This window comes from Streptomyces asoensis, assembly GCF_013085465.1.
GTDB lineage: Bacteria > Actinomycetota > Actinomycetes > Streptomycetales > Streptomycetaceae > Streptomyces > Streptomyces cacaoi_A.
Window position 1 is genome coordinate 455,502 of record NZ_CP049838.1, and the last position, 56,604, is coordinate 512,105.

Here is a 56,604-nt window from a genome sequence, read left to right on the forward strand (position 1 = left end):
ACCACTGGAAGCAAGGCCGAACTGCATCCGCTCCCCCGGTCGAGAGCGAAGTGGAGTTGCCGGTACGCAGCCGCGTACCGGCACTGGTGCCCCGTGCCCGGGTGGCCCGGGGTCGTTACGTGTGCGGTGACCACCGGGCCAAGGGCTCGGTCCAGGGGGCAATGGCCTCGGGTGCACGCGCCGTCAGGGAGGTGCTGCACGACCTCGGCGGGTAGCGCCGCCGCCGAAGGTCCGAAGAGCAGGGCGTGGGTACGCCGACCGGCATCGTCGTGCGGTCGTGGTCGTGCGGTCGTGCCTCCGGCCCCGAACGGCCGGGGGCGCGGAACGCACGTGACGTCCCACCGCCGCCACGATCTCAGACAGGCGCCGCCTCGTCGTCGAGCGGGATGCCCAGCCGACCGGCCACGGTGGTGAGGGCCGTTCCCAGTGGGAGCGCGACCCGGGTGAGGGCGTGCCGGTCGCCCCGGGTCGGGTCCCGGTTGACGATCAGCACAGGCGTCCCGGCCTGACCCGCCTGACGGACGAACCGAAGTCCGGACATCACCGTCAGTGAGGAACCCAGGACCAGCAGCGAGGCCGCCTCGCGGACCAGCGTGCGGCAGTGCTCGACGCGCGGCGGCGGAACGGCTTCGCCGAAGAACACCACGTCCGGTTTGAGGATGCCGCCGCAGACCGTGCAGGGCACCACGCGGAAGTCCCCGACCTGTGCGTCGGTGAGGTCGGCGTCACCGTCCGGGTTGATCGCGGCTGCCACGGGCTCGAAGCCCGCATTTGCCTCCGCCAGCCGTCGGGCGAGCTCGTGGCGCGGGCTGGAGGCACCGCAGGACAGGCAGACGACCCGGCCCAGGTTTCCGTGGAGTTCCACGACGCCTTCGCTGCCGGCGACCTGATGCAGGCCGTCGACGTTCTGCGTGATGACACCCGAGAGCAGGCCGTGCCGCGCGAACGCGGCCACGGCCCGGTGCCCGGCATTGGGGCGGGCGCGCCCGAAGGTGCGCCATCCGAGGTGGCTGCGCGCCCAGTACCGGCGCCTGGCCCGGGCGTCGCCGGTGAAGTCCTGGTAGGTCATCGGGGTGTGCCGGCTCAGGCTCCCGCCCTCGCCCCGGTAGTCGGGGATGCCCGACTCCGTGGAGATGCCCGCCCCGCTGAGCACCAGCACACCGCCGGCGGTCAGCGTGTCGACGACCTGCTCCAGACTGGTCGTGCCCGGCGGCAGGTCCTCGGCAGGGGTCCAGCTCAGAGTGGGGCGCATGCGCATGCCGCCAGGGTACGGAACAGGCTGCCTTCAGTGTCCGTGAATGGGCCTGAGGGCCGGGATCCCGCTGGACTTCCGTCACGGCACCCCCGGGCGGCAGCCCGCCGGGCGCGGTCCTTGGGATGCACCGCTCACGAGCGGGGACCCAGGTTCGCAGGACGCGAGATGGGTCACAGCATGATCCCGCGCAGTGGCCTCCGGAGCGGGCCTACGGTCCTGCCCACGCCGCGTTTACATGCAGCATGCAGCGAAGTGCGCACGGTCCGTAAGGGGGACATGTCCGCCTATCGTCGCTCTTTGGCCTGCCGCCGGCGCCGTCGAGCAGACCCGTCCCTGCCCCCGACGAAAGTAGGCGAGCGAAGCTTTGTCGACTGCCACAGTCGCCACTCCCCCGACCTCCCTCCCGACCGTCCCGAAGAACGCCACCGTCACGGACCCCGCCCTCGTGAAACGCGCCGTGAAGGCCGCCGCGCTGGGCAACGCGATGGAATGGTTCGACTTCGGCGTCTACAGCTACATCGCGGTCACCCTGGGCAAGGTCTTCTTCCCGTCCGGGAACCCGACCGCCCAGCTGCTCTCCACCTTCGGCGCCTTCGCCGCCGCCTTCCTGGTCCGACCGCTCGGCGGCATGGTCTTCGGGCCGCTCGGCGACCGCGTCGGCCGTCAGAAGGTGCTGGCCGTCACCATGATCATGATGGCCGCGGGCACCTTCGCCATCGGCCTCATCCCGTCGTACGCGTCGATCGGCGTCGGAGCCCCGGTGCTCCTGCTGGCCGCCCGCCTGGTGCAGGGCTTCTCCACCGGCGGCGAGTACGCGGGCGCCTCCACGTTCATCGCCGAGTACGCGCCCGACAAGCGGCGCGGCTTCCTCGGCAGCTGGCTGGAGTTCGGCACGCTCGCCGGGTACATCGGCGGCGCCGGCCTGGTCACGCTGATGACCGCGCTGCTGTCCACGGAGGACCTGCTGAGCTGGGGCTGGCGGATCCCGTTCCTGATCGCGGGTCCGATGGGCATCATCGGCCTCTACCTGCGGATGCGGCTGGAGGAGACCCCGGCCTTCACGGCCGAGCTCGAGAAGGCCGAGTCGAACCGCCCGAAGGTGCCGCTGCGCCAGATGATCGTGGGCCAGTGGCGGGCACTGCTGCTCTGTGTCGGCCTGGTGCTCGTCTTCAACGTCACCGACTACATGCTGCTGTCGTACATGCCGAGCTATCTGACCAGTGAGCTCCACTACGACGAGACGCACGGCCTGCTCGTCGTCCTCGGCGTGATGGCCGTGATGATGATCGTCCAGCCCTTCGCGGGAGCCCTGTCCGACCGTGTGGGTCGCCGACCGGTGATCGCCGCGGGCTGTGCGGGCTTCCTGTTGCTGTCCGTCCCCGCCGTGCTGCTGATCCGTCAGGGCAGCCTGCTCGCGGTCGCGCTCGGCATGGGCGCGTTGGGCCTGCTGCTGGTCTGCTTCACGGCGGCGATGCCGGCCGCGTTGCCTGCGCTGTTCCCGACGAAGGTCCGCTACGGATCGCTGTCGATCGGCTTCAACGTCTCCGTCTCGATCTTCGGCGGCACCACCCCGCTGGTGGTGACGGCCCTGATCGGGGCGACCGGGAACATGATGATGCCCGCCTACTACATGATGGCCGCGGCCGTGATCGGCGGTGTGGCGGTGTGGTTCATGGCTGAGTCCGCGGGGCGCCCGCTGCCGGGCTCGGCACCCTCGCTGTAGGGCTGAGGACGTCCGGACCGCTCGCCCGGGACACGGGGCACGAGCCGCCGGGGTCGTGACGGTCCGCCAGCCGGATCGGCGAGGCAGCCGCGCAGCCTCTCCCGAGCCAAGTATTCGCCAGAGACGTTTGTTCGAACGCGGATGGTGCACACGAGAAGCTGACACTGTCTTTACACGACGAAGCGGAGAGACATCATGGGCATCATCGCGTGGATCGTGATCGGTCTGCTCGCCGGCATCATCGCCAAGGCCTTGATGCCGGGCAAGGACCCCGGCGGCATCATCATCACCATGCTCATCGGCATCGCCGGCGGTCTGCTCGGCGGCTGGCTCGGCAAGGTGCTCTTCGGCGTCGACTCCATCGACGGGTTCTTCGACCTCTCCACCTGGATCGCCGCGATCGTGGGCTCCTTCATCCTGCTCGCTCTCTACCGCCTCGTCACGGGCAACCGGCATTCGCACCGCCACGCGTGAACCGCCGACGTCGTAGACGGCAAGGCATCCGGACGGCTCCTACCCTGCACACAGGGTGGGAGCCGTCGGCGTTGACGCGCCTGTCGGTCGGGCTTCGGCGGGCCCTGTGACCCAGAGTGCTGCGTGAGGATGTGACAGTCCCTACCGGCCTTCGGGGGAACTTCGGGGCTCCGCCGCTCTCCGGCGGTCGGCGAGTGGTACGGGCATGAGATGTCCACACCCCCCGATCAGCCCGCCTCGCCGCTCGAACGCCGAAGCAGCGGGGAGCCGCACGTGCCGGGTCTGTTGCGGACCGCGGCTGCGTACGCATGGCGGATCATCGCCGTCGGTGTCGTCGTCCGCGTCGCCTTCTCCGTGCTCGGGCAGTTTCACCGGGTCGCCGTCGCCGTCTTTCTGGGGCTTGTCATCACCGCCGTGCTCCGCCCGGTGGCCGGCCTCCTTGCGCGCTTCATGCCCCGGCCGCTCGCGGTCGCCGCCGCGATCGTCGGCGGCGCCGTCCTCGTCATCGGCGCGCTGGCCCTGGTGGGTGAGACCGCGGCGGATCAGCGGAGTGGGCTGGAGAAGGAGTTCGTCACGGGAATCGACCGGATCGAACGTCAGCTGGAGGAACCGCCCTTCCGCCTTCCTCCGGACGCGTTCGACGATCTCCAGTCCCGGATCGGCAAGCTCCTGTCGAGCCACCGTTCCACCCTCATCAGTACGGCGCTCAGCGGTGCGAGCCGGCTGCTCGAGGTACTGACCGTGCTCGCACTGGCCGTGTTCTGCGCGGTCTTCTTCACGTATTCCGGCGACCGGCAATGGCAGTGGGTGTGCGACCAGCTCCAGGACGGGGCACGGCGGCAGGTCACGGTCGCGGGCCGGGCCGCCTGGCGGACCTTCACCGGCTACACGCACGGCATCCTGCTGGTGGCCGCGACCAACGCGGTCCTCGTGGGCATCGCGCTGTTCGCTCTGGGGGTGCCGCTGGCGGTGCCGTTGGCGCTGCTGGAGTTCCTGGCCGCGTTCATTCCTCTGATCGGCTCGCCGATCGCCCTGGCGATCGCGGCCGTCGTCGCGCTCGCTTCGAAGGGAGCGGTCATCGCCCTGGTGGTCGTGGCCCTGATCGTCGTCATCGGACAGATCGAGGGCCACCTTCTGCACCCCCTCGTGATGAGCTGGGCCGTCCGGTTGCACCCGGTGGTGGTCGCACTGGCGGTCGTCGGCGGAGCGGTCGCGGCGGGGGTGATCGGCGCCGTGGTCGCCGTACCGCTGGTGGCCGTGGTGTGGTCCGTGTACCAGGCCCTGCGAGGTCGCGCCGACGGCCCGGAATGAGGCGAGGATCGTGCGGATACCGCCGCACTGCTGCGGCTCGCCGGCAGGTGGGCGCCGTCCGCCGGCGAGCCGAGGCGACCGTGGCTTCCGCAGGGGCCGCCGGCCGGGAGTCCGAGGTCACGCGACGAGCCGCGGTCAGGAGCGGACCAGGTCAGGAGCGGACGATACGGCGCACGTTGTCCACAGCGCCGCAGCCGGCCTTCAGCTGACGCCCCCTCTCCTCCAGGAACGCCTCGCCCAGCTCCTCCCGTCGCTCCATGGCGACATTCTCGCGGGCGCCGTTGAGGATCGTGCGCTCCTCCTCGTCGGTGTGGTGGGCGATGGCCTCCACGAGCTCCTCGAGCTTCTCGTCCCACTCCTCGGAGCCGACCTCGTCGACCTCCAGGAGCTCGAGGAGTGCCTTGTTGCCCTCCTCGTGCTCCTCCTCGCCGTGCTCGACCTCTTCGTCCTCGATGTTCTTGAAGCGCTTGAGGGCGGGGTACACCTTCGCCTCTTCCGCCAGCGCGTGCGCGATCAACAGATCGGCGAACTCCCTCAGGGCGGCTGCCCGGTCAGCCTCGACGCTGCGCATCAGACGGAACAGATCCTCCATTCTTCGGTGATCCTGGAGAATGAGTGCAACGACGTCTCGCGTGTCAGACATGTCAGCCATGGGAACGGGCTTCACTTTCGTACGAGGAACCTGGGGCAGGACCGAGTACCCCCGCGCGCCGTCTTCATTGATCCCTGCGATCCCCGCGCTGCGGCGGCTCACACTCGCGGAAGCGACGAGACGATGCGGGCTCGGCGCCGCTCCCCGGCCGATCAGACGAAGGCACTCTGCCCGGTGATCGCCTTGCCGACGATCAGTGTGTTCATCTCCCGGGTGCCTTCGAACGAGTAGATGGCCTCCGCATCCGCGAAGAAGCGCGCCACGTCGTACTCCAGGACGATCCCGTTGCCCCCGAAGATCTCCCGGGACCAGGCCACGACCTCGCGCATGCGGGCGGTGACGTGGGCCTTGGCCAGGGACGAGTGCTCGTCCCGGAACACCCCGGCGTCCTGCAACCCGGCGAGCCGATGCAGCATGCCCCAGCTCGAAGTGATGTTGCCCAGGCTCTTCACCAAGAGGTCCTGCACGAGCTGGAAACCCGCGAGCGGACGGCCGAACTGCTGCCTCTGCGTGGCATAGCGCAGGGCCAGCTCGTACGCGCCGACCATGACACCGAGGGCCTGCCAGGCGACTCCACTGCGCGTGGCGCGCAGGACTTCCGCGACGTCGCGGAAGGAAGACGCGTTCTGAAGCCGATCGCTCTCCGGCACCCGGACGTCGGTGAGGGTGACGTCCGCGTTCTCGACGATGCGCAGCGACGTCTTGTGGGCGATCTTCTCCGCCTTGAATCCGGGCGTGCCCTTGTCGACGACGAATCCCTTGACCTGGTCGTCATCGACGTCGCGGGCCCAGACGACGATGTGGTCGGCGAAGGTGGCGTTGCCGATCCAGCGCTTGGCGCCGTTGAGCACCCACGTGTCGCCGTCCCGCCGGGCGGTGGTGTGCATGCCGGCCGCGATGTCGGAGCCGTCGAGCGGCTCCGTGAGGGCGAACGCCCCGATGGCGTCCATCCTCGCCATGCCGGGCAGCCAGCGGTCGCGCTGGGCCTGGTCGCCGCAGGCGTGGATCGCGTACATGGCGAGTCCGTTGTGGACGCCGAAGAAGGTGGCGACCGAAGCGTCGACACGGCTCATCTCCATCGCCATCATCCCGGTCAACAGATGACTGGCGACGGGGCCGTGGTCGCCGTAGCCCTCGTACGACAGTCCGACCAGTCCACTCTCTCGGAAACGACCGATCAGCTCCATGGGGAAGGTCCCGTCGGCCCAGTGCTCGGCCACCAGGGGCTGCACCTCGTCGCGCATGAACGCCCTTGTCCTGAGCAGAACCTTGCGCTCCTCCTCCGTGAGAGCGGCCTCGAAGTCGTAGAAGTCGGCCACGTTCTGCTGTTCCGTGAGTGAAGTCATGGGGCCCTTCTTCCACGGTTGTGCCGAGCGATGCGCGCTGCGGACGTCGTCGCCAGAGAGGCAGGCGCTTCGATCTGCTCAACCTCGCCGACGAGGGCCATGGGCGGCCGGGTCTGCTTCCCTCCGTGTCCGCGCACGGTCGTAGGACACTGCGCCCAGCCCCACCAGGACGGCCGCCCCGAGCCCGTACAGCGGCAGCCACCGGGTCGTGGTGGATGCCAGACAGTCGGCAACGGCGTCATGTCTTTGGATGTCCTGCGCATGAGCCAGGGCCGCGCTGTCCCGACTGGCGAGGTTTCCCAACGAGGCCTCGGTCCGGAGGCTCTCGTACGTGCCGAGCTCCCGACATTCGCCGCGGGTGCCCGGCATCGGAAGGAGCCACGTCGAGCGCTGCAACGCCGGGGCCAACGCGATCGCGACGCACAGGCCCACCACCAGCGAGTATGCGACCAGATTCTGCGCATACGCGCTGCCGAGGCCGGGCGTCCACGGTGGCAGGCGGTAGAAGGAGACGATCACCGCGAGAAGTGTCACTCCGATGTATGCCGCGAACCACTCCCAGGAGCCCTCCGCGAGTGCGAACGTCAGGACGGCGGCAAGCCCGATGCCGATGACCCCTGCCTGGCCGGGGGCGTCGGCGCCATGGACGCCTGGGCTGACCGACGTGGATGTCCGGGCGTGTTGAGCATCGAGGTCGCCCACGGTCTTTCCTCCCTCGTCCGAGGCCACCAGTGTTCGCGCATATCGCCCCATTGACCCGACACCAGGCGGTCGGCCCGGCCCCGGAGCCGCCCGATTGGCGGATCTTGCCGGGGCGGCTCCTTGGCGATACGTGCTTGCCGGAGCGGGTTCCGGGTGGTGTGAGGAGCCGGGGCCGGAGAGCGGCGACCCTCATGTTGCTATGCCGTCAAATCGGGACTGGCGAAGGCCGTACAGCCTGGCTCGCCTGTTCGAACGGGTGGGGTAGGGCGTTGGTCGACGTGGCGAGTCCTGGCGCGCGTGTCCGAAGGCCTACAACCGTCACCGTCGGTATGGGATCAGAGCGCCAGCAGTCTGCCAGCCACGACAGCAAGCGGCCCCGTGACCAGCAGCGGCCAAGGGCCTCGGTGTGCGCAGCCGACCGGTCGGTGCGGGAAGTGCCGGCGGCTCTCGACCGGGAAACGCGACAGCGCGAGTGTCCGGGCCCTACCCACGGACAGGGCTCGCGCTTCCTGCGGTCGGTCCTGGCATCCCGATGATCCTGACCAGTGAATGCCCGCTGGTCCGGGCACGGCCACTCGTGCGACTGCCCGTCCCGTTACCGGGGCGGCACCGCAGTGAGGAAGTCCAGGACGAGCGGGCTTGCGACGGCCCGGAATTCCTCGAAGTAGGCGTGCCGCGCTCCGGGGATCATGTGAAGCCGGGCGCCGGGAATGCGGTTCGCGAGCAGGGGCGCGTTGGCGGCGGGGTTGAGCAGGTCGTCGCTGCCGTGCACGACCATCGTGGGTGCGCTGATGCCGGGCAGGAGGTGCCACGCGTCGTGCTGGTTGCTGGCCACCAGGTGGCGACGTTGGGCGTACGGGGGCATGGCCGGGTCGCCGAGTGTCCGGTGGGGGCCGGAATGTGTCGCCAGCCAGCCCGGGGTGTACATCAGTTCGAGCAAGGCCTGTCGCGCCGCACCCGGTTGAGGTTGTACCAACGACCTGCGCACGTCGTTGTCGCGTTCGACTGCGTGCGGGCCGCCGGGCGAGGTGCAGCCGAGCACCAGGGAGCGCACGCGGTGCGGATGGCGGGCCGCGAGCTGCTGACCTACGCGTCCCCCCATGGACGTGCCGTAGACGTCGGCCCGGTCGATGCCGAGCTCGTCGAGCACCGCGATCACATCCTGCGCGAAGATCTCGGTGCTGTAGGGGCTGTCGGGCTTGTCGCTCTCCCCCGTGCCGCGGTAGTCGACCGTGAGGGTGCTGCGTTCGGCATGGAAATCGTCGCGTACCCCGTCCCACCAGTGGTGGTTGTTCGCCTGACCCGCCAGCAGAACGAGCGGCGCTCCCTCGCCTCGGACCTGGTAGGCGATACGGACCCCGTCAGGCGTCGTCGTGTGCTGCATCGGCCCTTCTTCACTCGTCGTACAGCTGCTGCGAGGACTCTATGACCAGCGCGTAGCCCTCGGCGGTACGGGCGACCGCAAGCGCCCACGCGCGGCATTTCCCGTACCTGCCGACGAACGCCTCGGCCACGAAACCGATCGCACCACCGAAGGCGAACCGATGATCACGATCGTGAACTAAATCGCATACGCGGGGTTCAGCTTGCGGGCAGGGGTGGTGCGCATGTTCGGATGAGTCGATGCGCACCCCCCACCGCATGGATCCGGATCCGCATCACCGTCCCTACGACCGCTCGGAAGCGCCGCACAATCCCTACGAGGAGCTCGGCGCCCTCGACGACGGCCCTCTGGACGAGTTCCTCGGCGAGGGCACCGCCGAGGAATGGGCAGAGCAGGAGCAGGAGCAGGAACCGGAGCAGGAACCGGAGTGGACCCCGCCCGTCCACCGCCGCGGCGGCCGACGCCGGCGGCGGGGCCGTTTCGCCGGTCTGCCGCTCGCGGCGAAGGCGGTGGTGAGCCTGGTCGTCCTCGCCGCCTTCGTCACTCTCGCCGACCGCTGGGCGCTGCTGTACGCCGAGCACAAGGCCGCGGACACCCTCAAGGACCAGTTGGACCTGGCCGCGGCGCCCGAGGTGGAGATCGGCGGCTTCCCCTTCCTCACCCAACTCGCCGACAAGCGGCTGGACTCGGTGCAGGTGACCGTGCCGGACGTGTCGGCCGACCGGGTGTCGCTGGCGAAGGTGTCGGCCACGGCCCATGACATCCGGTTGGACGCCGACGGGCTCACCTCCGTGCGCGGCGCCCACGTCCCCCGGCTCGACGGCGACGTCCTGCTGTCCTTCGCCGACCTCAACCGCGAACTCGGCGCTTCCCAGGTGATGTTCACCGGTGACGGCCGTGACCGGGTCCGGGCCCGCGGCATCCTGCCGGTCGCCGGGCACGACCTGCGACTGCGCGCCGAGGCCACGATCCAGCGGCAGGGCGAGCGGGGCATCGGCACGCAGATCGGCGGCATACGCCTGGACATCGGGGACCTGGCCACCTACCGCCCCGGCACGCGCGCCTCGGACGGCCTCCACCTCACGCCCAAGGCGTCCGCCGACCTCGCCCGGGAGACCCGTAAGGCAAAGGCGCTGCTGTCGGTCCCGGCGATCGTGCAGCGACTGGGGGTGCCCAAGGCGACCGTGCGCGAGGCCTTGAGCGACGACGGCAAGCTGGCCGAACTGACCGGCTCCCCGCGCTTCGCCCGCCAGGCCCAGACCCTCAACCTCATCGACCTGGCACTGGACAACCCCGAGGTCCTCCGCGGTCTGGGCCTCGACCCCGACCTCCTCAACGCCCTGTCCCAGCTCACCCGTCCGGCCCTCGCCGGCCGGCTTTCCCTGGCCTTCGAGCTGCCGGAGCCGAAGCAGGGGGACATGCGGCTGCGGTACGTCCGCGTGGAGAAGGACGGCATCCGGGTGCGGCTCAGCGGCTCGGGGCTGACCCTGGGCAGCTCGTGATCCGCGTTCCAGTGCGATCGTGAACAGGGGTACCTGCGGGTGCTTCTGTTCTCCACGTCACCCAAGACGCAGGTGTGCAGGACCGTTTCGCGGGCATGCGGGGTGTGGCAGCTGTGATGCCGGGGGGCGGCTCTGCCTGGGGAGGTCTGCGCCGCCCCCACCCCCCTGTCGAACGTGGGAGGTCGGTGTGTCCGTCGTCCTTGCGTGAGCCGCGCGAATGAGGGCAGAAGCCACTATTAGCGCAGCAAACACCTGGTGCCTCACTCTGCACCCAGGTCACCTCACGCAAGACGAGTAAGGAACTTCAGTGGCTGACCTACTGACCGACGGGCAGCCCGACCCAGCGCGGTCCGGGCCGCCCGACATCACCAGTCTGCCCACACAGGTCCGTCAGGACCTGACGCGCAGGCTGAGGCGGAACAAGCGTCCCTTCCGCGACGAGGACGTCCAGGTCGTCGAACCACCACTGCTCCGACGTGCGGTCAGCGCCTCGGCACTCGGTAACTGCATGGAATGGTTCGACTTCGGCGTCTACAGCTACCTTGCCGCCACCATCGGAAAGGTCTTCTTCCCCGGAGCGTCTCCCGCCGCCCAGGTGGTCTCGTCCTTCGCCACCTTCGCGGCCGCGTTCGTCGTACGCCCGCTCGGCGGCCTCGTCTTCGGGCCGCTCGGGGACCGCCTCGGCCGGCAGAAGGTACTCGCCACCACCATGATCATGATGGCGGTCGGCACGTTCGCCATCGGTCTCATCCCCAGTTACGCCACAATCGGCATCGCCGCCCCGATCCTGCTGTTGCTCGCCCGCATGGTGCAGGGCTTCTCCACCGGCGGCGAGTACGGGGGCGCCACGACCTTCGTCGCCGAGTACTCGCCCGACCGTCGTCGCGGCTTCCTCTCCAGCTGGCTCGACTTCGGCACCTTCGTCGGCTACGCGCTGGGCTCCGCCCTGGTCACCACGCTCAATCTCGCCCTCAGCGACACGCAGATGCTCTCGTGGGGCTGGCGGATCCCGTTCCTGATCGCGGGCCCGCTCGGGGCGATCGGCCTCTACATGCGTCTCAAGCTCGAGGAGTCGCCCGCGTTCCAGCAACAGCTCGACGAACACGAGGAGAGCCTCGCCAAGGAATCGGCGGGTACCGAGTTCAAGACCATCGTCAAGGACCACTGGCGGGCCCTGCTCATCTGCATGGGACTGGTACTGCTCTACAACGTCACCAACTACATGGTCACGGGTTTCCTGCCCACCTATCAGACGGAGACCCTCGGCCGCTCCAGCAGTTCGGCGGACGTCCTCGTGCTCGTGGGCATGGTGTGGATCGTGCTGCTGATCACCTTCCTCGGCAGGCTCAGCGACCACGTCGGCCGACGCCCCCTCTACGGCTTCGCGGCGGCGGGAATGATCCTGCTCGCCATCCCCTCCTTCCTGTTGATCAAGATGGACGGAACCTGGCCGCCGGTCTTCGGTGTGCTGATCCTGTCCACCCTGCTGGCGTGCTTCGCCGCGCCGAGTGCCGCGACGCTGCCCGCGCTGTTCCCGACGGCCGTCCGCTACGCGGCCATGGGCATCGGCTTCAACTTCGCGGTGGCCGCGTTCGGCGGTACGACCCCACTGGTCACGGAGGCGCTGGTGAGCATCACCGGAAACGACATGATGCCCGCGTTCTACCTCATGGCCGCCGGCGCCATCGGGCTGTTCACGGTCCGCTTCCTGCCGGAGAGCGCCCAGGTGTCCCTCCACGGCTCCCAGCCGATGGTGGGATCGAAGAAGGAGCGCCGGGAACTGATCGTCACCTCGCAGGAGCTGTACCGGGTCGGCCGCGAGACGTCCGACCACCGCTGACCCTCACTCGACGCCGACGCCCGGTCTCCTGCGCAGGAGACCGGGCGTCGGCGTCGTCACCGGGCGGGTCGGCGAACTCGTCACCCGCAGCGAGGAGTTCCGCAGCGCCTGGGCCAGGCCCGACGTGCGCCTGCACCACACCGGCCGCAAGTCCTTCCACCATCCCGCCGTCGGCGTGATCACCCTCGACTTCGACGCCATGGAACTGTCCGCCCAGCCCGGCCTGACCCTCACCGCCTCCAGCAACGCCCCCGCCACCCCGACCCACGACAGCCTGCGGCTCGTCGCCACCTGGGCCGCCACCGAACGGCCTCACCTCACCGGTACCGACGCGAACGAGGGTCACTCGCGTCGGCGCCAGCGATAGCGCAACGAAAGTCACCCGTGGCGGGACACCCGAGATACGGGGTGCCGCGCGATCACATAGGGCGGGACTCGCGCGGTGGGGTCATGACCCAGCGGATGGTCCGGGTCAGGGCCTGCCCGGTGGGCCGTACGGCGAGATCCTCGACGACCGGCACCCGGGGCAGCCACAGCATGCCCCGGGCCCAGGGCGGGAGCAGCACGACGGCGTTCGCAGCCAGCCCGCCGTAGAAGGGCCGTACCGCAAGGGGCAGGGGAGGCTGGAACAGCAGGAATCGGGCGGCGGCGCGGGCCTCGGACGTGGCCCTGAGTTCGTACCGGTAGGCGGTCAGACGCTCGGACAGCTCGCGGCGGTCACGCGGTGGGTCGCTCACCCCCAGCGCCTCGGCGACCCGCGCGGTGTCGGCGACGTAGGCGTCGTAGCCGGCGGCGTCCAGCGGGCGGGCTCCGAAGCGTTCGTGGGCGCGCAGGAAGCTGTCCGTCTCGGCTGCGTGCACCCAGCCGAGCAGGTGCGGATCGGCCGCGTGGTACGGCACGCCCTCGGCCGTCGTCCCGCGGATCCGCTCATGGATGCTTCGGACGTTGTCGACCGCCCGCTGAGCGTCCGCGGCCGTGCCGTAGGTCGTCACAGCCAGGAAGGTGCTGGTGCGTTGCAGTCGGCCCCACGGGTCGCCGCGGTATCCGGAGTGCCCGGCCACCGCCGCCATGGCGAGCGGATGCAGGGACTGCAACAGCAGCGCGCTCAGCCCACCGATGAACATCGATGCGTCACCGTGGACGGTGCGGATCGGGCGGTCCGGTGCGAACCAGCGCGGGCCGGGAGTGTGGTGGATTCGCTCACGCGTCGCAGGTCCGTCGGGTCCGGCGACGCGGCGGAACAGGGCCCGGCCCAGTTGCTCACGGACTACGGTCAGCACGGTCGGCCTCCCCTCTCCTGCTGTCCAGTGTCCGCGATGCCCGTCCGAATCCGGACATGGCGGCGGATTGAGCGATCGCCGGGCGCGAGCCATGGCCTCGGGGAAACGCGTTCGCACCAGCCCCTGCGGGGGCGCCCACTGCTGCCGGCCGACGAGGACCGGCGCACCGTGGGCTCGGGCAGCCACGCCCAAGCGCACAGGGCGCCCGCCACGGTGCCCCCGGCACGAACGTCACTGGTACCGGCAACGAGAATCCACAGACCACAACGACAGCAACGACAGCAACGACAGCAACAGGGGAGTACCCGTGAACAGACCGGCCCCGCGCTGGGCCACGGCCCTGTACTCGGTATCCGCGACCTGCGCCGCCATAGGTGCCCTGCTATGGGTGCGCGGCCGGAGCAGCGAGCCTCCCAGGGTCTACGGATCGTTCCTCGCGGCCGACGGCTACACCGCGTCGGCCTGGCAGGTGTGGTCACAGGCCGTGCCCGAGGAACGCCTTGGCGTGTATCTGATCACGGCCGGACTGGTACTGGCTGTGGCGGTCCGTCTGTGTGCCGTCCGGCGTGGCTGAGCAGCACCGGCCGCGTAACCACGGCCGCGGAGATCAGCCGGACACGTCCTCCTCACTCCGTGGGTTCGACGGGTTGCTGTGCGGCGGGATGCTGCGCAGCCATGCGTCGACAGTGCGCTCGCGCCTCCTCGAGGCCTTCCCGCTCACCGCCGCCCTGGCCGACCGGGAGCAGATCCCCGGCGGCAACGAGAGCGGACCAGTACACGGAAGGGTCGCCGGTGGCCGTGACCTGGTTTCCCTTGGCCAGGGAAAGGTAGGCCCGGGCCAGGTCTCCGGTCCGAAGCCACCGGTGCAGACTGTGACCGAGCCCGCTACGGACAGCGCCCATGGCGCCGACCGCTCTGCCGAGCAGGGCACGGATCTCCCGCTCGCGCGCGTCCAGTCGGCGGTCGACGACGAAGACGTGCGACCGGTCGAGGAAGAGGGCGAGCGTTTCTTCCTCCTCCGGTTCGAGATCGGAGAAGAGGGGCTCCGCCTCGCGCACCCGCCTCTCCGCCTCCTCGCGCGCGATGCCCAGGCCGACGAAGATGGTGACCGCGGCGGCCCGAGGATCACCGCCCTGCCGCACCAGCTCCTCGAACGCCTTCGCCTCCGACGACAGCTCCACCCGCACCCTCCCCGCCTCTCCCCGCCTCTCCCCCGTCAACGTCCCTGCACCTCGTCGAGTTTCCACTGCCGACAGTGGTCGATCTTCCGACCGCCGCTCGTGGGGCGAGAGGCCTGGTGATCGAGATATTCGGGATAGGTGACACCTGATCTCGATGGTTGACACCATCCTGGGAAACGCCGAACCGTGACGGATTTCTGCCGTGCCCGGTCCCGCGGCCTGCACGGCGCTAGCGTTGGGTGCCATGATCGTATGGCTCAATGGCACCCACGGCGCAGGCAAGACGACGACCAGTGCACTCGTGCAGCAACTGATCCCGGATTCAAGGGTGTTCGACGCCGAGAAGGTCGGCGAGACACTCATGGACATCACACCGGGGCTGCCCGGACCCGGGACGGACAACTTCCAGCACTGGCCGCCGTGGCGGCCACTCGTGGTCGAGACCGCCCGCCGCGTACTCGACTACACCGGTGGCACTCTGGTGATGCCCATGACCGTCCTGGTCGAGCAGTACTGGCGCGAGATCAGCACGGGTCTCGCCCAACATGCCATTCCCGTACGGCACTTCGTCCTCCACGCCGACCAAGACACCCTCCGCGGGCGCATCGAGGGGGACACCTTTCTCGGCCCCTCCACGTTCCGCCTCAAATACCTCGAGCCCTACGCCGAGGCGGCCCGCACGTGGCTGCACGGCGAGGCCGAGGTCGTCGACACCACGCACCTCACACCCGCCCAGGCCGCCCGCCGGATCGCAGAGGCCGTCACGAGTTGAGGTCCGCCCGCCATGCGAAAACAGCCGCAGGCGGCAACAAGGAACGACGTTCCCCAACGGACACGCGCCTTCGCTCGACGGCATCCAGGGCCTGACCATCATTCAGTTCCGTACGACCCACGGGTGTCCTGAGGGTCATGGCTTCCAGGACGAGGACGGGACTCCTCGTCAACCAGCGGGCCGACATGACCACTTGCACGATCAAACGCACCTCGCGCGGTGGGAAGCTCAGCGTGCTGGGGACGGCCGACCTCGATGCGATGCGCGGGCTGTGGGAGTTCGACCTCCCGGCCGTCGGCACCCCACAGCCGGGCCCCGGCAGCTCGCGGCATCCCAGGTCTGGACGGACTACCCGTGCGAGGGCGTCGACCCCGCGGAGTACGCGTGCGGCGGGTTCTGATCCGAGCTGTGGGCGCTCGGCGACGGGCGGGTCGGGTTCATGACTCCGTTCGGGGGCCAGGAGGCCCTGGGCGGCGGGGCGCACCGGAGCGAGCTCGGGCTCGGGCTCGGCACGTTCGACTGGGAGTCCCCGGACCATGTGGTGGCGGCCGGCGGTTCCCTCTGCCCGCCGTGCTCCGGGGCGCATCGGGTGGCGAATCCGTGGAACCTGCCCAGGCACGAGAACCTCTCAACGCCTCCCGCCCCCTGGGACGGGATCGAGAACGGAGCGGACCGTGTCGGTCGATCTCGCAGGATTTCTCGGTGTGGTGATGGTGGCTTACCTGGTCCCCGGCCCGGACTTTCTGGTGATCGTCCGGGCCGCCACGGTGCGCGCCGCACTGGGACGGGCGGCGGCGCTGGGGGCTCAGACCGGGTTGTGTCTGCATATGGTCGCCGCCGCCCTGGGCCTGTCCGTGGTGGCCGCCCGCTCGCCCGTCGCCTTCACGGCGATCAAGCTGGCCGGAGCCGCGTACCTGGTGGCGCTCGGTGTTCGGGCCCTGGTGGCGGCCCGTCGTGTCGCCGTCGGCCGCCGGGGAGGGAGGCCCGGGCCGGTAGAGGGTGCGGATGACGGCGAGCGTGAACAGGTGTCGACCGGCCGAGCAGACTCGGGTCCCGGCGGGCACGGCACGTGGGGGCGGAGTTTCCTGGACGCCTTCCTGACCAACGTGCTGAACCCCAAGGCGGCGCTGTTCTTCCTCAGCGTTCTGCCTCAGTTCGTCGATCACGACGGCTCGCTGACCGGGCAGATCTTTTTCCTCGGGACAGTGGACGTGCTGATCGGCGTCGTCTACTGGCTGGCTCTGGTGGGCGTCGCCGCCAGGCTGCGCGCCCTGTTGAGCCGGTCGGCGTTCAGGCACCGGTGGGACGTGACCACCGGATGGCTCTTCATCGCCATCGGAGTCGGCGTCGCCGCAGCCAACTGAACCCTGCTCCCGGTGGGTCGGTCACATCGTCGATGCCACGAGTTCGGCGAGCAGGCCGCGTACCCGCTGTTCGATCTCGTCGCGGATCGGCCGGACGTCCGTGACGCCCTGGCCTGCGGGGTCGTCGAGCTGCCAGTCCAGGTACCGCTTGCCGGGGAAGACTGGGCAGGTGTCGCCGCGGCTCGCCGTGCGGGACGACGACATCCGTCGCGCGAGCGGGACGTCCGTACACGACGGCAACCACGCCCGGCCCGAGCGCGGCGCCGATCAGCTGGGCGGCGATGAACGGGGCGAGGGAGGCAGGGGCGATCCCGGCGAAGGTGTCGGTGAAGGCGCGGCCGACGGTCACCGCGGGGTTCGCGAAGGAGGTCGAGGACGTGAACCAGTCGGCGGCCCCGATGTAGGAGGCCACGGCCGCCGGGGCCAGGACGGTACGGCCGATACGCTCCAGGCCGAAGATGAGCAGGATCAGCCCGACCGTGGCGACGACCTCGCCCAGCCATAGGTGCGCGGACAACCGGTCGTGGGTGGAGAACCTCACCAACGGCTCGGCGAACATGGCGTCGGCCAGGACCGCCCCGACGATCGCCCCGACGACCTGCGCGGGAACATACGCCGCGACCTCCGGCAAGCTGGGGCCGGTGTGACGACGACGTCCGGTGACGTACGCGGCGAGGGGGGCGGCGGGGTTGAAGTGCGCGCCGGAGACCGGCCCGAGCAGTGTGATCAGCACGGCCAGGCCGAACACGGTGGCGAGCGAGTTGGCGAGCAGCTGCACGCCGACGTCGTGCGACAGCTCGGTGGCCTGGATGCCCGAGCCGACCACGACCGCCACCAGCAGGCCCGTCCCCACGGCTTCCGCGGCGGCGCGGCGGCCGAGCGGCGCGCTCACGCCGATACCTGGTGGGTCTGCGGCGTGGCCAGGAACGCGGCGAGCCGGTCCAGGACGCCGGGCGGCACCCGGCAGTACACCCACGTGCCGCGCCGCTCGCAGTCGATGAGTCCGGCCTGGCGCAGCAGCTTGAGGTGGTGGGAGATCGTCGGCTGGGACAGCTCGAAGGCCGGGTCAGCTCGCAGACGCAGACCTCGCCGCCCTCCCCGCGCGAGGCGATCATCGACAGCAGCCGCAGCCGCACCGGGTCCCCCAGCGCCTTGAACACCTTGGCCAGCTGCCCGGCGCGCTCCTCGTCGAGAGGGGCGGCGGCGAGACCCTGGCAGCAGGCGGTGTCCCTGGCCGATCACCTCAAGCTCTTGTTTCGATATTCCTCTATGTTGACGTTTCTCGATCCAAGGCGCAAGGTTGCATCAACGAACGTCAATACAGGCCGTTCCGGGGCACCGCCATACCCCTTCACCCAGGAGTGCGTCATGAGCGAACAGACCACCGACCTGCGCGAAACCGTCCGCCGGCGTTACGCCGCGGCCGCCGTGAGCGTCACCGAGGGCGGCTCCGCCTGCTGCGGCCCCCAGCCGATCGAGGCCGACGAGAACTTCGGCTCCACCCTGTACGCCGCCGACGAGCGCGACGCCCTGCCGGCCGAGGCGGTGGCCGCCTCCCTCGGCTGCGGCAACCCCACCGCCGTCGCCGAGTTGCGCGAGGGCGAGCGCGTCCTCGACCTCGGTTCCGGCGGCGGCATCGACGTCCTGCTCTCCGCCCGCCGCGTCGGACCGGCCGGGAAGGCGTACGGGCTGGACATGACCGACGAGATGCTCGCTCTGGCCCTGGCCAACGCGCAGAAGGCGGGCGCGACGAACGTCGAGTTCCTCAAGGGCACCATCGAGGCCATCCCGCTCCCGGCGAGCACCATCGACGTGGTGATCTCCAACTGTGTGATCAACCTGTCCGTCGACAAGCCGGCCGTGTTCGCCGAGACCTTCCGCGTACTCAAGCCCGGCGGCCGGATCGGCGTCTCCGATGTCGTCGCCGACGACGCCCTCACCCCCGACCAGCGGGCGGAGCGCGGTGACTACGTCGCATGCATCGCGGGCGCGCTCTCCTTCGCCGAGTACCGCGTCGGCCTGGAGGCAGCCGGGTTCACCCATGTCGAGATCACCCCGACCCACTCGGTCTCGGACGGAATGCACTCCGCGATCGTCCGCGCCACCAAGCCGGTGGCGGCTGAAGTCCCCACCGAGGCAGCGGAGTCGACTGATGCGTGCTGCGGGGTCGACGCCTGCTGCACCCCGGCCGAGTCCGCGGTCGATGCCGCGCTGACCGTCACCGAGGCCAAGACCGCGTCGGGATGCGCCTGCCAGAAGACACGAACGTCACGATGAAGAGATCAATGCAGGGCACCCCAACCCCGCGCCTTCCACCTCACATCGGCGGTGCTTCGGTTTCAGTTGCATTCAGGGTTTGCGGAAACTGATCCAGTTGACACCTGGCTATGTGGCGACGATATCGGTAGCTTCAGCTGCGTACGTAGCGAAAGGACCGACGTGAACCACAGCCCCCTCCCTCCCGCGCTGCCGGACACCGATCGCACCCGTCACCGTCGGCTGCGGGACCAGGGAAGCCTGGAACGGGCCGCACTCGAAGCGATCCTGGACGCGGGCTTCACCTGTCACCTCGGGGTGGTCGTCGACGGGCACCCGATGGTCGTTCCCACCGTCTACGGGAACGACGGACGGAGTCTCTATTTCCACGGATCAGTGGCCAGCCGAAGCCTGATCGCCTCGCCCGAGGCCACGGTGTGCGTCACGGTGACGCACATCGACGGCCTCGTGCTCGCACGGTCGGTGTTCGAACACGGCGTGAACTACCGCAGCGCGATGATCTACGGCGTCCCGCGCCTGGTCACGGATCCGGAGGAGAAACTGGAGGGGCTGCGCCGCCTGACCGAACAGGCCGCACCGGCACAGTGGGACTACGCACGCCGACCGAACCGCAAGGAACTGGCGGCGACGGTCCTGCTCGCCCTCTCGCTCGAGGAGGCGTCGGTCAAGATACGCACGGGCGGGCCGGACGACGGTGACGGACCCGACGCCGCCCTCGGGATCTGGGCGGGAGTCCTTCCTCTGATCTCGACCTGGGGCGAACCCGAAACAGACCCCCTCCTCCCGGCCGGCGTCGAACCGCCCGACCACATCGCGGCCCGCGGCGGCACTCGTCTCGGGTGATCAGCGCGAGGGCGAACACCCCTGGTCGACCGCTTCGCCCCGCGCCAGGGCCTGGGCCTTGTCAGCAGGCGTCGTACTTCCAGGCGTCGCCCTCCAACGCCCACGGCTGCTTCGTCCGATCGAACTTGGGCAGGCCCTCCACCTTGTAGGTGGCGCGACCGAGGTCGCCCGACACGTCGGCCTGCACGTCAGTTGCCGGGTGGTCGGGCCCGTAGTCCGTCTTCGCCTGCTGCACGACGCCGGCGTACTCGTCCTTGGTGATCTCCTTCGCGCAGCGCGCGGACAACATGGCGTACGCGGTGTCGGTGTCGGCGGCGAAATAGGCGGCGGTGTAGACGGCGACGGCGGCCATGAGGTCGTCGCCTTCGTGCTCGGCGGGCACGCTGACCGTGGGCTCGGCGGCGGGTGTCCCGCTGTCGCTCGCGGCCGGGGCGTCGTCGGACGAGGAGCAGGCGGTGAGCGCGGCGAGAAGCAGAGCTGCGGTGGCGATGGTTGCGCGGGTGCGCATGGTTGTCCCCCCTGGACGATGGTGCCAAAAAGGGCATGGTGTCATGGCCAGGACGGGCGATGGCCGCGCCGGTGGGCTTTGGGCGGGGCCCTGTGACAAGGCTGCCATGGGGATGTGACAGTCGGGCGCGCGTCACCTGCTCCGCCCGCACATCGCACGGCCGTTCGACCGGAGAGTCGCCCCGTGCATGCAGGTACGTGGCGTGCGCTTGTGGAAGGTCACGGTGATCGTCAACTGCGGTGCGATCCCCAGGACTTCGGGGGTGCCCACCTCGCCGCTCACGGCGACGTCGACCTCCCCGGCGGAAGAGCTGTGGGCCATGGGAACCTCCGGACCGACCGTCTCGAAGGCGACGCCGAGCTCCGCGAGCGAGGTCATCCGGTGGAACCGCCGCCCACGCAGTACTCCGACGCCCCCGAGCGACACCGGGCTCTTGGGCATCCGGACGGCGAAGCAGCCGAGCCCGTCGCGCCCCCGCCTTGCCGGCTTCATGCGGCGCGACCCTCCCTGCGGCCGATCGGCTCAGGCACGGCGCGCCTCGGTTGTGGGGACGGCCGCCGGTGGAGGATCGGTGGGGTGGCGCCCTCGGGACGGGTCGCCCGGCACCGCCCCACCGTGTGAAGAGGTCCGGCCGATGAAAGCGTTCGACGACCCGCTGTTCCAGCCACTTGCCGACCGGGCACCAGCACTTGTCAAGGTCCGCACCCCCGGCGTCACGCCGACCGCGACATGAGCGGCGCTGCGCGCGAGGACGCGCCGGGCGGTGGCCGCTACGGCGAGGCCGTCTTCCGTCCCGAACAGGCGGGCGAGGGCGAGCGCATCGACTTCGGCGCCCTCGCCTACGACGACACCACCATGGCGCGGCTGCGGGCCCTCGGGGTCGGCCCGGGGTGGCACTGCCTCGACCTGGGTGCCGGCACGGGCACGGTCTCCCGCAGGCTGCTGGAGGAGGCCGGGGTGACGAGTGTGCTCGCCGTGGACCGCGACGTACGTTTCCTCAGCGCGCGGCCCGTGCCCGGGCTCGACGTGCTGGAGGCCGACATCACCGCGCCGGACGCCGTCCCCGGCGTGTTCTCACTCGTCCACGCCCGCTTCGTGCTGATGCACCTGCCCGAGCGCGACCGCCTGATCACCGCGTTGGCCGAACTCGTCGCGCCCGGCGGTGTGCTGGTGCTCAGCGACGCGGTCGACCTGACGAGCGACCGCACGCCCCGCACGCCGTACAGCGCGGTGATGCGGGCGATGTGGCAGGGGCTGCGGGCCACCATCGGCACCGACGTCTCCTGGGTCCCGTCGTACCCGCACCTGCTGCGTGGGGCGGGGCTCGGATCCGTCGCCGCAGAGATCCATGTGCCGCCGCTGCTGCCGGGCAGTCCCATCAGCCGCTTCTGGGCGGACACATGGGAGCGGAGCCGGGCCGCGATGCTCGCCACCGGCCTGGTCGACGACGCGGCCGTCGACGAGGCAATCCGGTACCTGGGCTCCGACGAATGCGCCGCGCTGTCGGCCGGCATGCTCACCGTCTGGGGGTGGAAACCCGAGGAGGGTCCGTGATGAGTCGACGAACGTGCAGTCCGTTCACGACCGGATCAGAGGGTGAGCAGTTCCTCGTAGAAGCCGCCGAAGCCGTGTTCGCGGTCGACGAGGTGGATCTCGAGGATCCAGTGGCAGTGACGGCGAGCCTTGTCGGTGCGCCGCAGCGGGGTGTCGTTGGCGGGCGTGATGTACGACTCCGTGTCCGCGCCGTCGATCTTCTCGTGCGGGAACTCCCCCACCAGATGCCCGGCGTGCCAGCCGCCCAGCTCCCACCCGAGACCGTCGGCCAAGCGCTCGACCTCGGCGTACAGCGCCTTCCCGGTGATGTCCGGGTGGCTCTCGAAGAACCGCTTGCCCGCCGAGAAGACCTTCGGCAGGTCGTCCCGCAGCCGCCGCTTCACCGGGTCGTCCCCCAGGACGAAGGTGCGGCCGAAGTCGGCCTCGTACTCCTCGAAGATCGGTCCGAAGTCGGCGAACACGATGTCGTCCGCGCCGATCACCCGGTCCGGCGGGTTCTCCTTGTACGGCGCCAGCGTGTTCGGGCCGGAGCGGACGATGCGCTTGTGCCAGTGCCGGGTGGTGCCGAAGAGCTCGTTCGCCAGGTCGCGGACGCGGTCGCTGACCGCCCGCTCCCCCTGGCCGGGTGCCACCAGCCCGCGCTTCTCGATCTCCGCGAAGAGCCGTACGGCCTTCGCCTGGGCGTCCAGCAGTCGTGCCGCGCGTGTGGTCTCGTCGTCCGCCATGGAGCCGACCGTAGGAGCAGGGATCGATCTTCGGCAACCGGAAATCCTTCGACGAAGAGCGGCTTCACGTCGACGGACGCCGCCCGGAATCGGCCGCCGGTGAAGGCGAGAACACTGCTGCGGCGTTGGCTCCGGTCTGCCACACGCTTCTGGAACTGATACCCCGGAAGAGAACCGATGAGTGTTCCGGCCACTGCGATGAAGCACGAGCCAGAACCCGGTCCAACAGACGAGACCGTTGGAGAGTAACAACGATCAAACGCCCCAGCTGGACAAATGCGCAGGCGGGACTCCTGCTCGGATGAGTGCCGCGTGCAGGTGTGAAACTCCGTCGAGCAGGCTGAGGGGAGCGCGTCAATGCGGGGAATGACCGACCAGCTTCCGTTTGGCAAGCACGTCCGGGTCTATCGCAAACGCCGGGACCCTGACTTCCTCAGCAAGCGCGTCAGCACCGTATGCAGTGCTTTGCGGCTCTGTGTCTCAGGACGCGTAGCCGTGACTCCGCTGTCGAAGCTGCTCAGCCCGTGAGCACCCTTCCCAGGCTTTGAAGGCCCGAACCACAGATGAGCTGCGAGGGTGAGGTTGTACAGTCCGACGCTGGTCAGGACGGACCACATCAGCCAGGCTGGCAGGAATCCAGGTGGCGGATGGCTGTGGCTCACGTGCGTCCCGCTGACAACGAGGAGCAAAACAGCGAGGGGCGGTGCCAATACCGTCAGTGGGTTGACGCTGAAGCGAGAGCGTGTATAGAGGGCGGCTACGGTGAGGTGAGTCCCCAGAGTCGCCGGGACGAGCAGCCAGATCCATTGCTCTGCCGGAGCGGCTTCCAGAGCCGCGACCAGCGTGACAATCACCGTGATCGCCAGATGCAGGGTGGCTGTGAGGGCAACGACGGCTCGGCGGACCGGTCCGGCCTTCAGGTTGATCTCGACGGCCGCTCGCGGGACCTCCAGGAGTTGATCGTGGGTCGCTCCCTGCGGGTTGCTGTCCGACAGAGCATCACCGGCGGCGAGCAGGACATCTATTTGTACGGCCAACTCATCCTCGGCTTCGACGGCAAATCGTCGGGCGCGGGCGAGAATGTCCAGGCCCCAGGTACGGGTCTCCTGATCACTGCGGGAGTGCGCGACGGTTTGGAGAAGGGCTTCGTGCAGGAGGCGCAGCCACAGGCGGGCATGATCCGGTTTCAGCGCAGTGACGGCCTTCAGGGCGGGATCGAGGAGTCGTTCGGGCGCGGCGGCCACAGCGCGGTGGGCGCTGGCTGTGGTGTGGGGTTGCTCGCTGGCGCTGCGGGCGATGGCCTGCAAAGCGTGATGGTGCTGTTCGGCGATGAGGGCCTCATGGGTGAGGAAGTCCTCGACGAAGGTGTGGCCGCTTTCGCTCTCGACTTCGCCGAGGAGGACGGCGGCGAGTGGTTCGCCGATAGCGCCCCAGTGGCTGTGATCAGTGGCGGGGTAGGCGGTGGCCAGGACGTTCACCCACGAGGCGAGTAGGCGTTTGTCGGGCGGGGCCGCGGAGCCGAAGCCGTGGTGGTGGGCGTCGAAGGCCGCTGTGACGACTGCTCGGGCCTGGGCGATGTCGCCGGCACCGGCGAGGTACTGGGCTGTGACCAGGCTGCGGATCAGCGGGGCGTCGAACGTTTGAGGAGGCAGCAGTGCTTCGGCGACCCTGCGCAGGTAGTCCTCCTCGGTGGCGAGGAGCACTTGCAGCGGGTGGTCGCGGCGGACGGCTTCGGGGTTGGCACAGGTGAGCACGTCGGCCAACGCGCTGATATGACGGTAAATCACGGGGGTGGTGTGGCCGCTCGATGAGGTGTCATCGCCGAACACACATGGGATGTCGGCGGCTCCGACCTGCTTCCATGTGCTGTCGCCGTGGCCGGCTTGCTGTAGCTGGCGGATGCGTTCCACGAAGGATGATTTCGCCGTCTCATACACGTCTGTCGGGTTCTCGACGTCCCATACGTCGTGGGGTCGAACAGAGAAGGACTGCTCGACGAGGCCTGCGTGCAAGATGCGCAGTTCTCGCCGCAACTGTGGCCACCAACTGGCGTGTCTGCGGGCCAGCAGCAGAATGCGGATCGCCGGGCCTCCCTCGCGGGATTCGGCGACGGCACGGGCCAGGTCGAGGATCTGTGAGCGGCGGGTCTCAGCGAAGTCGACGGCGATCAGCAGGGGGCGGTGGGCGGAGGCCAGCATCCGATAGTCAGTGTGGCGGGGGTGCTCGGCGAGGAATCCGCCGGCCCATGGCTGCGCCGGAGGCGTCTTGGGTTGTGCCGGGGGCGGGTGGGCGAGGCGTTTGAGAATTTCGGTCACCAGGCGGGATTTACCGGTGCCGCCCAGCCCGGTGACCGCGGCGACGTCCAGGCCGTCGCGGCTGTGGCACCACCGTTCGATCCTGCTGATCAGGTGGGTCATACCTGTCAGTGAGACGACCTGGGCGCGGGGGTCCAGCAGGTAGGTGGAGGACAGCCGCGGCTCAGGCACGCCAGTCAGTAGCGGTTGCAGGTCGGCGGGCAGCAGTTGGGGACGCATCCCCGTGTGCTCGGCAACCGCCCGGACGAAGCCGTCGTCGGAGAGCAGGTTCACGACAGGGATCGCCAGCAGTAATCCCTGGAGCCGCGTGGGCACCGACGCGATGACACCGACGAGTACTCCCTCGCAGAACAGGCCGGCCCCGGACATGCCCTGCCAGTCGGCGACGTCGGCGGGTAGGGCACGACCGATCTCCAGTGCGTACCTCTGTGAGCGCGCCCCGGTGGCGGGTGTGACGTAGCCGTCGACGGTCTTGGCGTCGTCGACGTACGCCCCTGCGGTACCTGCTCTGCGGCGCATGGACCGAGGAAAGCCGGTCGTGGTGCAGCGAGGCCGGTGCGCCGGGTCGGTTCCGACAAGTTCGCCGAACCGCACCACCGGCACCGTCTCACCGAAGTTGCGGTGTTCGATCCGCAGCAGGGTGATGTCGCCGGAGGACTGGTCCCAGATGGTGAGGGCTTCAGCGAAATCGCCACCTTCCAGGTCTCGCACCTGGATGCGGCCTGTGCCGGGCTGGGCGACGTGTCGTGCGGTCAGCACCAGCCCTGGCGCAATCAGGCAGCCGGACCCGTACGACTGCGCTGTACGGTTGACGACCTCAACGGCGCGTGATCTGGCTGCCCATGTCATCCCGAGCCTCTCTGACTACTCCGCTTCCTCGATCTGGCCGCCACGATCTGTGCCCCGGCTGCCGATCAGCAGGTCGTTGCCGTCGCTCGGGGCCACAGCCAAGGTGATCGTCATCCGGTGCGATGCTGTATGAGCCCTCTCGCCACGAGCGTCGGCGGACACGACGAACGCCTTCACGCCTCCTCCGGCAGAGGTCGTACGGCGAATCTCAACGGCCAAGTCAAGCACGACATCCTTGACGGTGAAACGAAACGGCAGGCCGTCGCCATCCTGCTGCGCTTGCGCCAGCCCCGCCCTCACCGCGCTGATCGCCTCGGACAGTTCGGCCCCATCCCATTCCATGCGTCCCCCACGTCGCTGCGGCAGTAGGGACAGTCTGCCTACCCATGGGCCCGAGGGAGAAGAGACCACACATCATCCGGCGCCCTGCCGCGTCGCGGCGTTTCGACAAGTCTGAACGCCGACATCTCCTTCCGGACCCGCCCGAGAGCTGGAGCCCCTTGCGGCCGAGCCCGTCATCCCGACCATCCGCACCTCCGCCCAAGGCCGTCGTCGTCCACGACGGCCGCCAGCTCAGCGGGTCCGGCCCGGGCACCGTGCCGCAGCGTGCACGCTGAAGCGACGGCTCGCCGGGACGGCGTTTCGCCCGTCTTCGGTCCTGCCCGGGTTCTAGGCTCGGCCCGTGGGGCAACCTGAGCAGCGCGCCGAGGGCGCGGGACCGTTCACCACCCGGCTCACCTGGCACCTTCCCGACGGCGGCACTGCCGTGTGGGAGTCCCGGCTCGCGCGGCGGCGTGGGGTGCTGGCCGTTCGTCCTCGCAGTGCGGCGGCCACTCGTCACATCCGTGCGGACGCCGTTTCGATCACCCGGCTGCGCCGGCTCAACGCCATCGCCTCGATCGCCTTCGTCTTCGGCGGGGCCCTCTTCGCGGCCGGCGCGGCCGTCGCCCAACTCGGCTCCGGCGACGCCACCGAGTGCGCCTCGATCTACTTCGCGGGCGGCCTGTTCTTCACCACCGGCGGGTACGTCTCGCTGCTCCAGGTGATCAACGCACCCCGCCACGTCATCGGCGGCGAAGGACGGTTGGTCACCCGCCACTGGCGATGGTGGCGCTATGAGCCGACGCGGGTGGACTGGCTGAGCACGTTCGTCCTCTTCGCGGGCACACTCGTCTTCGCCGTAGACCTGCTGGACTCCTTTCTTCAGGGTCTGACCGTCCAGCAGGTCAACCGGCTGATCTGGGCGCCCGACGTGATCGGCTGCATTCTCTTCCTGCTCTCCGGCCACCTGGCCTTCGTCGAGATCTGCCACGGACGGCTCTGCGTCCGGCCGCACAACCTCGGCTGGTGGATCGTCACCGTCAACCAGCTCGGGTCCGTCCTGTTCATGGTCTCGGCGCTCGCTGCCTACACCCGCCCCGCCACCGGCAGCCTGGTCAACTCCGACATCGCCAACTGGGCCACACTCACCGGCGCCCTGTGCTTCTCCCTCGCAGGCATCCTCCAACTCGGCGAACACTCATAGGGCTGTAGGCGAAGTGACGCTGAGCAACCGTCTCATCGGCACTGGCGCAGGGCACTTCGCGAAGCCGGCCAGCAGCCGTGGTTCAGAGAAGTGACCAAGCCGAAGCTGACGGCACCTGAACAGACAGCTCGGGGCACGGGGCACCTCGCGGCTCGGAGCATGACGGAGAAGGAACTCTGCCCGTCCCGTTCCCAGGGGGACGGACCACCTCGAGCATGCGGTGCCACTTCGCCATGTCCTCCGCAGCGCCACGATGCCGACCGCCGACGGTCCTGGTCCCGCCGGCGCCGGAGGGTCACACGGGTCACGGCCCGGGCGGAGTACGGCTATGGCGCCGACCTCCGCCTGGTCGTGCCGGCCTGTACGGCTACGAGAGCGTCACCGCCCGCGTGGAGGCGCGGTCAGGCGGGCTGCCACAGCTCGATCCGGTTGCCCTCCGGATCGGTGACCCAGCCGAATCGACCGACGCCCTCCATGTCCTGCGTCTCTTCGGTCACGTCCGCTCCCTTGGCGCGCAATTGCGCGAGCATCGCTTCCAGGTCGCGGACCCGGAAGTTGAGCATGGTGCGCTGGGCGCGGGATCCGAAGTAGTCGGTCTCGGACTCGAACGTCGCGAACACCGTCGGGCCGGCTCCCTGATTCCACAGGCCGTTCTCATCGGCGTCCAGGCCCAGGCAATCGCGATACCAGGCGCTCAGGGCCGCCGGGTCGGTCGCCCGCAGGAAGTACCCACCGATTCCAAGCACACGTTCCATGGCGCCATCTTGCCAGGACGGCGATCGGGCGGGTCGGCACCACACCACCGGCCGCTTCACCCCCGTGTCACGGGTGCGGGCAGGTCCAGAGCGCGGCCGAGGGCCGAGGTGACCGGAGTGGCGTGATCGGGCAGGTGCCGCGCGGCCCAGGCGGCGGCCAGTCGGAGGAAGTCGACCAGGTCCCGCTCTGCGCCGGCGAGCAGGCGACGCAGGTCGGTGACGGGGACCTCGATCAGCGGACTGTCGTCGTGCTCGGCGTCGACCGTCAGTCGGACGACTTCGCCGTGGCGTTCGGCGAGCGGAGAGGGGTCGTGGCCGAAGGAGGCCCAGCCGTCGCCGTCGACGACCTCGAGCCAGTCGCACCTCTCCTCCAGCCCGTTGCAGCAGCCCGGCAGCAGGGTCGTGCCGGTGGCGGTGTCCGTGATCCGCAGGCCGCCGGACGCGAAGAGGTGGTCCATGGTCAGGAGTCCGTGCAGGAAGCCTCCGAGTGGGTCGGCGGGTCGTGGTGGGCGATCGTCGTCCTCGGGGTCGATGTCGTTGCACTCGGCGATGCGCATCACCGCTGTGCCGACCTCGGCAGGACGGAGTGCGCCGCTGAGCGGCAGGAAGCCGTACGGCCGGGATTCGGCGGCTGGCCAGAGGGTGAAGCCGTCGGAGGCGTGGATCTCCAGGACGGGCTGTATGACGATCACCCCGGAAAGTCTGGGGTACGCCTGCTCCCACCGCACTGAGATTACTGCGCGACGTCCTTCGGTGGTCAGCCGGTCGTCTCGCTGCCGCCGGTGACCGCGGCGGTCCTGTCCGCCGCCCGGGCCGCGGGTGCGGGGCCGACCGCAGGACTGTTCCGACGGCCGGGGCAGGCGGCCGCGAGCAGCACGGCCGCAGCGGTCAGTGTCGCCCCGGCCGCGGCCACCGAAGGCAGTGAGCGGCCGTGGGCCAGCAGAAAGCCCCCGAGCCAGCTCCCGAGCGCGATCCCCACGCAGAAGGCCGAGTTGTTGATGGTCAGGGCCATCGTCGGCGACGTCGTGCCGGCGGTCGTCACGGTCTGGGTGTTGAGCGCCGGAATCGTGCCGAAGTAGGCGGCTCCGAGGAGGCAGAAGAGGACGGCCACGGCCCATCGGCTGCCGGGCAGCAGGGCGAGCAGCACAAGGCCGGCCGTCGACGCGCCCAGGGTGATGAGCACGGCCGCGTACGGGGAGCGGTCGGCTGCCCGGCCGCCCACCGTGTTGCCGACGATGCCGCCCGCGCCGTAGAGCAGAAGCAGCACGGTGACGGCCTGCGGGCCGAACCCGGCGGCCTGCGTGAGATAGGGCGACGCGTAGGTGTAGAGGGCGAACACCCCTCCGGTGCCGAGCATGATGACCAGGGCGACGAGCAGCAGGGGGCCGGGGAGGACGAACGGCCGGGCGGCCCCGGGCACTGTCCGCCGGTCGTCGGGCGTCACCGTTACCGGCGGGGCCTCGGGCACTGCGCGGCGCATGAGCAGGAGGGTGGCTGCCAGGCTCAGTGCGGCGAGCGCCCAGAAGGTCGCGCGCCAGCCGAAGAGGTTGCCGATCAGAGTGCCTGCGGGGACGCCGACGACGCTGGACAGACCGATACCGAGAGTGATTTTGGCACCCCATGCGGCCCGTCGGTCGGCGGGCGCCATGTCCCGTGCCGCCGCCACGAAGGCGGCGATCAGGGTGGAGTGGGCCAGTGCGCTCACCACCCGGCCGACGACCAGCCAGCGGAAGTCCGGGGCGAGTGCGGCCAGCACGTTGCCGACGATGAACACGGCCATCATGCCCGGCATGAGCAGCGCTCGGCGGAGCCGGCCGGTGGCCGCCGTGAGCAACGGGCCGACGATGACGACCGCGACGGCGTACACGCTGATCAGCATGCCGACGGAGGTGAGCGAGACGCCGACGTCGTGCCCGATGGCCGGCAGGATGCCGGCGATGACGCTCTCGGCGGTGCCGATGCAGAAGGTGCAGAGCATCATCGCGAGGACGGGAAGCGGCATGGGATCTCCTTGGTGGCCGTCGCCGCGCGGCGCGGCGCGACCGCCGTTCCGGCACGGGAGCGATCGCTTCCGTGCCGGACGGGGACGCACCGCGCATCGACGTGTGCGACGGGAACGTGAGGTCTCAGGTGGTGCCGATGGTGACGGGCCGGTCGCTGTCGTCCCGGGGAGAACGCACGGCGGCCGGCGCCTCGGCCGCCCGGGCCGCCCGCGCTCGGCGCGCCCAGGCCCGCACCGCGGGTCGCTCGACGCCGACGTACAGCAGCCAGGCCAGCAGCAGGCTCACCGCGGCGACGAGCGCGGCCACGCCGATGGCGGCGGCGAGCGAGTCCGTCTCCCGGAAGCCGAGCCGTTCCTGGGTGAAGGACAGCAGGACCTGGTGGATCAGGTAGAAGGCGAAGGACACCTCGCCCAGCCACACCCACACGCGTCCGGCCACCGCGGTACCCCGCCCCGACGCGTCACGTGCCGCCGCGGCGGCGATGAGCAGGGCGAACGGGATCACGACGACCGCGTTCAGTGAGAAGAGGAACGGAACCCGCAGGCTCAGCGCGTACGCCGCCACCGTGAGCGCCAGCGCGGGCAGCACGCCGAGGCCGATCCACCGGCGGGACAGCACGATCCTGGCCATCAGGATGCCGAGCAGGAAGTCCAGCACCCGCAGCGGCGGGAAGATGTAGACGAGCCACATCTGGGTGATCGAGTGGCCGTACAGCGGAGAGTTGGCGTGGCTCGGCCCGAACGTCTCCCCGGTGGGCGACAGCTGGACGAGCAGCGGCAGCAGCACGATCGCCGTGGCGGTCCCGGCCGCCCACCACCACAGCCGCTCGGCGCGGATCCGCTGCACCGCCCGGTGCAGCAGCGGGAACAGCAGGTAGAAGACCAGCTCGCAGGAGAGCGACCAACTGGGGTTGTTGACGCTGAAGAACACATCGGCCTTCGGTATCCACGCCTGGAGCAGCAGGAGGTTGGGGACACCGCGTCCCCAGGTCGCCGAGGCGTAGGCGTACATGGCGAGGGCGAAGAAGAAGGTGACGACATGGTTGGGGTAGACCTTGGCCAGTCGGCGCCCCCAGAAGGCGCGGGTGGTGTCGTTGTCCCGGGCGGACCAGGCCAGGACGAAGCCGCTGAGGATGAAGAAGAAGGTGACGCCGGCCCAGCCGCCGTTCTTCAGGGCGGAGGCGAAGGGGCCGTGGCCCTGGCCGGGGGTGGAGTAGGCGTCGAGCAGCGACAGATGGAACAGGAACACCAGGAAGGCGGCGAAGAACCGCATCCCGGTCAGCGAGGGCAGCCGGGACGAGCGCCCGGGCACGGCGGAGTCAACGGACACGAGGATCACCTCGAGGTGTGAGGGCGGGAGGGTGGCAGGGCGGCGGCGGGTGCCAGGGGGGCCGGCGCGGCGGCCTGGTGGCGGCCGCCGGCCGACGTGATCAGGCGGGCCGGATCGACTGGGCGTGCCGGAACAGTCCGGTGGGGTCCCAGGTGGCCTTGACCTTCTGGAGCCGTCGGTAGCCGTTCTTGTAGTAGAGGTCGTGCCACGGCACGCCGGAGGTGTTCCATCGGGGGTCACCGAGGTCGACGTCGGCGTAGTTGACGAAGCAGCCGTCGTTGGTCTCGTTCGGCACCGGCACACCGCCGGTCGCGGCGAACATGTCGCGGTAGCACTCCCGGACCCAGGTGATGTGGGCGTCGTCGTCCGCCGCGTCGTTCCACAGGGAGACGACCTGGTACTTGAGAACGGAGTCCCGCTGCGGCACGGCGGTGTCGGCGGAGGCGACACGGTTCACCGCGCCCCCGTACGACGCGATCATGAGCAGCGCGCTCGGGTTGTGGAAGTCGTCGCGGGTCAGGTGGTGGTGGGCCGCGGCGATCTGGACGTCCGTGTAGGTGCGCCGTGCGTAGACGGACTTGCCCTTGAACCTGACCGTGGGGTCCGGGCCGGTGAAGCCGGGCCACTGGGTGGCGTGCAGCCAGGGCACCCGCCGGTACTGGCGGACCTGGGGCTGGATGCCGAGACCGGCGCCGACCTCGGATATGTAGTTCTGGAGCAGGCGCTCGGCGCCGGGAACGCCGGCGTCGATCAGCGAGTCGAGCACCACCGCTCCGTTCGACCTGTGGAACGGCTTGAGCTGGCTGAACAACGCGGTGTACGGGGAGTCGGGGGCACTGTTGTGGGTGTGCCATTCGCCGTGGTTCCACATCAGACGGCTGAAGCGGGCCTCGGTCAGCTGCTCCCAGGGCCAGGCCACCTCGCTCAGCCACACCTCGCGCGGCGGAGTGGGCAACTGTGCGGTCGGATCGTCGCCCCTGGCGTCGTGGGAGCGCAGCCAGTAGCGGGTCACCACGCCGAAGTTGCCGCCGCCGCCTCCCGTGTGGGCCCACCACAGCTCGCGGTGGGGGTCGTCGGGCTCGCGCGTGGCGGTGACGGCGCGGGCGGTGCCGTCCGCCTGCACGACCACGATCTCGATGCCGTACAGGTGGTCGACCGCGAGCCCGTCCCGCCGACTCATGGAGCCGTAGCCCCCGCCCTGGATGTGCCCGCCTGCCGCGACGGTGGGGCAGTTGCCGGCCGGGAGGTAGACGCCCCAGCCCTTGTAGAGGCGGTCGTAGACCCGGCCGAGGGCGGCGCCGGGCTGCACGGAGAACGCCCGGCGGCGTTCGTCGTAGGAGATGTCGTCCATGCGGGACAGGTCGAGGACGACCGCGATCTCCTGGTGAGTGGTGAAGTCCTCGTAGCAGTGGCCGCCGCTGCGTACGGCCAGCCGCCGGCCGGAGTCGACCGCCTGCTGTACGGCCCGTACGACGTCGCCGGTGGAGGTGGCGAGGACGATCTGGTCGGGACTGCCGACCCAGCGCTGGTTGGTGCCGCGTCGAAGGTCCGCGTAACGCCGGTCCGAGGGACGCACGGTGACGGCGGGCACGGCCGCGGGAGCATCGGCGCGGGCCGTCGCGGCCGCGGTGGCGGGGCTGATTCCGGCGGCGGTGACGGCGAGGGCGCCGCCCGCGACGGCCGTACCGGACAGGAAGGTCCGCCGGTGCACGGGCTTGCGCACGGTGGTGGGCGGGCCGGCGGGCGAGGACATGGGTGAAGACATGGGTGAGTCCTTGGAATGGTGGGACAACGTGTGAGCGGGGGGCGCGCCCGATCGCCGCGGCCGCGCGGGTGCGCGGGGCGGGGCGCGATCCGGTGGTGTCAGCCGGTCGTCGGGGCCTGGGCGCCGACGAGTGTGTCGAGGCGGATGCCGAACCAGTCGAGGATGCCGACGACGCGGCGGGCCTCCACGAGGTCGAGCGCGGTGGGTCCGGTGACGGCGCGGCGCTCCACGAACGTCCGCAGGGCGGCGGGCGTGAGCGCCACGGCCGTCCCGGGGAACAGACACTGCTCGGCGTACTCGGCGCCCCGGTCGGGGCCGGCGCAGGGCGCGGTGGACCACAGCAGGTACGGCGCCGGGATGCCGCGCGCCGATGCGTGGGCCCAGCCCGGGGAACGCAGTTCGCGCCGCAGCATGTCGTACAGGAGGTGGGCTCCGGCGACTCCGGCGCGGAACCGCATGGCCTTGGCCTCGCAGCCGCCGATCCGGTCGAGGCCGGCGTTGACCAGGGCGTCGACGGCCGGGATGGAGTACTCGACGGCGACCGCGACGGGGCGACCCTGCGGGCCGGGGGCGGGTGCGGGTGCGGCCGAGGCCTCCGACAGCAGCCCGCGCAGCAGACGTCGGAACTCGGCGGGCCCGTGGACGGGACCGGCGACGACCGTGCCGTTCGCGGTCAGGTGGCCGGCCGGCGCGCCCTCGGCGGCCGGCGGCAGCACGTCACGGACCGTCTGCGCGGCTTCGGCCCGAGACCGGGCGACCGCCTCCGGAAGCGTGCGCCGGCAGTCGAGCCAGAGTGTCACGTCGGCCGCCGCTCCGGGCAGCGGCCCGGGCGGACGGGTGGGTAACCTGACGAGCGTTCCCATGCGGATTCCCCCTGGATGGTCGAAAGTCGTAGAGGTGTGCGGCTGTGCCGGTGTGCTCGGCCGGCGCGCCGGACAGAACAGGGCCCGATGCCGAGCAGGAACACGCCTTCGGTCAGGGGCGGTCGTGCCAGCGCAGGTCACCGGGTGTCGCGCGGCGCGCCGAGGTCAGCGCCTCGTACGGCAGGGAGCCGTCCGGCATGTTGATGATCTCCATCTGGATGCCGATCGGGGTGCTGAAGTAGAGCCAGCGGTCGCCGGCGATCGGACCCTGCGTGATCGTCTCCGGCTCGCCCATCAGCGTCACGCCCTCCTGCTCGCGCAGATGGGCGGCGGCCGCGTCCACGTCGTCGACGTAGAAGGCCAGATGATGGCCGCCGACGTCGCTGTTGCGCGGGGGCCGCGACCGCAGGGCGCCCGTTCCGCTCTGGATCAGTTCACAGTTGGCGGTGGGGCCGGTGCGCAGCAGTGTCCTGCGGGAGTGCTCGGTGCCGGGCGGCCAGTGCCCGTCCGACCGGTCCGCCGGGTGCTGCGGGCTCTCCACCGGTTCCGCTCCGAGGACGTCCGTGAAGAAGGCGGTGGCGGCGGCGAGATCGGCGACGGTGTAACTCACGTGCTCCACCCCCAGCAGGCCCAGCGAACGCTCGACGGCGTTGGGGTTGGCGTTGGCGTACGGCGTCTCGGCGGGGACGAAGCCACGGTCGTCCCGGCGGCCCGGACCGCGCAGCGAGAGCAGCATGCCCCACGGGGTCAGAAACCACCGACGGGTCCCGGCGCGGGCGTCCGACGGGCCGAGGCGGACGGTGGCCGACCGGCGCAGATGCTCCTCCGCCGTGTCCAGGTCCGCGACCATCAGGGCCAGGTGATGACCGCCCACGTCGTTCGGGCCGGGCGGCGAGGTGATCTGGCCCGGCGCGGTGTACTCGAAGAGCTCCAGATTGCTGTACGGGCCGAGACGGACCAGGGCGACCTGGGCCCGCGCCCGTGCGTGCACGCCCAGCTTCCGGGTCATCCAGTCGCCGCCGGGGTCCTCGACCGGCCCCTCCCGGTAACAGAGTTCACCCCCCAGCACGCCGGTGAAGAAGGCGATGGCCTCGTCGAGGTCCGGGACGGTGAAGGCGTAGTGGTCCACGGCCCGCGCGGTGGGCAGACCGGCGAGCACCGGTGTGGACGAGGCCGCCGTGGATACGTTGAGCACGATTCCCCCTAGGACGAGTGCGCTCGGTGCTGGGCACCGCGCGGCACACGAATGCTCGGACTCCGGCGCCTGCTCGTGACCAGGTGCCGGACCGATGGCGACAGTAGGGGAATGTCGTTGCGTGCGCAAGGAACACCTCCCCGCACACAGGTGGGACGTTATGCGATTCACCCCACCCGACCTGCGCCGATGCGGATCGAAGGCGACCTGCCGAATGGTCACCGAGTCATGGAGCCATACACCTCCATGTGCAGACATGAAAAAGCCTGCGTACGGGAGGGTTTCCTTGGCTGCTGCCGCCTCGTACTCTGGGTACGGCTCGGCTGTCATGGGACGTGACGTGCCTCCCCTCCCCCCGCACGGCGCCCGGAAGGGCTCTACGGCGGCGGGAAGATCCTTCGAGCACCCTGAAGAAGGCGACATCATGCGAACGCGCAAGGAAGACAGTGTCGAGCTATGGAGTCAACTGTCGGTTCTCGTCGCGGAAGTCGGTACCGCACTGGACAGGCGACTCTCCGAGGACTTCGAGCTGGGTCTCACCGACTTCCTCTCCCTGCGCGCACTGAGCAACGGTGACCCCGCGGGCATCCGCATGAACGAACTCGCCCAGCTCCTCGGCCTCAACCAGTCGTCGGCCACCCGTGCCGTCCAGCGCCTGGAGGGCCGCGGGCTGGTCGAGCGGGGGGCCCACGCGACGGACCGCAGAGGCGTGGTCGTGCGGGTCACGGAGGCCGGCCGGACCATGGTCGCGGACATAGGCAATCTCTTCCGCCGCGAGGTCGGCATGGCGCTGGAAGTCGCGTCCATGGACAGCAGGACCAGTTCGGTCGTCGCCAGGCTGCGCTACGCCCCGACCCTCGACCGCTGAGCCGTCCGGGCCCATCGCGCCCCCTGCCGAACCCCGGCAGGGGGCTTTTCGCTGCCCGGCCGCCCGGTCGGCGCGGCCCTGAGCGCCTGATTTCTTGCGACAGCAAGCATTGGCTGCATGGTTCCAGCCATCCCGAACGGTTTCCTGTTCTGGAAAACCCCAGGTAATTACCGGTTTCATCATGGCTCGACAGGCCTCTCCTGGCCGGATACCAACCGAGCGAACCCGAGTAATCCTTGCGTGCGCAATGAACTCTGTGTCAGGGTCGGTGACGGCGACGGGGGGCAGGCCACGGTGCAGTGGCCGGATCCCGCGCAGGCGGCCCGGAGGGCTTCGCCGCGCGGATACCAGAACAGACTGCCCCGACCAGATTCGCGACGAACCCGAACCGAGACTCTTCGTCGGAGGCGGAAGCCTGATGCAGCACGAAACGCAGACCACACGGAACAACGACGGTCTCTTCGCGGTGGGAAGCCCGGTCACCCACTGGTCGGTCAAGACCAGCAACCCGGTCCAGTACGAGATACGCGCCTGCGAGAACCTGCTCGACCCCGAGAACTCCACCATCCTCGAGGACGCCCCGGGCACCGGACGGCGTCGCTTCGTCGTCACCGACCGCGTGGTCGACTCCCTCTACGGTGAGCGTATCCGCGCCTACTTCGAGCACCACGGTGTCGAGCACCAGGTGCTGGTCCTGGACGACGGCGAGACGCACAAGTCGGTCGGCGCCGTACTGAAGGTCACCGAGGCCCTCGACGCGTTCGGCGTCGACCGCCGACGTGAACCCGTCATCGCCTTCGGCGGTGGCGTCCTCATGGACATCGTCGGCTTCGCCGCCAGCCTGTATCGCCGCTCCACGCCGTTCATCCGCATCCCCACCACCCTGATCGGCCTGGTGGACGCGGGAGTCGGCGCCAAGACCGGCGTCAACCACAACGGGCACAAGAACCGGCTCGGCACCTACTTCCCGGCGGACCGCACGCTGCTCGACCGCTCGTTCCTGGCCACGCTCGACGAACGGCACATCAGCAACGGCCTGGCCGAGATCCTCAAGATCGCCCTGATCAAGGACGCCCGCCTGTTCGACCTGCTGGAGCAGCACGGCGCCGACGTCCTGCACACCAAGCTTCAGAGCGCGGCGGCCAGCGGTCCCACCCCGGCCGACGTCCCGGTGGACCAGCGTCTCGCGGCCCGCGGGCTGCACCTCGACCCCGCGACCGAGGTGGTCGAGCGGGCCATCCAGGGCATGCTGGAGGAACTCCAGCCCAACCTCTGGGAGAAGGTGCTGGAACGGGTCGTCGACTACGGCCACACCTTCAGCCCGACCATCGAGATGCATGCCCTGCCCGCCCTGCTGCACGGCGAAGCCGTGGCCATCGACATGGCTCTGACCACCGTGATGGCCGAGCACCGCGGACTCGTCAGCACCTACCAGCGGGACCGCATCCTCGAGGTGATGGCACGGCTCGGCCTGCCGGTCTGGCACCCGCTGTGCACACCGGAGCGGCTCGGCGAGGCTCTGCGGGACACCGTCCGGCACCGTGACGGAAAGCAGCGGCTGCCACTGCCCGTCGGCATCGGCAGCGCGGTCTTCGTCAACGACGTCACCGAGGCCGAACTCGGGTCCGCCGCCGAGGCTCTCGCGGGGCTGGTCGCGGGAGTGTCCCGGTGACGACCGCCCCCACCGCCCGCCCCGGGGAGGCGGACGTCCGGCCGGCCGGCCCGCCCGACTCCCGCCCGCACGCCTTCCGTTCGATCGGGACCGTGGCGGGGGCCGCGACGGTGCACGGTGTGCACGGCGCCGCCGGGCGCACGCACTGGAAGTGCTTCGCCGGCCGCCGTCAGCTCGACTCCCCCACCGAGGCGGTCGAGTGGGCCTCCATCCCCCCGGGCGGACTGAGTGGCGAACACCGCCACACCCGTACCGAGGAGATCTACCTGATCCTGCAAGGACACGGGGAGTTCCTGTTCAACGGCGTCCCCCATCGCGTCGGACCCGGCTCACTGGCCCTGACCGCGCCCGGAAACGTGCACGGGCTGCGCAACACGGGGGACACCGACCTCGACTGGTGGGTCGTCGAGACCCTCTCACCCGGCACCGACGCGGTCCTGTCCGGAGCCGATCTCACACCGGGAGTTCCCGCCATGGGCGACGCAGTGATTTATGACCTCTTCAAGGAGCGCACCGTCTCCACCGACGGCGTCTTCACCGGCCCCTTGCGCCAGATCGAGGCCGTCGACCTCGACGCCGGTCAGCGCACCGCCCTGGGCAGGGCCGACGCGGAACTCGCGGTGTTCGTGCACAGCGGCGAGGGCCGGGCCACGGCCGCCGACGGCACCGCGGCGGACCTCTCGGCGGACACCTGCGTCACCCTGGGCGCGGACACGCTCACCCGCTTCGAGGCGCGCACTCCGCTGCGGCTGCTGGTCGTCACGCTGGCCCTGCCCCAGCTGTCCGCGGAGGCGTCGTGATCATCACCACGACAGGCGAGGCGGTGCGCACGACCATGGACACCGTCTCGGGGGCCGACTGGACGTGCCTGGTCCGCCGGGGGATGTTGCACAGTGAGTGCGAGTCGGTGGAGCACTGGCTGCTCGCGCCCGCCGCCGTTCTCGCGGCGACCCCGCGGCACGGGGTGGAGGAGGCCGTCCTGGTGCTCGAGGGTGAGCTCTCCCTGAGCACCACGTCCGGCGAACACAGCGTAAGGGCGGGGCAGTTGGCGCTGCTCCCGCTCGGCTGCGCGGCACGTCTCACGGCGGGACCCGACCCGGTGCGGCTGATCACCGTGCGAACCCTGGCGGCCGCCGTCACCGACCGGCTGCCGCCGCGCATCCCCGAGCTGATCCGGTCCTGACCGGCTGCTCCCCTGTCCCCCTCCCTCCCCCCTCCTCCCCTCTCCCCCTCGGTCCCTCGCGGCCCCGATCCGGTGGCAATCCGGACGGGGCCGCTCCGGTCCGGTCGGCGACCCGGCCGGACCCCGGACCTCGACCTCGAACCTCGAACCTCGAACCTCGAACCTCGAGAAAGCGAGCACCATGCGTGCGGTAGTCCTCACGACATACGGCGGTCCCGAGCAGCTGGAGGTCGCCGACCTCCCGGAACCGGCCGTCCCGGACCCGGACGGCGTTCTCATCCGTACCGCTGCGGCCGCCGTCAATCCCGTCGACCTCCAGACCCGCGCCGGTCTGCACAGCGCGCACGGCGCGTTCCACCCGCCGATGGTCCTCGGCTGGGACCTGGCGGGCACGGTCATCGAAGTGGGCGACCGGGTCACCGGCCTCGGCGTCGGCGACCGGGTGGTGGCGATGTCCGCCCAGATGGCCACCGGCCGTGGGACCTACGCCGAGACCGTCGCCCTGCCCTCCGGCATCGTGGCCCCCGCACCCGTCTCCGTCCCCCTGACCGCCGCCGCGGGGTTGCCGCTGGCCGGCCTCACCGCCTGGCAGGCACTCGACGCCCTCGCCCTGCCCGAGGGCGCCACGCTGCTGGTCACCGGTGCCGTCGGCTCGGTCGGCGGGCTCGCGGTGCAGCTCGCCCGGCTACGCGGGCTGACCGTGGTGGCCCATGTCCGGTCCGTCGAGGACATCGAGCTGGCCCGTGCGCTGGGCGCGGCTCGCGTGGTCGTGGGAGAGGACGCGTCGGCGCTTCCGGCCGGCGCCGTCGACGGTCTGCTGGAGACGGCGGGTCTGCCGCGGGCCGTCGCCGCGGTGCGGGACGGCGGACGCGTGGTCTCCGTCGTGCCGACCCGGGTGCCGGAGGCGGAACGGGGTGTCCAGGTGGCCGTCTCGTACGTGGAGCAGGACGGCGAGGGTCTTGCCGCGCTCGGCGCCCTCGTGGACCGGGGTGAACTGGAGCTGCGCTCGGCGAAGGAGCTGGGCTTCGAGGAGGCGGGTGAAGCGCACCGCCTCCTCGAAGCCGGCGGCGTGCGGGGCAAGCTCCTGCTGCTGCCCTGACCGGATGCTCGGCGCCCCCGCCGGGAGGGGCGAGGGCACGGGACCGAAGACCGAGGAAGACGAAGCTGTGAGTGAGCCGCACGACAGCGACGGCCGTGAGACCGCCACGGAGGACGTCGCCCGGCTGTGGGAACGGGTCGCGACGATGTTCTCGTGGCTGGAGGGACAGCTGGACCGCACCCTGACGCGCCGTCACGGTGTGGGTCTGGCCCCGCTGATGACGCTCGGGGTGCTGGTGTGCGAACACCCCGGATCGGTGACGGTCGGAGACGTCGCCCGGCGGCTGAGCGTCAGCGCTTCGGCGGCGAGCCGGATACTGGCGCAGCTGGAGAGCTCGGGCTGGGCGACCAGGGTGGCCTGGCCCTGCGACCGCAGGATCAGCCGGATGGCGGCCACCGAGGCGGGCCGGCGCCTGTGGACCCGGGCCGGTCGGACACTCGACCGCGAACTGGACTTCTCCTTCAGGACGCTGAGGTTCGACGAGCGGTACGCGCACGTGGTGGCCCGCTTGTGCCGGGCCGAGGACGACAGGCCCGGCCACGCGCGCCACCACGAACCGCCGTAGCGGGCCACGCATGCGACGGGGCTCGCCGTCGGCGTCTCAGGAGGCCGGCTCCGGCCAGATGGCCATGGCGAACTCGGCCACCTGCTGAAGCTCCGCGGTGCTGGCGCCGTCCCGGGCCTGCTGGGACATGCCCTGGACGACCGCGGCGAAGTACACGGCCAGGGCCCGCGTGTCCGTTCCCTCGGGGAGCGCACCGCCGGCCCTGGCCGCGTTCAGTCGCTCCTCGAAGGACCGCACGTTCGCCACCCGGCGCTCGCGCAGATCCTCCTTGATGTCGGCCGTCTGGGTGGAGTAGTTGGTCGCCGCGGTGATCACCAGACACCCCGCGGGGTGGTGCGGGTCCGTGTAGGACACCGCCGCCGCCTCCAGCATGTCGGCGAACCCCGTGCGCGTGTCGCTCGCGTCGTCGAGCGCCTTGTTCATGAACGCGCCGAACGTGTCGCCGTAGCGGTCGACGACCTCGACGAAGAGCGTGCGCTTGTCCCCGAACGCCGCGTACAGGCTCGGCGGCGAGATCCCCATGGCGGCGGTCAGGTCGGAGACGGACGTGCCCTCGTAGCCGTGCTGCCAGAAGAGCAGCGTGGCCTGGACGAGTGCCGCGTCCCGGTCGAAACTCCGCGGTCGCCCGCGCTTCGTCGTCGTCATGAACGAATTTTACAACGATCGCTACGGAATTCGTGCTACAGTCAAAACGTAGTCATCGCTACAGAATTCCGATGCAGAGGGAAGGTCATGGGAACGCTGACGGGTAAGAAGGCCTTGGTGACGGGCGGCAGCCGGGGGATCGGACGCGCGATCGCCGAGCGGCTCGGGCGGGACGGGGCGCTCGTGGCCGTCCACTACGGCCGCAACCAGGCGGCCGCCGACGAGGTGGTCGCCGGTATCCGCGCACAGGGCGGTGCCGCGTTCGCGGTCCACGCCGAGCTGGGCGTCGCCGGGGATGTGGAGACCCTCTGGGCGGCCTACGACCGCCAGGCCCTGGAGCACTCCGACGGCGCCGACCTCGACATCCTGGTCAACAACGCGGGCATCACACCGCGCGGCGAGATCGAGGAGACCACCGTCGAGGCGTTCGACGAGGCCGTCGCGGTCAACATGCGCGCACCGTTCTTCCTCGCCCAGCAGGGGCTCAAGCGCCTGCGAAACGGCGGCCGGATCATCAACATCTCCTCCGGTGCGACCCGGATCGCGCTCACCGACATCATCGCCTACGCCATGACCAAGGGGGCCATCGAAGCCTTCACCCTGACCCTCGCCAAGTCGCTCGGCGGTCGCGGCATCACGGTCAACTCGGTGGCCCCCGGCATCATCGACACCGACATCAACGCCTCCTGGCTGCGGGGCAACGAGGCCGCCGAGCAGTCGGCCGCCGAACTCTCCGCCCTCGGCCGCGTGGGACGCCCCGAGGACGTCGCCGACGTGGTCGCCTTCCTCGCCTCCGACGACGGGCGCTGGGTGACCGGCCAGGTCGTCGACGCCACCGGCGGTTCCCAGCTCTGACCCGGTGACCGGCCGGGTGCCCACCCGGCCGGAACCGGAGCCTGCACGGGTGTCAACGGGGACACCGTGACATCGCGCACGACAGACACTCTGTACAGGGAGGCCCCATGCACGTCGTCATCGCCTGGTGGGACGGGACACGAGGTGCCGTATCCGGCACCGCCCGGACGGACCGGTCCGGAGAGGCCGGCTTCGGTCCGGGGGCCGCGGCCTCGTTCGCCGGCGAGTACCCCGGCCTGAGGGACGGTCAGTGGATCGACGAACCCGTGGCGGGCTGGGAGGGGCTGGCGCTGATCTGGGACTGCGCGGACAGCGCCGACCTCTTCCTCCCGGTGATCTCCGAGCAGACGTTCGGCTGCGCCCCTTCGCACCGATGGGCCTTCGAACTGGACGACGCGCCGAGCACACCCGGAGACCCCGGCATGCACCCGGCCGAACTGGAGCTGCTGCTGCGCGCCTGAACGTCTGAACGTCGCAGTCCCCCGCCTTCCGCGCCCCGGGCCACCCCCGCCCCGGGGCGCGGAACTGTTCACGGCCGCCCTGCTGGACTCATCGTCCGGAGTCACCCGGGCCCGGCGGGCGGCCGATGACGCGAACGGGGCGGCGTGCGCCGACGCGGTGTCGGAGTACGCCGCCCTCGGGCGGAACAAGGTGCGGGAGGCGACCCGCGCCGGCACGGCGGTTACTTCGGGTCGCGGTCGAACAGTGACTTGGACCAGAAGTAGCCGAGCACGGCGAGGCCCAGGCACCAGGCGACCGCGAGCCATCCGTTGTGGCCGATCTCGCTGCCGAGCAGGAGCCCGCGCAGGGTTTCGATGGCCGGGGTGAACGGCTGGTACTCGGCGATCGGCTGGAACCAGCCCGGCATCGCGTCGACCGGGACGAAGGCGCTGGAGATGAGCGGCAGGAAGATCAGCGGCATGGCGTTGTTGCTGGCCGCCTCGGGGTTCGGGCTGGACAGGCCCATGCCGACCGCGAGCCAGGTGAGCGCCGTGGCGAACAGGACGAGCAGTGCGAACGCCGCCAGCCACTCCAGGGCCGTGGCGTCCGTGGACCGGAAGCCGATGGCCACCCCGACGGCGCCGGCGAGGGTCACGCTCATCACGCACTGGATCACGCTGCCGACGACGTGCCCGAAGAGCACGGACCCGCGGTGGATGGCCATCGTCCGGAAGCGGGCGATGATGCCCTCGGTCATGTCCATGGAGACGGACACGGCGGTGCCGATCGTGGTGGAGCCGATGGTCATCAGCAGCAGGCCCGGCACGAGGTAGGCGATGTAGTCGGAGCGGTCGGCGCCGTCGCCCCCGATGCCGGCGCTCATCGCGTCGCCGAAGACGTAGACGAAGAGCAGCAGCAGCATGACGGGCGTGAGCAGCAGGTTCAGCGTCATCGACGGGTAGCGCCGCGCGTGCAGGAGGTTGCGGCGCAGCATCGTGGAGGAGTCGCGCACGGCGAGGGAGAGGGAGCTCATCGGACAGCCTCCTTGGGCTGGTCGGGCCGGCTGGACCGGACCGGCACGGTGGAGCCGGTCAGGGCGAAGAAGACGTCGTCGAGGTCGGGGGTGTGCACGGTCAGCTCGTCGGCCTCGATGCCGGCCGAGTCCAGCCGGTCGAGGATCGAGCGCAGCTCGCGCTGGCTGCCGTCGCTGGGGATCTGGAGCGCGAGCGCCTCGTCGTCCCGGGTGACCTCGCGCAGCGTGGAGGCGGCGTCCTGGTAGGCGGCCGGGTCGGAGAAGCGGAGCCGGACGTGGCCGCCGGGGATGAGCCGCTTGAGCTCCTCGGCGCTTCCCTCGGCGGCGATCCTGCCGTCGTTCAGCACGGCGATGCGGTCGGCGAGTTCGTCGGCCTCTTCCAGGTACTGGGTGGTGAGGAAGACGGTGACGCCGTCGGAGACCAGTTCGCGGATGATCTGCCACATGTTGTGCCGGCTGCGCGGGTCGAGGCCGGTGGTCGGCTCGTCGAGGAAGATGATCCGCGGGCTGCCGACGAGGGTCATGGCGATGTCGAGGCGGCGCTTCATGCCGCCGGAGTAGGTGGCGGCGGGCTTCTTCGCGGCGTCGACCAGGTCGAAGCGCTCCAGCAGCTCGGCGGCGACCCGCCTCCCCTCGGCCCTGGACAGGTGATGCAGATCCGCCATGAGGAGCATGTTCTCCTCGCCGGTGATCAGCCCGTCCACCGCGGAGAACTGCCCCGTGACACCGATCGCGGCACGCACCGCCTGCGGGTCGGCGGCGAGGTCGTGTCCGCCGACGCGGATCTCGCCGGAGCCGGGGTCGGGGGAAATGAGGGTGGAGAGGATCTTGACGGCGGTGGTCTTGCCGGCGCCGTTCGGGCCGAGCAGGGAGAAGATCGTTCCTTCGGGGACGGCCAGGTCGACGCCGTCGAGGACGGTCTTGTCGCCGTAGGACTTGCGCAGCCCGTTCGCCGCGATGGCCGGGTCGGTCATGACGATTGCTCCTCAGAGGCTGCGGGCGACGATGTCGCCGTAGGCGGTGGTCGCGTGGATGTTCAGGTCGGCGGCGCCTTCGGTGTTCTTGAGCGCGTTGTGGATGCGGCCGTAGGTGGTGCCGGCGTCCAGGGAGGCGGAGACTCCACGGGCGGCGCCGACCGACACCTCGCCGGCCTCGGTGCGCAGCATGACCGTGCCGTGCACGGCCTCGGCGATCCGGATGTCGCCCTTCTTGGTGCTGATCTCCGCGGGGCCGTTGAGGCGGCCGACCGCGACGTCACCGGCGAGCAGGGTGAGTCGGGCGCTCGCGGCCTCGTCGAGCTTGACCGAGCCGTGCGAGCCCTCGAAGACGACGTCACCGAGCCGTCCGACGCCCCGGAACTCGGCGCTGGCCGCCTTCGCCTCGACCCAGGAGTCGGCGGGCAGCTGGATGGTCACCTCGACGGATCCGGACTTGCCGAGGATCCGGTTCTGCACCGAGGCCTCGACCCGCAGGACTCCGCCGCCGAACTCGACCCTGGCCTGCTCCGCCGCCTTCACGTCGCGGCCGTTCGAGGCGTCCGCGGGCAGGACCTCGACCGTGGTGTCGGCCCGGTCGGCGGCGATGAACCGGATGCGCCCCGCGGGGATGTCGAGGACGGCGGCGATCGGGGCGGGGGTGTCGAACTTCTGCATCGTGCTCTCCTTCGGCCCGTTGTTTCTGACATCGGAAAAGCTACGTTGCATTCATAGATCCTTCAACGCTGTCGTTGCACTCAATCGCTATAATACCAGTTCAGAGCCTATAAATCGTTGCAATGGTTTGAAATTCAATGCAACGACAGCAGCCCGTTCGTTGCAATGGATGAAGGGTGAACGCTATGCTGGAGACACCACGGCACACGAAGGAGATCCCCATGCCGGGAGGCAGACTCACCCAGCAGGAACGCCAGCAGATCTCGCTGGGACTGGCCGACGGCCTCGCCTACGCGGAGATCGCCAGACGTCTGGATCGCCCGACCTCGACGATCACCCGTGAGGTGATGCGGAACGGCGGCCCCACCGCCTACCGCGCCGACCTGGCCCACCACGCGACCGAACGCCGTACCCACCGGCGAAGGCAGGTCACGCCCCGAGGGGCGGCGGCGCCCGCGCCGGCCCACGGACGCGACGCCGAGGCCGTGCGCGAGTACGAGGAGATGTTCACCACCCTCCTCATGGGACAGGGCCTGCCCAAGATGATGTCCCGGGTGCTGACCTGCCTCTACACCACCGACGCGGGCAGCCTCACCGCGTCCGAGCTCGTCCAGCGCCTCGAGGTCAGCCCGGCGTCCGTCTCCAAAGCGGTCGCGTTCCTCGAGAGTCAGGGCCTCATCCGCCGGGAACGGGACGAACGCCGCCGCGAGCGCTACGCCGTCGACGACGACGTCTTCTACCAGTCGACGATCGGCAGTGCCCGGTCCAGCGCCCAGCTCGCCGAGGCCGCTCGGCAGGGCGTCGGCGTCCTCGGCTCCGGCACCCCGGCCGCCGCCCGTCTGGAGAACATCGCCCGCTTCGTCGACTTCGTCGCCGAGGGCATAACCCGCGCCGCGGAGCAGGCCCGCGAGGTCCTCCACACGAAAGCCAAAGCGCCCTCGGACGGCACTGCCGAGCCGGCTTCAGAGCACGGATAGTCACCCACCGCTGATCGGCCATCGTCCCCATCGGCAGCGACCTCCGGACCACCGAGGACCTCGCCCGCGCCCTCGCTCCCGAAATGCGCGAGTTCCTCGGTGGCAGGGGCGGTTCAGCCGGTCAGGTGACGCTGAAGCCAGTCCGCGGCGGCCCGGCGGAACAGTCGCCGGTTGTCCGCGCGCAGGAAGTCGTGCCCCTCGTCGCGCAGGGTGAGCACCTCGGCCGGGATGCCCCGGTCACGCGCCGCTCGTACGAACTGCTCGGACTCCCCCGGCGGCACGTTGGTGTCGTGTTCGCCGTGGACGGCGAGCAGGGGGACGCGCAGCGCGTCGATGCGGGTCATCGGCGAGAGCTCCCGCAGCAGTTCGCGGTCGCGCTCGGGGTGGCCGTACTTGTGGGCCGCCGACTCCGCGAGCCAGGGCTCCGTACCGGCGAAGAAGGTCGCGAAGTCCGACATGCCGCAGACGGCGACGCCGGTGCGGAACAGATCCGGGTGCCGTACGAGAGAGGCGAAGGTCAGGTAGCCGCCGTACGAGCGCCCCATGACCGCCAGTCGGGTCGGGTCGGCGGGGCCCGCGGGCACCGCGTGAGCCGCGCAGTCCGCGACGTCGTCCAGCGCGGCGAAGCGTCCGGCGCCCAGGTCGGCGTCGACGAACGATCTGCCGTGCCCCGAGGAGCCTCGGACATCGGGGGCGAAGACGTCCAGCCCCCGCCCGGTCAGCTCGTGGTAGAGCGGGCTGAAGACCGGGCGTTCGTGCTCCTCCGGACCACCGTGCAGGTGGATCACGCAGGGCGCCGGGTCGCCCGGCGCCCGGCCCGGCGCCCGGTAGTACCAGCCGCTCAGGGGCAGCCCGTCCCGCGCCGTGAGCCGCAGGAGGACGGGCCGTACGGGCGAGCGGCCCGGCGCGACGGCGTCCTCGTCACGGGACGACCAGGGGGTGCGCAGCACGGACACGCCCTCGTAGGCCCACCACACCCCGGGCCGACGCTGGGACCCGGACAGCGCCGGCAGCAGTCCCCGCGGGCCGGCCGCCTCGACGCGGGTGACGACCTCGTGGGGCAGGGGGACGGGCGTCGTCGGCAGCGGGCCGTAGGGGGCCCGTCGCGTCGGGAGGGGCTCGACGAGTTCGAGCCGGCTCTCGCCCCGTTCGTTCCAGGAGAGTGCGGCGGTGCGGCCGTCGTGGGAGAACGCCAGGAGGTCGAGGTCGCTGTCCGGCCGTTCCGCCATGACGGACGTGCCGTGCGGTCGGCCGTCGGCGCCGAGGGCGACGGCGAGGAGTGCCGCGTACTCACGTTCGGCGTCGCTGCGCAGCCACAGCGTCCGCCCGTCGGGCGAGAACCGTCCGATCCACGGATCGCCGTCGGCGACCGGCACGGTGCACGTCGTCTCGGAGTCGGCCGTGCGCCGGACGGCCGCCTCCCGCCGTCCTCGCGGCCCCCGGCGCAGCAGCACGAGCCTGCCGTCGCGACTGATGTCGCACACCCGCAGGGTGGCGGCGTGCGTCTCCACGGTGAGGAGTACGGGGGACGAAAGACCGTCGGGATCGATCAGGTAGGCCGACAGACCGCCGTCGGGACGGACCGCCGGTACCGGGGGCCCCGTGGCGTCGGCCGCCTTCACGGTCTGCCCCGTTCCCTGTGCGGTTTCGTACGGAGTACCGCCCAGGAGCGTCGCCCGGCCGTCCCGGTCGGCCCAGTTCGTCGGCAGAGCGGCGTCCGCTCGGGTCGGCCCCGCACCGTCCGCGTGCGTGCGGGCGTCCGGCGCGGCGAGCGTGACGGCGACGGCCGAGCCGTCGTGCGCCCAGCAGCCCAGGTAGGCGGTACTGCCCGGGTCGGCCCCGGCCAGGACGCGGCGGCCGGTGCCGTCGGGTCGTACGCACAGCACCCTGGTGTGCTCACCACCGCCCGGTGCGGTGGTGTAGGCGATCCAGCGGCCGTCCGGCGACCAGGACACCTCCTTGACGGGATCCGGGAGGGAGTCGAGCAGTCGCACCTCGTCCCCGTCCAGGGGCCCGACCCACAGCTGGGGAACGCCGCCCCGGTCGCAGATGAAGGCCACCTCGGAGCCCTCGGGGTTGGCGGAGGGATACCAGCAGCCGTGAGCGCGCAACCGGATCACGGCGTCCCGCGGGCCGCTCGCCTCCGGCAGTTGAACCGGCGCCGGGGCCGGGGCGGCGGGGGCGGCGGCGCCCCCCGCGTCCGCCGACCGGGTGTCGGTGGGCGGCGCGGCGGCTGGGTCGCCGCTCAGCGCCGTCGGTGCGCTCCGCCCGTCACTCACGTGATGCCGTGCGTCTGAAGCCATATCTCCAGCAACGCTACCTGCCACAGGGCGTTCGCTCCCCGTTTGGTGCGGTGCTCGTCGGGCGCCTCGAGGAGCTCGGACACGTAGGACTCCTGGAAGAGGCCGCGCCGCCTCGCCTCGGGTGCCTCGAGCGCTTCGCGCACCCGCTTCAGGACGGGGCCCGCCATGTGCCTGATCGCCGGGACCGGGAAGTAGCCCTTGGGACGGTCGACGATGTCCGGGGGCAGCAGCTGACGGCCGGCTGCCTTCAGCACGCCCTTGCCGCCGTCGGCCAGCTTGAGTTCCGGCGGGCAGGCCGCGGCCAGCTCGACCAGTTCGTGGTCGAGGAACGGCACTCGGGCCTCCAGTCCCCAGGCCATGGTCATGTTGTCGACCCGCTTGACCGGGTCGTCGACGAGCATGACGTGCGTGTCCAGACGCAGGGCCGCGTCCAGGGCCGTCTCGGCTCCGGGAGCTGCCATGTGGTCCCGGACGAAACGGCCCGAGACGTCGTCGCCGGGCAGCATGCCGGGCTCCAGGATCCGGGCGAGGTCGGCGTGCGGCCGGTCGAAGTACGTGTCGGCGTACCGCTCGGCCGCGTCCGCGCGGGCGGCCTCGGCGAGTCGCGGGTACCAGTGGTAGCCGGCGAGCACCTCGTCGGCGCCCTGCCCGCTCTGCACGACCTTCACCTCCTTGGACACCTGCTCGGACAGCAGATAGAAGGCGACCACGTCGTGGCTGGTCATCGGCTCGCTCATCGCCGCTACGGCGCCGTCCAGGGCCGTCGACACCCGGTCGGAGGGAACCATCAGCCGGCGGTGGTCGGTGCCGAACTCCCGGGCCACCAGATCCGAGTACCGGAACTCGTCGCCCTCCTCCCCGCCCTCGGACTCGAACCCCACGCTGAACGTCATCAGGTCCCGCTGTCCCGCCTGGGCCAGCAGCGCGACGATCAGACTGGAGTCCAGGCCGCCGGAGAGCAGGACGCCGACCTGGACGTCGGACACCATCCGTCGGCGTACGGCCGTACGCAGCGCCTCCAGCATCGCGTCACGCCAGTCGTGCGCGCCCATCGCCGCGTACTCGGCCCGTCGCGTGTACGACGGCTGCCAGTAGCGGTGGTCGTGTTGGGTGCCGTCCGGTTCGACGACCCGCACGGTGGCCGGCGGGAGCTTGCGCACACCGCCGAGGACGGTGCGCGGAGCGGCGACCGTGGCGTGCCAGCTCAGGTACTGGTGGACGGCGACCGGATCGAGTGAGGTGTCCACCTCGCCGGCGGCGAGAAGGGCGGGCAGGGAGGACGCGAACCGTAGCCGCCCCGGCGTCCGTGCCAGGTACAGGGGTTTGATACCGAGCCGGTCGCGCCCCAGCACCACGCGTCCGGACCGGTGCTCGACGAGGGCGAAGGCGAACATGCCGTAGAAGCGCTCCACGCAGGCGGTGCCCCACTGCCGGTAGGCCTTGAGCACCACCTCGGTGTCGGATGTCGTCGTGAACCGGTGTCCGAGGCTCCGCAGCTCTTCGCGCAGCTCCCGGTAGTTGTACACACAGCCGTTGAAGACTCCGGTGATCCCGGCCCGGGAGTCGGTCATCGGCTGCGCCGCGAGGTCCGACAGGTCGATGATCTTCAGTCGCCGATGCCCCAGCGCCACCGCGCCCCGCGTCCAGATTCCCCGGCCGTCGGGACCACGGGCCGCGAGCCGCTCGCTCATGCGCTCGACGGCCGCGAGGTCGGGTCGTTGACCGTCGAAGCGGATCTCCCCGCTCAGACCGCACATGATGTGCCGCCTCCGTTTCGTTCGGCGTGGGCCGAGCGCCGGGACGTGGGTGCCGGACGGTCGGCGTAGGGAAATGGGTCGTCGGTGTCCATGGCGATTCACCTGCGGGTCAGCGGCCGCGCGAACCGGTGGGAGGGGTCTGTCACCCCGGCGGCGGGCGGAAGCTTCTTGCGGCGGGTGGCCGCCGCCCTGCCGGGCGCGCGTTCGCCGCGGGTCTCGGCGATCAGCATGTCGACACAGGCCAGCAGATCCTCTTCCTCTGCGATACGGCGCATACGGCGAGCCGCACTGCCCTCGGTGAGGGTCTCCTCCGCCAACGAGCGGACGGTCCCCCAGTCGCCGTCCGCCTCCAGGGCGGGGCGCAACCGGGCGAGCAGCTTGTGCACGACCTCCCCGGCGGGCGCCTCCAGGTGGGTCTCGGGATCCACCAGGCCGCCTTCGAGCCCGGACCGGGCCGCCCGCCAGGAGGCGCCGCGCAGCCACTCGTGCCGACCTTCGCAGTCCGGGGCGGCGCCCGTCCGAAGCCTCTCGCAGGCCTCGGTGACCAGGGCGCGGAACAGTCCGGCGACGAGCACGACGGTCTCCGCTCGCGGGCAGGAATCGCAGATGCGCAGTTCCAGCGTCTGGAGATGCGCGGAGGGGCGTACGTCGTAATAGATCATCCCCACATCGCTGATGATCCCGGACCGGACGAGATCGCGCACTGTGGCGTCGTACTCGGCCGCGCTCGCGAAGCAGCCGACCGGGCCCGCGGTGGGCCAGCGCTGCCAGAGCATGGTGCGCCAGCTCGCGTACCCGGTGTCGGCCCCCTGCCAGAACGGGGAACCGGCGGAGAGCGCCAGAAGCACGGGCAGCCAGGGCGAGACCGCGCACATCACCCGCACCGCCGTGTCGCGGTCGGGGACGTCCACATGGACCTGGGCACCGCAGATGAGCTGCTCGTCGGCGACCGTGCGGTAGTCCTCGACCATACGGCGATAGCGCGCTCCGGCGGTGGGGTGCGCGGCCGCCGCCGGCGCGAGTGGCGCCGCGCCGGCGGCCACCGCCGCCAGTCCCAGCGAAGACGCGGCCGCGTCGAGCCGCCGTCTCGTTGCGGCGAGGTCGGCGTACAGATCGTCGAGGGATGTGTGCACCTCGCTGTTCGACTCCACGGTGGACTGGTGCAGCTCGGTGGTGAAGGTACGCCGTGGGAGGCGTCGCAAGAGCGAATTGGCGCGCGGCACGAGCAGCCCGCTCTCCACCTCCAGGACGTGGAACTCCTCCTCCACTCCGATACGAACGCTCACGGTCACTCCTCGGGGTGATGCGGAGCGGCTGTTCGCCGCAGGCGAAGGGTCCCTCACCGGCGCGCACGGCGGCAGGTGAGGGACTTCGAGTCACCAGAACGGCGATTTATAAGCACACATTGCATATGTGACGTGAGCAAATCATGGATGAGCAGGTACATGGCCGGTGACATCTGGGATCCGGCGGTGACCGACACCGCCGACTGTGCCGTCGCGAAGACCTCTCGACCGCCCGCCGATGGCGGTCACCTGATTCCTCACCTTCGCGGCGGCAAGACAGCCGACCGCGCCGGGTCGGATTCCTGCGTCAGCACAGCGCGCCGACGCACGACCGGCTCCTGCGCGAACGCTTCCACGGGCCCGCCCGGAACCACCCATGGTCGCCGAGCAGACGGGCCAGAACTGACGCCCCTGAGCCGCCGAGGCGGTATTCCGGCCCGTTCGGCCAGGTCCATGGCCGGTCCGCGTAGGCTTCGCTCAGCACGGACGCGGCGGGGGGGCGAGGCACATGACGGCTCGGACGGCACTGAGGTGGGGGTCGACCCTCGATTCGGTGGTGGTGTACGCGCAGGGCGCGGTCTGCCGCCGCCTGGCCTCGGGCAGCGTGCCACCGGACGGCCGGGTGCGGGTGACGGGACTGCCCCGCTCGCTGGACCCAGGGTCCCTGCGGGCCCGTGTCACCGGTACCCCCGGTGTGCGCGTCACCGAGGCACGGGTGGAGGTCGAGGCCGAACCGCTCGCCGAGACCGCCCCCGACGCGCTGCGGCGCGAGGTGGAGCGGCTGCTTGACGAGTGCGCGGCCGCACGGGGGCGCCGGGACCGGCACCTGAGCCTGATCGAGGAGGTCAAGGGGCTGCGGCCGGTCCCGCCGGCCCGTAGGCGCGATGACCCGCACCGCCGCACCCCGGTCGACGCGTGGCTGGAGCTCGCCGAGTTCGTCGACGAGCGGCTGACCGGGCTGCACACCCGCCTCGTCGAGCTGGAGGAGGCACTGGGCCACGCCGAGCACGCGCTCTCCGTGGCCGCCGACCGGCTCGCCCGCGCCTCCACCGACGCACCGGCGGCGCACGTGGAGACCACGGTATCGGCGGTTCTGACCCTCGACGGCACCGGTGACGCGGAAGTGGAGCTGGAGTACGGCGTGCCGGGCGCGGTCTGGGTGCCGACCTATCGGCTCACCTACCGTCGGGACGACAGCAGCGGCCGTCTGGTGCTGCGCGCATCGGTCGCCCAGCGCACCGGCGAGGACTGGACCGGCGTGCGCATCGCCCTGGCCACCGCCGACCTACGGCGCCGTACCGACCTGCCCAGGCTCCGCTCGGTCCGGATCGGACGCCGTCAGCCCGCACCCCTGCCGTCCGGCTGGCGCGAGCCGCCGACGGGCCTGTCCGACCTGTTCGCCGGGTACGACATGGCACCGCTTCGGCCGGCCACGACCGTCACTCCCCTGACTCCCGGGGGCGTTCCCGTAGCCGCGGCCGCAGCGGTCGGCTCCACGTCCGGTCCCGTTCCGCCGATGCAACCGTCACCGCGGGGGTACGGCGAGTCGCTCGCGGCGGCACCACCGGCGTACGGCGCGCCGACCCCTCCGATGCAGTCGGCGCCGCAGGCCTACGGCGCACCGCCCCCTGTGCCTCCGCCGGGCAGCGCGGGCAGCGCCTACCCGGAGCCCTTCGGCGGCGGAACGAACGAGTTCGCGCAGCCGGTCCCGTCACGACCGGGCAGCGGGGGCCGGGGGCGAGCCCGCAGCCTGCCCCCCGCGGCGCCCGCCGCCATGGCTCCCCCGGCCCCTGCCCGCGCTGCCGCGCCCCCGGCACCCGCTGCCCCTGGCAGCGCCGCACCGGGGCAGGCTGCGGCGCCGGCCGCCGGTCCGCCACGGCCGAGCGGCGCCGAACTCGACTACACCGCCCTCGTGTTGTGCGGCCCCGACGTGCAGGGCGGTCGCCGGGGCCTGCTGTTCCCGGACTCCCCCTTCGACCCGGTGGCGGCCGAGCACCGCCGCCGCGCCGAGGCGGTGACCGCACTGCCGCTGCCCGGACACGCCGTGCGGCCTCGCGAGTCGGCCGGCTCCTTCGACCACCGCTTCGACGCCGTCGCCCGCGCCGACATCCCCTCGGACGGCACCTGGCACACCGTCACCGTCGGCGAGATCCCGGTCGGTCTGCGCACCGAGTACCTCTGCGTGCCGTCCGTCGAGCAGACCGTGTACGCGACGCTGGTGCTCTCCAACTCCACCGACCAGGCTCTGTTGGCCGGCCCGGTGGAGGTCACCGCCGGTGACGACTTCCTGCTGACCACCGCCCTGCCCACACTCGCCCCGGGTGGTGAGCGCCGGGTGGGGCTCGGTCCGGCCCAGGGCGTCCGGGTCACCCGCCGTACGAACCTGCACGAGTCGACCTCGGGGCTGCGCAACAGCACCACCGTGCTCGACCACCGCGTCCACGTGGAGCTGGCCAACCAGCTCGGCGAGCCCGTCACCGTCGAGGTCCGCGAGCGGGTCCCGGTCACCTCCGACGCGGACATCCGGATCGAGGAACGGGCCGACTGGACGGCGCCCCGGGACGGCGCGGGACCGGAGCAGCACGCACCCGGCACCCGCGTCTGGCGGGTCGACCTGCCCGCCGGCGCCACCACCGCCCTCGACGGCGGCTACGAGATCCGCATCGCGTCCGCCAAGACGCTGGCCGGCGGCAACCGCAGGAGCTGACACACCCATGTCCATCGCACCGGAGCCGATCCCCCTCCCCGTCACCGCCGTCACCTGTCTGGAGGACCGCGCCCACGTCGAGCGCACCACCGTGCTCGACCTGGAGGCAGGAGTCCAAAGGCTGCGTCTCGGGCCCGTCAGCGCACTGGCCGTCGACCGCACGCTCCACGCCGAGCTGACCGCCGAACACCCGGCGACCGTGCTCGACGTGCGGATCGTCCGCGACTGGACGCCGCGCGGGCCGCAGCCGACCGGCGACGACTCCGCCCTGCGCCACCGCGTGCACACGCTCGAAGAGGAGTTGCTCGCCCTGGGGCGCCGGCGCGACCGGCTGCACGCCCGCCTCGACGCGCTGGGCCGTCTCGCCGCCGATCTGCTGCGGGAGATCGCCGAAGGCGCCGGCTCGGGAGAGACCGAAGGGCTCCGCTGGACCCGCGAACTGGACCGGGTGGACGAGGAGCGCGACTCCCACGGCGAGCAACTGCGCACCGTGGAAGCCCGGCTGACGGCCCTCGGTGCCGAACTCGCCGAGGCCCGGCGGGTCATGGACCTCGCGGAGGAGCAACCGGCCGAACTGGTCGGTCACATCGAACTGACCCTCGAGGCCGCGGCCGCCGGGCCGGCCGATCTGCGCCTCAGCCACCTCACCCCGTGTGCGCTGTGGCGGCCCGCCTACCGGGCCGTACTCGACGGCGACTCCCTGACGCTGGAGACCGACGCGATGGTCTGGCAGCGCACCGGCGAGGACTGGTCCGACGTACGGCTGACGCTGTCGACGGCCCGCTCGGCACAGTCCACCGAGCCACCCCGGCTGGGCGAGGACCGGTTGACGCTCCAGGACCGCTCCCCCGCAGAGCGCCGCACCGTCGACGTCGAGCTGCGCGAGGAGGCGATCGCGGACCTCGGTCCGGCACCGGTGTTCGGTCTGCCGGGAGTGGACGACGGCGACGAGGTGCGGGTGCTGAACTCCCCCGCACCGGTCTCCGTGCCCGCGGACGGCCGCGCCCACCGTGTGCCGCTCTCCTCCTTCACCACGACCGCGAGCATCGAGTACGCCTGCACACCCGAGCTGTCCCCGCTGGTCACGCAGGTGGCGCGGTTCGACAACCGGTCCGGCCACGCACTGCTCGCCGGACCCGTCGACCTGATCCTCGGCAGCGGATTCAGCGGTCGCGGCACACTGGACTTCACTGCTCCCCACGCCCCCGTCGAACTCGCCTACGGCAGCCGCGACGACCACCGGGTCGTCCGGCACACCGAGGAGACCCGCGACACCGCCGCGCTCACCCAGCGGACCGTGGTCACCCGCACTGTCCGCCTCCATGTGTCCCGGTTCTCCTCCCCCGGTGAGCACGGCGACCGGGCGATCGTCCTGCGCGAACGGATCCCGGTCTCCGAGGTCTCGGCGGTGGAGGTACGGCTGCGTAAAGAGGCCTGCTCTCCCGCCCCCGACACGGTCGACGCCGATGGCATCGCCGGCTGGAGCCTGGCCCTGCCACCCGGCGGCCGACGCACCGTCACCCTGGTGTACGAGCTGTCGGCGAGCGCGAAGGTCGCCGGGCTGTGAACCGCCGTCCGGAGATCACTCGTCGTTCACCCAGCGCATGAGCCGCTGGAGCGGGTAGAACCCGTCGTGGGAGAGACCCGGTGGCATGCCGCCCGCCCCGCCCAGGGACACCACGCGCTGGACGCCGGCGCAGGCGAGGGCGTCGCGCAGCTCCGCCTTGCGGGTGGGGGGATACACGCCGACCGTCTGGGTGGCGACCCCGGCGTGTCCGACGGCTTCGGAAAGATCGGCGACCGGGACGACGTCGACGATCTTTCCGTCGGGGTGGAAGTCCACCGGTTCGGGCGAGCGGATGACCAGTCCTCGGCCGTCGTAGCCGCCCCACACCCGGTACTCGGGCGCCAGGGAACGCAGTACGTCGATCTCCTCGCGGAGTCCCGCCGCCACCCGCGGGCCGTCGGCCGAACTGAACTCCCTTGCCACTCCCAGGCGTTCGCAGAGCAGGGCGGCATAGCGGTCGGCGTCGTCCCGGGAACCCTCGACGAACTGGAAGCGGCTGGCCACGCACGCCTGCTGGTTGAAGAACGTGGCGTCGGCGGCGCCCGCCTCGGCTGCTCGGGCCAGGGTCTCGGGGGACTCGAACGCCTCGCGGCCGATCAGCGAGATGGATGTCTTGGGGTCGAAGGAGACCAGCTCGAATCCCGGGCCCACGTATCTCAGGGCGCCGCGGATGGTGGCCTCGCCGCCCCAGGCGACCAGCTT

General features: G+C 70.8%; 50 protein-coding genes and 5 pseudogenes (1 of these 55 cut by a window edge). 25 read left to right on the forward strand and 30 right to left on the reverse strand.

The window, feature by feature from the left end; translation table 11 throughout:
• Positions 1 to 62: 62 nt before the first annotated feature.
• A pseudogene (locus tag G9272_RS46350) lies at positions 63 to 215 on the forward strand (amine oxidase); the annotation flags it as partial.
• A 140-nt stretch (positions 216 to 355) separates the two neighbouring features.
• Here the strand turns inward: G9272_RS46350 and G9272_RS02175 are convergent.
• Positions 356 to 1,258, reverse strand: a complete 903-nt coding sequence (locus tag G9272_RS02175) for an NAD-dependent protein deacetylase (protein WP_171394915.1) — start codon at positions 1,256 to 1,258, stop codon at positions 356 to 358.
• 361 nt (positions 1,259 to 1,619) lie between these two features.
• On the opposite strand from G9272_RS02175, the gene proP reads away from it, so the two are divergent.
• The 3 genes from proP to G9272_RS02190 all read left to right on the forward strand — a co-directional run bounded on the left by proP (position 1,620) and on the right by G9272_RS02190 (position 4,763).
• Positions 1,620 to 2,978, forward strand: a complete 1,359-nt coding sequence (gene proP / locus G9272_RS02180) for a glycine betaine/L-proline transporter ProP (RefSeq protein WP_171394916.1) — start codon at positions 1,620 to 1,622, stop codon at positions 2,976 to 2,978.
• Between the two features lie 195 nt (positions 2,979 to 3,173).
• A complete protein-coding gene (locus tag G9272_RS02185) occupies positions 3,174 to 3,452 on the forward strand; it encodes a GlsB/YeaQ/YmgE family stress response membrane protein (RefSeq protein WP_171394917.1) in 279 nt (92 codons plus the stop codon).
• Positions 3,453 to 3,662: 210 nt separating this feature from the next.
• Positions 3,663 to 4,763 (forward strand): AI-2E family transporter, encoded by a 1,101-nt coding sequence (locus G9272_RS02190; RefSeq protein ID WP_253267677.1) that lies wholly within the window; start codon positions 3,663 to 3,665, stop codon positions 4,761 to 4,763.
• A gap of 151 nt (positions 4,764 to 4,914) precedes the next feature.
• On the opposite strand, the gene G9272_RS02195 is transcribed toward G9272_RS02190, so the two are convergent.
• The 4 genes from G9272_RS02195 to G9272_RS02210 all read right to left on the reverse strand — a co-directional run bounded on the left by G9272_RS02195 (position 4,915) and on the right by G9272_RS02210 (position 8,847).
• Positions 4,915 to 5,406, reverse strand: a complete 492-nt coding sequence (locus tag G9272_RS02195; protein ID WP_171394918.1) for a hemerythrin domain-containing protein — start codon at positions 5,404 to 5,406, stop codon at positions 4,915 to 4,917.
• A gap of 161 nt (positions 5,407 to 5,567) precedes the next feature.
• Entirely contained in the window at positions 5,568 to 6,761 is a 1,194-nt protein-coding gene (locus G9272_RS02200) for an acyl-CoA dehydrogenase family protein (protein ID WP_171394919.1), read from the reverse strand.
• Positions 6,762 to 6,839: 78 nt separating this feature from the next.
• On the reverse strand, positions 6,840 to 7,463 hold the full coding sequence (locus tag G9272_RS02205) for a hypothetical protein (RefSeq protein WP_253267678.1): 624 nt from the start codon (positions 7,461 to 7,463) through the stop codon (positions 6,840 to 6,842).
• Between the two features lie 595 nt (positions 7,464 to 8,058).
• On the reverse strand, positions 8,059 to 8,847 hold the full coding sequence (locus G9272_RS02210) for an alpha/beta fold hydrolase (protein ID WP_171394920.1): 789 nt from the start codon (positions 8,845 to 8,847) through the stop codon (positions 8,059 to 8,061).
• 239 nt (positions 8,848 to 9,086) lie between these two features.
• Here G9272_RS02210 and G9272_RS02215 point away from each other — a divergent pair, with 239 nt between their 5' ends.
• The 3 genes and pseudogenes from G9272_RS02215 to G9272_RS02225 all read left to right on the forward strand — a co-directional run.
• Positions 9,087 to 10,349 (forward strand): LmeA family phospholipid-binding protein, encoded by a 1,263-nt coding sequence (locus G9272_RS02215; protein WP_171394921.1) that lies wholly within the window; start codon positions 9,087 to 9,089, stop codon positions 10,347 to 10,349.
• Between the two features lie 307 nt (positions 10,350 to 10,656).
• A complete protein-coding gene (locus G9272_RS02220; RefSeq protein WP_437184242.1) occupies positions 10,657 to 12,189 on the forward strand; it encodes an MFS transporter in 1,533 nt (510 codons plus the stop codon).
• A 16-nt stretch (positions 12,190 to 12,205) separates the two neighbouring features.
• Positions 12,206 to 12,556: pseudogene (locus G9272_RS02225) on the forward strand (MmyB family transcriptional regulator); the annotation flags it as partial.
• 52 nt (positions 12,557 to 12,608) lie between these two features.
• Here the strand turns inward: G9272_RS02225 and G9272_RS02230 are convergent.
• A complete protein-coding gene (locus tag G9272_RS02230; RefSeq protein ID WP_171394922.1) occupies positions 12,609 to 13,469 on the reverse strand; it encodes an oxygenase MpaB family protein in 861 nt (286 codons plus the stop codon).
• Positions 13,470 to 13,776: 307 nt separating this feature from the next.
• Here G9272_RS02230 and G9272_RS02235 point away from each other — a divergent pair, with 307 nt between their 5' ends.
• Entirely contained in the window at positions 13,777 to 14,043 is a 267-nt protein-coding gene (locus G9272_RS02235; RefSeq protein ID WP_171394923.1) for a hypothetical protein, read from the forward strand.
• Between the two features lie 52 nt (positions 14,044 to 14,095).
• Here G9272_RS02235 and G9272_RS44670 read toward each other — a convergent pair whose 3' ends face one another.
• Positions 14,096 to 14,650 carry a hypothetical protein gene (locus tag G9272_RS44670; RefSeq protein ID WP_216377795.1) on the reverse strand — a complete coding sequence of 185 codons (555 nt, stop codon included), beginning with the start codon at positions 14,648 to 14,650 and terminating at the stop codon, positions 14,096 to 14,098.
• Between the two features lie 244 nt (positions 14,651 to 14,894).
• Between G9272_RS44670 and G9272_RS02245 the strand changes: the two genes are divergently transcribed.
• Positions 14,895 to 15,422: an ATP-binding protein gene (locus tag G9272_RS02245; protein ID WP_171394924.1), complete on the forward strand. Its 528-nt coding sequence runs from the start codon at positions 14,895 to 14,897 to the stop codon at positions 15,420 to 15,422.
• Positions 15,423 to 16,096: 674 nt separating this feature from the next.
• Positions 16,097 to 16,786 carry a LysE family translocator gene (locus G9272_RS02250; RefSeq protein WP_171394925.1) on the forward strand — a complete coding sequence of 230 codons (690 nt, stop codon included), beginning with the start codon at positions 16,097 to 16,099 and terminating at the stop codon, positions 16,784 to 16,786.
• A 21-nt stretch (positions 16,787 to 16,807) separates the two neighbouring features.
• On the opposite strand, the pseudogene G9272_RS44675 reads toward G9272_RS02250, so the two are convergent.
• The 3 pseudogenes from G9272_RS44675 to G9272_RS02260 form a co-directional block, all read right to left on the reverse strand.
• Positions 16,808 to 16,975: pseudogene (locus G9272_RS44675) on the reverse strand (phosphotyrosine protein phosphatase); the annotation flags it as partial.
• 19 nt (positions 16,976 to 16,994) lie between these two features.
• Positions 16,995 to 17,684: pseudogene (locus tag G9272_RS02255) on the reverse strand (aquaporin); the annotation flags it as partial.
• A pseudogene (locus tag G9272_RS02260) lies at positions 17,675 to 18,049 on the reverse strand (ArsR/SmtB family transcription factor). The pseudogenes G9272_RS02255 and G9272_RS02260, both read right to left, overlap by 10 nt.
• A 105-nt stretch (positions 18,050 to 18,154) precedes the next feature.
• Between G9272_RS02260 and arsM the strand changes: the two are divergent.
• Positions 18,155 to 19,063, forward strand: a complete 909-nt coding sequence (gene arsM / locus G9272_RS02265) for an arsenite methyltransferase (protein ID WP_171394926.1) — start codon at positions 18,155 to 18,157, stop codon at positions 19,061 to 19,063.
• Between the two features lie 162 nt (positions 19,064 to 19,225).
• A complete protein-coding gene (locus tag G9272_RS02270; protein ID WP_171394927.1) occupies positions 19,226 to 19,906 on the forward strand; it encodes a pyridoxamine 5'-phosphate oxidase family protein in 681 nt (226 codons plus the stop codon).
• A 61-nt stretch (positions 19,907 to 19,967) separates the two neighbouring features.
• Here the strand turns inward: G9272_RS02270 and G9272_RS02275 are convergent, their stop codons facing one another.
• Positions 19,968 to 20,414: a hypothetical protein gene (locus G9272_RS02275; protein ID WP_171394928.1), complete on the reverse strand. Its 447-nt coding sequence runs from the start codon at positions 20,412 to 20,414 to the stop codon at positions 19,968 to 19,970.
• A gap of 132 nt (positions 20,415 to 20,546) precedes the next feature.
• The gene (locus tag G9272_RS02280; RefSeq protein WP_171394929.1) at positions 20,547 to 20,906 is read right to left on the reverse strand and encodes a hypothetical protein; all 360 of its coding nucleotides are present in this window, start codon (positions 20,904 to 20,906) and stop codon (positions 20,547 to 20,549) included.
• 237 nt (positions 20,907 to 21,143) lie between these two features.
• Here G9272_RS02280 and G9272_RS02285 point away from each other — a divergent pair, with 237 nt between their 5' ends.
• Entirely contained in the window at positions 21,144 to 21,968 is an 825-nt protein-coding gene (locus tag G9272_RS02285; protein WP_171394930.1) for a class I SAM-dependent methyltransferase, read from the forward strand.
• 35 nt (positions 21,969 to 22,003) lie between these two features.
• On the opposite strand, the gene G9272_RS02290 is transcribed toward G9272_RS02285, so the two are convergent.
• From G9272_RS02290 to G9272_RS02300, 3 genes are all read right to left on the reverse strand, one after another.
• Positions 22,004 to 22,693 (reverse strand): M24 family metallopeptidase, encoded by a 690-nt coding sequence (locus tag G9272_RS02290; protein ID WP_171394931.1) that lies wholly within the window; start codon positions 22,691 to 22,693, stop codon positions 22,004 to 22,006.
• Between the two features lie 404 nt (positions 22,694 to 23,097).
• Positions 23,098 to 25,857, reverse strand: a complete 2,760-nt coding sequence (locus G9272_RS02295; RefSeq protein WP_171394932.1) for a S1 family peptidase — start codon at positions 25,855 to 25,857, stop codon at positions 23,098 to 23,100.
• Between the two features lie 15 nt (positions 25,858 to 25,872).
• Positions 25,873 to 26,199 (reverse strand): trypco2 family protein, encoded by a 327-nt coding sequence (locus G9272_RS02300; protein ID WP_171394933.1) that lies wholly within the window; start codon positions 26,197 to 26,199, stop codon positions 25,873 to 25,875.
• A gap of 340 nt (positions 26,200 to 26,539) precedes the next feature.
• Here G9272_RS02300 and G9272_RS02305 point away from each other — a divergent pair, with 340 nt between their 5' ends.
• Positions 26,540 to 27,382 (forward strand): hypothetical protein, encoded by an 843-nt coding sequence (locus G9272_RS02305; RefSeq protein ID WP_171394934.1) that lies wholly within the window; start codon positions 26,540 to 26,542, stop codon positions 27,380 to 27,382.
• Positions 27,383 to 27,783: 401 nt separating this feature from the next.
• On the opposite strand, the gene G9272_RS02310 is transcribed toward G9272_RS02305, so the two are convergent.
• The 7 genes from G9272_RS02310 to G9272_RS02340 form a co-directional block, all read right to left on the reverse strand.
• Complete coding sequence (locus G9272_RS02310; protein WP_171394935.1) at positions 27,784 to 28,137, reverse strand: VOC family protein; 354 nt, start codon at positions 28,135 to 28,137, stop codon at positions 27,784 to 27,786.
• Between the two features lie 56 nt (positions 28,138 to 28,193).
• Entirely contained in the window at positions 28,194 to 28,829 is a 636-nt protein-coding gene (locus G9272_RS02315; protein WP_171394936.1) for a hypothetical protein, read from the reverse strand.
• Between the two features lie 65 nt (positions 28,830 to 28,894).
• Positions 28,895 to 30,139, reverse strand: coding sequence for an MFS transporter (locus G9272_RS02320; RefSeq protein ID WP_171394937.1), 1,245 nt, complete (start codon positions 30,137 to 30,139; stop codon positions 28,895 to 28,897).
• A 124-nt stretch (positions 30,140 to 30,263) separates the two neighbouring features.
• Positions 30,264 to 31,469 (reverse strand): acyltransferase family protein, encoded by a 1,206-nt coding sequence (locus tag G9272_RS02325; protein WP_253267679.1) that lies wholly within the window; start codon positions 31,467 to 31,469, stop codon positions 30,264 to 30,266.
• Between the two features lie 100 nt (positions 31,470 to 31,569).
• Complete coding sequence (locus tag G9272_RS02330; RefSeq protein WP_253267680.1) at positions 31,570 to 33,234, reverse strand: FAD-binding oxidoreductase; 1,665 nt, start codon at positions 33,232 to 33,234, stop codon at positions 31,570 to 31,572.
• Between the two features lie 98 nt (positions 33,235 to 33,332).
• A complete protein-coding gene (locus G9272_RS02335; protein WP_171394938.1) occupies positions 33,333 to 34,097 on the reverse strand; it encodes a hypothetical protein in 765 nt (254 codons plus the stop codon).
• A gap of 112 nt (positions 34,098 to 34,209) precedes the next feature.
• Complete coding sequence (locus G9272_RS02340; protein WP_171394939.1) at positions 34,210 to 35,292, reverse strand: VOC family protein; 1,083 nt, start codon at positions 35,290 to 35,292, stop codon at positions 34,210 to 34,212.
• A gap of 424 nt (positions 35,293 to 35,716) precedes the next feature.
• On the opposite strand from G9272_RS02340, the gene G9272_RS02345 reads away from it, so the two are divergent.
• The 6 genes from G9272_RS02345 (at position 35,717) to G9272_RS02370 (ending at position 40,679) form a co-directional block, all read left to right on the forward strand.
• Positions 35,717 to 36,160 (forward strand): MarR family winged helix-turn-helix transcriptional regulator, encoded by a 444-nt coding sequence (locus G9272_RS02345; protein ID WP_171394940.1) that lies wholly within the window; start codon positions 35,717 to 35,719, stop codon positions 36,158 to 36,160.
• 418 nt (positions 36,161 to 36,578) lie between these two features.
• Complete coding sequence (locus G9272_RS02350) at positions 36,579 to 37,832, forward strand: sedoheptulose 7-phosphate cyclase (RefSeq protein ID WP_171394941.1); 1,254 nt, start codon at positions 36,579 to 36,581, stop codon at positions 37,830 to 37,832.
• Positions 37,829 to 38,632: a cupin domain-containing protein gene (locus tag G9272_RS02355; RefSeq protein WP_171394942.1), complete on the forward strand. Its 804-nt coding sequence runs from the start codon at positions 37,829 to 37,831 to the stop codon at positions 38,630 to 38,632. Before G9272_RS02350 ends, G9272_RS02355 begins: the two co-directional genes overlap by 4 nt.
• Positions 38,629 to 39,015 (forward strand): hypothetical protein, encoded by a 387-nt coding sequence (locus tag G9272_RS02360; RefSeq protein ID WP_171394943.1) that lies wholly within the window; start codon positions 38,629 to 38,631, stop codon positions 39,013 to 39,015. Before G9272_RS02355 ends, G9272_RS02360 begins: the two co-directional genes overlap by 4 nt.
• 181 nt (positions 39,016 to 39,196) lie before the next feature.
• Complete coding sequence (locus G9272_RS02365; protein WP_171394944.1) at positions 39,197 to 40,114, forward strand: NADP-dependent oxidoreductase; 918 nt, start codon at positions 39,197 to 39,199, stop codon at positions 40,112 to 40,114.
• A 67-nt stretch (positions 40,115 to 40,181) separates the two neighbouring features.
• Positions 40,182 to 40,679, forward strand: coding sequence for a MarR family winged helix-turn-helix transcriptional regulator (locus G9272_RS02370; RefSeq protein ID WP_171394945.1), 498 nt, complete (start codon positions 40,182 to 40,184; stop codon positions 40,677 to 40,679).
• A 36-nt stretch (positions 40,680 to 40,715) separates the two neighbouring features.
• On the opposite strand, the gene G9272_RS02375 is transcribed toward G9272_RS02370, so the two are convergent.
• A complete protein-coding gene (locus G9272_RS02375; protein ID WP_171394946.1) occupies positions 40,716 to 41,324 on the reverse strand; it encodes a TetR/AcrR family transcriptional regulator in 609 nt (202 codons plus the stop codon).
• Positions 41,325 to 41,411: 87 nt separating this feature from the next.
• Between G9272_RS02375 and G9272_RS02380 the strand changes: the two genes are divergently transcribed.
• Together G9272_RS02380 and G9272_RS02385 are read left to right on the forward strand one after the other, a co-directional pair.
• Positions 41,412 to 42,179 carry an SDR family oxidoreductase gene (locus tag G9272_RS02380; RefSeq protein ID WP_171394947.1) on the forward strand — a complete coding sequence of 256 codons (768 nt, stop codon included), beginning with the start codon at positions 41,412 to 41,414 and terminating at the stop codon, positions 42,177 to 42,179.
• A 107-nt stretch (positions 42,180 to 42,286) separates the two neighbouring features.
• The gene (locus tag G9272_RS02385; RefSeq protein ID WP_171394948.1) at positions 42,287 to 42,640 is read left to right on the forward strand and encodes a hypothetical protein; all 354 of its coding nucleotides are present in this window, start codon (positions 42,287 to 42,289) and stop codon (positions 42,638 to 42,640) included.
• A gap of 221 nt (positions 42,641 to 42,861) precedes the next feature.
• Here G9272_RS02385 and G9272_RS02390 read toward each other — a convergent pair whose 3' ends face one another.
• From G9272_RS02390 to G9272_RS02400, 3 genes are read right to left on the reverse strand one after another with little or no spacing between them, the layout of a single operon-like run.
• Positions 42,862 to 43,653 carry an ABC transporter permease gene (locus tag G9272_RS02390; protein WP_171394949.1) on the reverse strand — a complete coding sequence of 264 codons (792 nt, stop codon included), beginning with the start codon at positions 43,651 to 43,653 and terminating at the stop codon, positions 42,862 to 42,864.
• Positions 43,650 to 44,627 carry an ATP-binding cassette domain-containing protein gene (locus tag G9272_RS02395; RefSeq protein ID WP_171394950.1) on the reverse strand — a complete coding sequence of 326 codons (978 nt, stop codon included), beginning with the start codon at positions 44,625 to 44,627 and terminating at the stop codon, positions 43,650 to 43,652. Before G9272_RS02395 ends, G9272_RS02390 begins: the two co-directional genes overlap by 4 nt.
• Before the next feature lie 12 nt (positions 44,628 to 44,639).
• Positions 44,640 to 45,305 (reverse strand): DUF4097 family beta strand repeat-containing protein, encoded by a 666-nt coding sequence (locus G9272_RS02400; protein WP_171394951.1) that lies wholly within the window; start codon positions 45,303 to 45,305, stop codon positions 44,640 to 44,642.
• Between the two features lie 221 nt (positions 45,306 to 45,526).
• Between G9272_RS02400 and G9272_RS02405 the strand changes: the two genes are divergently transcribed.
• On the forward strand, positions 45,527 to 46,282 hold the full coding sequence (locus tag G9272_RS02405) for a helix-turn-helix domain-containing protein (protein ID WP_171394952.1): 756 nt from the start codon (positions 45,527 to 45,529) through the stop codon (positions 46,280 to 46,282).
• A gap of 113 nt (positions 46,283 to 46,395) precedes the next feature.
• Here the strand turns inward: G9272_RS02405 and G9272_RS02410 are convergent, their stop codons facing one another.
• The 3 genes from G9272_RS02410 to G9272_RS02420 form a co-directional block, all read right to left on the reverse strand.
• Positions 46,396 to 48,585, reverse strand: coding sequence for a S9 family peptidase (locus G9272_RS02410; protein ID WP_171394953.1), 2,190 nt, complete (start codon positions 48,583 to 48,585; stop codon positions 46,396 to 46,398).
• Positions 48,558 to 50,342, reverse strand: a complete 1,785-nt coding sequence (locus G9272_RS02415; protein WP_171394954.1) for an N-acetylglutaminylglutamine amidotransferase — start codon at positions 50,340 to 50,342, stop codon at positions 48,558 to 48,560. The genes G9272_RS02410 and G9272_RS02415 overlap by 28 nt, the downstream gene beginning before the upstream one ends.
• Positions 50,343 to 50,440: 98 nt before the next feature.
• Entirely contained in the window at positions 50,441 to 51,628 is a 1,188-nt protein-coding gene (locus G9272_RS02420) for a carboxylate-amine ligase (protein ID WP_253267681.1), read from the reverse strand.
• A gap of 508 nt (positions 51,629 to 52,136) precedes the next feature.
• On the opposite strand from G9272_RS02420, the gene G9272_RS02425 reads away from it, so the two are divergent.
• Positions 52,137 to 54,335 (forward strand): DUF4139 domain-containing protein, encoded by a 2,199-nt coding sequence (locus G9272_RS02425; protein ID WP_171394955.1) that lies wholly within the window; start codon positions 52,137 to 52,139, stop codon positions 54,333 to 54,335.
• A 7-nt stretch (positions 54,336 to 54,342) separates the two neighbouring features.
• Positions 54,343 to 55,902, forward strand: a complete 1,560-nt coding sequence (locus tag G9272_RS02430; RefSeq protein ID WP_171394956.1) for a mucoidy inhibitor MuiA family protein — start codon at positions 54,343 to 54,345, stop codon at positions 55,900 to 55,902.
• 15 nt (positions 55,903 to 55,917) lie between these two features.
• Here G9272_RS02430 and G9272_RS02435 read toward each other — a convergent pair whose 3' ends face one another.
• Positions 55,918 to 56,604: the 3' portion of an acyl-CoA reductase gene (locus G9272_RS02435; RefSeq protein ID WP_171394957.1), read on the reverse strand. It continues 723 nt past the right edge of the window; the window shows 687 of its 1,410 coding nt (coding positions 724–1,410); its start codon lies beyond the right edge, outside the window; it ends in the stop codon at positions 55,918 to 55,920.

Excerpts from the sequence above, each read along its gene's own strand:
- G9272_RS02175 (WP_171394915.1), bottom strand. The coding sequence starts at position 1,258 with ATGCGCATGCGCCCCACTCTGAGCTGGACCCCTGCCGAGGACCTGCCG.
- G9272_RS02185 (WP_171394917.1), top strand. The coding sequence starts at position 3,174 with ATGGGCATCATCGCGTGGATCGTGATCGGTCTGCTCGCCGGCATCATC.
- G9272_RS02190 (WP_253267677.1), top strand. The coding sequence starts at position 3,663 with ATGTCCACACCCCCCGATCAGCCCGCCTCGCCGCTCGAACGCCGAAGC.
- G9272_RS02195 (WP_171394918.1), bottom strand. The coding sequence starts at position 5,406 with ATGTCTGACACGCGAGACGTCGTTGCACTCATTCTCCAGGATCACCGA.
- G9272_RS02200 (WP_171394919.1), bottom strand. The coding sequence starts at position 6,761 with ATGACTTCACTCACGGAACAGCAGAACGTGGCCGACTTCTACGACTTC.
- G9272_RS02210 (WP_171394920.1), bottom strand. The coding sequence starts at position 8,847 with ATGCAGCACACGACGACGCCTGACGGGGTCCGTATCGCCTACCAGGTC.
- G9272_RS02215 (WP_171394921.1), top strand. The coding sequence starts at position 9,087 with ATGCGCACCCCCCACCGCATGGATCCGGATCCGCATCACCGTCCCTAC.
- G9272_RS02245 (WP_171394924.1), top strand. The coding sequence starts at position 14,895 with ATGATCGTATGGCTCAATGGCACCCACGGCGCAGGCAAGACGACGACC.
- arsM (WP_171394926.1), top strand. The coding sequence starts at position 18,155 with ATGAGCGAACAGACCACCGACCTGCGCGAAACCGTCCGCCGGCGTTAC.
- G9272_RS02275 (WP_171394928.1), bottom strand. The coding sequence starts at position 20,414 with ATGCGCACCCGCGCAACCATCGCCACCGCAGCTCTGCTTCTCGCCGCG.
- G9272_RS02280 (WP_171394929.1), bottom strand. The coding sequence starts at position 20,906 with ATGAAGCCGGCAAGGCGGGGGCGCGACGGGCTCGGCTGCTTCGCCGTC.
- G9272_RS02285 (WP_171394930.1), top strand. The coding sequence starts at position 21,144 with ATGAGCGGCGCTGCGCGCGAGGACGCGCCGGGCGGTGGCCGCTACGGC.
- G9272_RS02290 (WP_171394931.1), bottom strand. The coding sequence starts at position 22,693 with ATGGCGGACGACGAGACCACACGCGCGGCACGACTGCTGGACGCCCAG.
- G9272_RS02295 (WP_171394932.1), bottom strand. The coding sequence starts at position 25,857 with ATGACATGGGCAGCCAGATCACGCGCCGTTGAGGTCGTCAACCGTACA.
- G9272_RS02300 (WP_171394933.1), bottom strand. The coding sequence starts at position 26,199 with ATGGAATGGGATGGGGCCGAACTGTCCGAGGCGATCAGCGCGGTGAGG.
- G9272_RS02310 (WP_171394935.1), bottom strand. The coding sequence starts at position 28,137 with ATGGAACGTGTGCTTGGAATCGGTGGGTACTTCCTGCGGGCGACCGAC.
- G9272_RS02320 (WP_171394937.1), bottom strand. The coding sequence starts at position 30,139 with ATGCCGCTTCCCGTCCTCGCGATGATGCTCTGCACCTTCTGCATCGGC.
- G9272_RS02330 (WP_253267680.1), bottom strand. The coding sequence starts at position 33,234 with ATGTCTTCACCCATGTCCTCGCCCGCCGGCCCGCCCACCACCGTGCGC.
- G9272_RS02335 (WP_171394938.1), bottom strand. The coding sequence starts at position 34,097 with ATGGGAACGCTCGTCAGGTTACCCACCCGTCCGCCCGGGCCGCTGCCC.
- G9272_RS02345 (WP_171394940.1), top strand. The coding sequence starts at position 35,717 with ATGCGAACGCGCAAGGAAGACAGTGTCGAGCTATGGAGTCAACTGTCG.
- G9272_RS02350 (WP_171394941.1), top strand. The coding sequence starts at position 36,579 with ATGCAGCACGAAACGCAGACCACACGGAACAACGACGGTCTCTTCGCG.
- G9272_RS02365 (WP_171394944.1), top strand. The coding sequence starts at position 39,197 with ATGCGTGCGGTAGTCCTCACGACATACGGCGGTCCCGAGCAGCTGGAG.
- G9272_RS02375 (WP_171394946.1), bottom strand. The coding sequence starts at position 41,324 with ATGACGACGACGAAGCGCGGGCGACCGCGGAGTTTCGACCGGGACGCG.
- G9272_RS02380 (WP_171394947.1), top strand. The coding sequence starts at position 41,412 with ATGGGAACGCTGACGGGTAAGAAGGCCTTGGTGACGGGCGGCAGCCGG.
- G9272_RS02385 (WP_171394948.1), top strand. The coding sequence starts at position 42,287 with ATGCACGTCGTCATCGCCTGGTGGGACGGGACACGAGGTGCCGTATCC.
- G9272_RS02390 (WP_171394949.1), bottom strand. The coding sequence starts at position 43,653 with ATGAGCTCCCTCTCCCTCGCCGTGCGCGACTCCTCCACGATGCTGCGC.
- G9272_RS02395 (WP_171394950.1), bottom strand. The coding sequence starts at position 44,627 with ATGACCGACCCGGCCATCGCGGCGAACGGGCTGCGCAAGTCCTACGGC.
- G9272_RS02400 (WP_171394951.1), bottom strand. The coding sequence starts at position 45,305 with ATGCAGAAGTTCGACACCCCCGCCCCGATCGCCGCCGTCCTCGACATC.
- G9272_RS02405 (WP_171394952.1), top strand. The coding sequence starts at position 45,527 with ATGCCGGGAGGCAGACTCACCCAGCAGGAACGCCAGCAGATCTCGCTG.
- G9272_RS02410 (WP_171394953.1), bottom strand. The coding sequence starts at position 48,585 with ATGGCTTCAGACGCACGGCATCACGTGAGTGACGGGCGGAGCGCACCG.
- G9272_RS02415 (WP_171394954.1), bottom strand. The coding sequence starts at position 50,342 with ATGTGCGGTCTGAGCGGGGAGATCCGCTTCGACGGTCAACGACCCGAC.
- G9272_RS02425 (WP_171394955.1), top strand. The coding sequence starts at position 52,137 with ATGACGGCTCGGACGGCACTGAGGTGGGGGTCGACCCTCGATTCGGTG.
- G9272_RS02430 (WP_171394956.1), top strand. The coding sequence starts at position 54,343 with ATGTCCATCGCACCGGAGCCGATCCCCCTCCCCGTCACCGCCGTCACC.